General features: G+C 74.5%; 41 protein-coding genes. 25 read left to right on the forward strand and 16 right to left on the reverse strand.

Going from position 1 to position 50,506, the window contains the following annotated elements; all coding sequences use genetic code 11:
• Positions 1–253 precede the first annotated feature (253 nt).
• From ACFXGA_RS18115 to ACFXGA_RS18135, 5 genes are all read left to right on the forward strand, one after another.
• Positions 254–2,725 carry a thioesterase domain-containing protein gene (locus ACFXGA_RS18115; RefSeq protein ID WP_378089227.1) on the forward strand — a complete coding sequence of 824 codons (2,472 nt, stop codon included), beginning with the start codon at positions 254–256 and terminating at the stop codon, positions 2,723–2,725.
• A 38-nt stretch (positions 2,726–2,763) separates the two neighbouring features.
• A complete protein-coding gene (locus tag ACFXGA_RS18120; RefSeq protein WP_378089229.1) occupies positions 2,764–3,195 on the forward strand; it encodes a heavy metal-responsive transcriptional regulator in 432 nt (143 codons plus the stop codon).
• Positions 3,196–3,757: 562 nt separating this feature from the next.
• Positions 3,758–4,495: a class I SAM-dependent methyltransferase gene (locus ACFXGA_RS18125; protein ID WP_378089231.1), complete on the forward strand. Its 738-nt coding sequence runs from the start codon at positions 3,758–3,760 to the stop codon at positions 4,493–4,495.
• A gap of 231 nt (positions 4,496–4,726) precedes the next feature.
• Entirely contained in the window at positions 4,727–5,539 is an 813-nt protein-coding gene (locus ACFXGA_RS18130) for a hypothetical protein (RefSeq protein WP_378089233.1), read from the forward strand.
• Positions 5,529–6,794 (forward strand): MFS transporter, encoded by a 1,266-nt coding sequence (locus ACFXGA_RS18135; RefSeq protein ID WP_378089235.1) that lies wholly within the window; start codon positions 5,529–5,531, stop codon positions 6,792–6,794. Before ACFXGA_RS18130 ends, ACFXGA_RS18135 begins: the two co-directional genes overlap by 11 nt.
• A 3-nt stretch (positions 6,795–6,797) precedes the next feature.
• On the opposite strand, the gene ACFXGA_RS18140 is transcribed toward ACFXGA_RS18135, so the two are convergent.
• From ACFXGA_RS18140 to ACFXGA_RS18165, 6 genes are read right to left on the reverse strand one after another with little or no spacing between them, the layout of a single operon-like run.
• Positions 6,798–8,567: a condensation domain-containing protein gene (locus tag ACFXGA_RS18140; RefSeq protein WP_378089237.1), complete on the reverse strand. Its 1,770-nt coding sequence runs from the start codon at positions 8,565–8,567 to the stop codon at positions 6,798–6,800.
• Between the two features lie 6 nt (positions 8,568–8,573).
• Positions 8,574–9,497, reverse strand: a complete 924-nt coding sequence (locus ACFXGA_RS18145; RefSeq protein ID WP_378089239.1) for a thioesterase domain-containing protein — start codon at positions 9,495–9,497, stop codon at positions 8,574–8,576.
• Positions 9,494–10,954, reverse strand: coding sequence for a class I adenylate-forming enzyme family protein (locus ACFXGA_RS18150; RefSeq protein ID WP_378089241.1), 1,461 nt, complete (start codon positions 10,952–10,954; stop codon positions 9,494–9,496). The genes ACFXGA_RS18145 and ACFXGA_RS18150 overlap by 4 nt, the downstream gene beginning before the upstream one ends.
• On the reverse strand, positions 10,951–11,460 hold the full coding sequence (locus ACFXGA_RS18155) for a phosphopantetheine-binding protein (RefSeq protein ID WP_378089243.1): 510 nt from the start codon (positions 11,458–11,460) through the stop codon (positions 10,951–10,953). The genes ACFXGA_RS18150 and ACFXGA_RS18155 overlap by 4 nt, the downstream gene beginning before the upstream one ends.
• Positions 11,454–12,230, reverse strand: coding sequence for a hypothetical protein (locus tag ACFXGA_RS18160; protein WP_378089244.1), 777 nt, complete (start codon positions 12,228–12,230; stop codon positions 11,454–11,456). The genes ACFXGA_RS18155 and ACFXGA_RS18160 overlap by 7 nt, the downstream gene beginning before the upstream one ends.
• Positions 12,221–13,645, reverse strand: a complete 1,425-nt coding sequence (locus tag ACFXGA_RS18165) for an AMP-binding protein (RefSeq protein WP_378089246.1) — start codon at positions 13,643–13,645, stop codon at positions 12,221–12,223. The genes ACFXGA_RS18160 and ACFXGA_RS18165 overlap by 10 nt, the downstream gene beginning before the upstream one ends.
• Before the next feature lie 151 nt (positions 13,646–13,796).
• On the opposite strand from ACFXGA_RS18165, the gene ACFXGA_RS18170 reads away from it, so the two are divergent.
• Genes ACFXGA_RS18170 through ACFXGA_RS18180 form a run of 3 tightly spaced genes read left to right on the forward strand, consistent with a single transcriptional unit; the run spans position 13,797 to position 16,697 of the window.
• Positions 13,797–14,057: a phosphopantetheine-binding protein gene (locus tag ACFXGA_RS18170; RefSeq protein ID WP_378089248.1), complete on the forward strand. Its 261-nt coding sequence runs from the start codon at positions 13,797–13,799 to the stop codon at positions 14,055–14,057.
• Entirely contained in the window at positions 14,054–15,289 is a 1,236-nt protein-coding gene (locus tag ACFXGA_RS18175) for a beta-ketoacyl-[acyl-carrier-protein] synthase family protein (protein WP_378089250.1), read from the forward strand. The genes ACFXGA_RS18170 and ACFXGA_RS18175 overlap by 4 nt, the downstream gene beginning before the upstream one ends.
• Positions 15,282–16,697, forward strand: coding sequence for a condensation domain-containing protein (locus ACFXGA_RS18180; RefSeq protein ID WP_378089252.1), 1,416 nt, complete (start codon positions 15,282–15,284; stop codon positions 16,695–16,697). The genes ACFXGA_RS18175 and ACFXGA_RS18180 overlap by 8 nt, the downstream gene beginning before the upstream one ends.
• Before the next feature lie 106 nt (positions 16,698–16,803).
• Here the strand turns inward: ACFXGA_RS18180 and ACFXGA_RS18185 are convergent, their stop codons facing one another.
• The 3 genes from ACFXGA_RS18185 to ACFXGA_RS18195 are packed head-to-tail and all read right to left on the reverse strand — an operon-like array spanning position 16,804 to position 18,839.
• Complete coding sequence (locus tag ACFXGA_RS18185; protein ID WP_378089254.1) at positions 16,804–17,586, reverse strand: hypothetical protein; 783 nt, start codon at positions 17,584–17,586, stop codon at positions 16,804–16,806.
• Positions 17,587–17,593: 7 nt separating this feature from the next.
• On the reverse strand, positions 17,594–17,875 hold the full coding sequence (locus ACFXGA_RS18190) for a phosphopantetheine-binding protein (RefSeq protein ID WP_378089256.1): 282 nt from the start codon (positions 17,873–17,875) through the stop codon (positions 17,594–17,596).
• Between the two features lie 34 nt (positions 17,876–17,909).
• Entirely contained in the window at positions 17,910–18,839 is a 930-nt protein-coding gene (locus tag ACFXGA_RS18195; protein WP_378089258.1) for a 3-oxoacyl-[acyl-carrier-protein] synthase III C-terminal domain-containing protein, read from the reverse strand.
• Positions 18,840–18,896: 57 nt separating this feature from the next.
• On the opposite strand from ACFXGA_RS18195, the gene ACFXGA_RS18200 reads away from it, so the two are divergent.
• The 12 genes from ACFXGA_RS18200 (at position 18,897) to ACFXGA_RS18255 (ending at position 32,625) form a co-directional block, all read left to right on the forward strand.
• The gene (locus ACFXGA_RS18200) at positions 18,897–20,042 is read left to right on the forward strand and encodes a glycosyltransferase (RefSeq protein ID WP_378089260.1); all 1,146 of its coding nucleotides are present in this window, start codon (positions 18,897–18,899) and stop codon (positions 20,040–20,042) included.
• A gap of 67 nt (positions 20,043–20,109) precedes the next feature.
• Positions 20,110–20,991, forward strand: coding sequence for an alpha/beta fold hydrolase (locus ACFXGA_RS18205; RefSeq protein WP_378089262.1), 882 nt, complete (start codon positions 20,110–20,112; stop codon positions 20,989–20,991).
• Positions 20,992–21,253: 262 nt separating this feature from the next.
• Positions 21,254–22,900 carry a class I adenylate-forming enzyme family protein gene (locus ACFXGA_RS18210; protein ID WP_378089264.1) on the forward strand — a complete coding sequence of 549 codons (1,647 nt, stop codon included), beginning with the start codon at positions 21,254–21,256 and terminating at the stop codon, positions 22,898–22,900.
• Between the two features lie 3 nt (positions 22,901–22,903).
• Positions 22,904–24,568: a condensation domain-containing protein gene (locus tag ACFXGA_RS18215; RefSeq protein WP_378089266.1), complete on the forward strand. Its 1,665-nt coding sequence runs from the start codon at positions 22,904–22,906 to the stop codon at positions 24,566–24,568.
• Between the two features lie 34 nt (positions 24,569–24,602).
• Complete coding sequence (locus tag ACFXGA_RS18220) at positions 24,603–25,961, forward strand: aminotransferase class I/II-fold pyridoxal phosphate-dependent enzyme (protein WP_378089268.1); 1,359 nt, start codon at positions 24,603–24,605, stop codon at positions 25,959–25,961.
• A 78-nt stretch (positions 25,962–26,039) separates the two neighbouring features.
• Positions 26,040–27,443: a class I adenylate-forming enzyme family protein gene (locus tag ACFXGA_RS18225; RefSeq protein ID WP_378089270.1), complete on the forward strand. Its 1,404-nt coding sequence runs from the start codon at positions 26,040–26,042 to the stop codon at positions 27,441–27,443.
• The gene (locus tag ACFXGA_RS18230; RefSeq protein ID WP_378089272.1) at positions 27,440–27,694 is read left to right on the forward strand and encodes a hypothetical protein; all 255 of its coding nucleotides are present in this window, start codon (positions 27,440–27,442) and stop codon (positions 27,692–27,694) included. The genes ACFXGA_RS18225 and ACFXGA_RS18230 overlap by 4 nt, the downstream gene beginning before the upstream one ends.
• The gene (gene hppD, locus ACFXGA_RS18235; protein WP_378089274.1) at positions 27,675–28,760 is read left to right on the forward strand and encodes a 4-hydroxyphenylpyruvate dioxygenase; all 1,086 of its coding nucleotides are present in this window, start codon (positions 27,675–27,677) and stop codon (positions 28,758–28,760) included. The genes ACFXGA_RS18230 and hppD overlap by 20 nt, the downstream gene beginning before the upstream one ends.
• A gap of 7 nt (positions 28,761–28,767) precedes the next feature.
• Positions 28,768–29,676 (forward strand): phytanoyl-CoA dioxygenase family protein, encoded by a 909-nt coding sequence (locus ACFXGA_RS18240; RefSeq protein ID WP_378089276.1) that lies wholly within the window; start codon positions 28,768–28,770, stop codon positions 29,674–29,676.
• A gap of 17 nt (positions 29,677–29,693) precedes the next feature.
• On the forward strand, positions 29,694–30,671 hold the full coding sequence (locus ACFXGA_RS18245; protein WP_378089278.1) for a thiamine pyrophosphate-dependent dehydrogenase E1 component subunit alpha: 978 nt from the start codon (positions 29,694–29,696) through the stop codon (positions 30,669–30,671).
• Positions 30,671–31,639 carry an alpha-ketoacid dehydrogenase subunit beta gene (locus ACFXGA_RS18250; protein WP_378089280.1) on the forward strand — a complete coding sequence of 323 codons (969 nt, stop codon included), beginning with the start codon at positions 30,671–30,673 and terminating at the stop codon, positions 31,637–31,639. Before ACFXGA_RS18245 ends, ACFXGA_RS18250 begins: the two co-directional genes overlap by 1 nt.
• Positions 31,640–31,671: 32 nt before the next feature.
• The gene (locus ACFXGA_RS18255; protein ID WP_378089283.1) at positions 31,672–32,625 is read left to right on the forward strand and encodes an alpha/beta hydrolase; all 954 of its coding nucleotides are present in this window, start codon (positions 31,672–31,674) and stop codon (positions 32,623–32,625) included.
• A 42-nt stretch (positions 32,626–32,667) separates the two neighbouring features.
• On the opposite strand, the gene ACFXGA_RS18260 is transcribed toward ACFXGA_RS18255, so the two are convergent.
• The 4 genes from ACFXGA_RS18260 to fxsT all read right to left on the reverse strand — a co-directional run bounded on the left by ACFXGA_RS18260 (position 32,668) and on the right by fxsT (position 40,358).
• Positions 32,668–33,756, reverse strand: a complete 1,089-nt coding sequence (locus tag ACFXGA_RS18260; protein WP_378089285.1) for an alpha-hydroxy acid oxidase — start codon at positions 33,754–33,756, stop codon at positions 32,668–32,670.
• On the reverse strand, positions 33,749–35,536 hold the full coding sequence (locus ACFXGA_RS18265; protein WP_378089287.1) for an ABC transporter ATP-binding protein: 1,788 nt from the start codon (positions 35,534–35,536) through the stop codon (positions 33,749–33,751). The genes ACFXGA_RS18260 and ACFXGA_RS18265 overlap by 8 nt, the downstream gene beginning before the upstream one ends.
• Complete coding sequence (locus tag ACFXGA_RS18270; RefSeq protein ID WP_378089289.1) at positions 35,533–37,575, reverse strand: ABC transporter ATP-binding protein; 2,043 nt, start codon at positions 37,573–37,575, stop codon at positions 35,533–35,535. Before ACFXGA_RS18270 ends, ACFXGA_RS18265 begins: the two co-directional genes overlap by 4 nt.
• 323 nt (positions 37,576–37,898) lie before the next feature.
• Positions 37,899–40,358: an FxSxx-COOH system tetratricopeptide repeat protein gene (fxsT, locus tag ACFXGA_RS18275; protein WP_378089291.1), complete on the reverse strand. Its 2,460-nt coding sequence runs from the start codon at positions 40,356–40,358 to the stop codon at positions 37,899–37,901.
• A gap of 747 nt (positions 40,359–41,105) precedes the next feature.
• On the opposite strand from fxsT, the gene ACFXGA_RS18280 reads away from it, so the two are divergent.
• Positions 41,106–41,885, forward strand: coding sequence for a Calx-beta domain-containing protein (locus tag ACFXGA_RS18280; RefSeq protein ID WP_378089293.1), 780 nt, complete (start codon positions 41,106–41,108; stop codon positions 41,883–41,885).
• A gap of 133 nt (positions 41,886–42,018) precedes the next feature.
• Here ACFXGA_RS18280 and ACFXGA_RS18285 read toward each other — a convergent pair whose 3' ends face one another.
• Positions 42,019–45,036 carry a BTAD domain-containing putative transcriptional regulator gene (locus ACFXGA_RS18285; protein ID WP_378089295.1) on the reverse strand — a complete coding sequence of 1,006 codons (3,018 nt, stop codon included), beginning with the start codon at positions 45,034–45,036 and terminating at the stop codon, positions 42,019–42,021.
• A gap of 191 nt (positions 45,037–45,227) precedes the next feature.
• Between ACFXGA_RS18285 and ACFXGA_RS18290 the strand changes: the two genes are divergently transcribed.
• Complete coding sequence (locus ACFXGA_RS18290; protein WP_378089297.1) at positions 45,228–46,169, forward strand: hypothetical protein; 942 nt, start codon at positions 45,228–45,230, stop codon at positions 46,167–46,169.
• Between the two features lie 64 nt (positions 46,170–46,233).
• Here the strand turns inward: ACFXGA_RS18290 and ACFXGA_RS18295 are convergent, their stop codons facing one another.
• Both ACFXGA_RS18295 and ACFXGA_RS18300 read right to left on the reverse strand, forming a co-directional pair.
• Positions 46,234–46,437, reverse strand: coding sequence for a hypothetical protein (locus ACFXGA_RS18295; protein ID WP_378089299.1), 204 nt, complete (start codon positions 46,435–46,437; stop codon positions 46,234–46,236).
• Positions 46,438–46,666: 229 nt separating this feature from the next.
• On the reverse strand, positions 46,667–47,467 hold the full coding sequence (locus tag ACFXGA_RS18300) for a GNAT family N-acetyltransferase (protein WP_378089301.1): 801 nt from the start codon (positions 47,465–47,467) through the stop codon (positions 46,667–46,669).
• A gap of 240 nt (positions 47,468–47,707) precedes the next feature.
• Here ACFXGA_RS18300 and ACFXGA_RS18305 point away from each other — a divergent pair, with 240 nt between their 5' ends.
• From ACFXGA_RS18305 to ACFXGA_RS18315, 3 genes are all read left to right on the forward strand, one after another.
• Entirely contained in the window at positions 47,708–48,370 is a 663-nt protein-coding gene (locus ACFXGA_RS18305; protein ID WP_378089303.1) for a TetR/AcrR family transcriptional regulator, read from the forward strand.
• A 127-nt stretch (positions 48,371–48,497) separates the two neighbouring features.
• Complete coding sequence (locus ACFXGA_RS18310; protein WP_378089305.1) at positions 48,498–49,166, forward strand: LuxR C-terminal-related transcriptional regulator; 669 nt, start codon at positions 48,498–48,500, stop codon at positions 49,164–49,166.
• Positions 49,167–49,467: 301 nt separating this feature from the next.
• Positions 49,468–50,475 (forward strand): carbohydrate-binding protein, encoded by a 1,008-nt coding sequence (locus ACFXGA_RS18315; protein WP_378089307.1) that lies wholly within the window; start codon positions 49,468–49,470, stop codon positions 50,473–50,475.
• Positions 50,476–50,506 lie beyond the last annotated feature (31 nt).

Here is a 50,506-nt window from a genome sequence, read left to right on the forward strand (position 1 = left end):
GAAGCGGTAGCGGCGTGTTTCCAGGTCGGCCTCGTCCGGGGCGTTGACCCGGTTGGTCAGGGGTTGTGTGGTCACTGCAGGTCACCCGCCTGTTCGCCTAGGGAAGACCACCTAGGTCGTGGTTCAGATGTGGCTAGCGGAACCGACGGTAAAGGTTGGACCGCACTCCAAGGTCAAGCCCCGTTCCCGGAGCTTGACTTGAAGCCGAGTTCAACTCCGAAACTGGCCGTCGCCGTGCACCGGAGGGGGACCCATGACCACCATCGACCCGATGCCCTCAGTCCTCGCCGAGCTGGCGCGCACGGAGATCAAGATCCGGCTCGTCGGCCACGACGAACTGGAGATCTCCGCTCCGCGCGGCACGATGTCGCCCGCGTTGCGGGACCGCATCCTCGCGCAGAAGCAGGCCATCGTCCGCTGGTTGTCCGGGGCCGGTCCGCGCGGCTACGTCCTCCCGCGCGTCGTGCCGGACCCGGCGGCGGCCGACGAGCCGTTCCCGTTGTCGGACCTGCAGACGTCGTTGCTCGTGGAGTTGGGGGACCACGTCCGGCCGCGCCAGTACATGGAGTTCGACCTGGTCGACCTGGACGTGGAGCGGTTCTTCGCGGCGGTGAACCGGAACCTGCTGCGCCAGCGGGACAACCTGGTGGTCGTGACGGAGGACATGCGGCTGCGCCGTGTCCCGGAGTTCACGCCGCTGTCGCCCGTGGTCCACGACTTCCGCGGCCTGCCCGCCGAGCAGGTCGAGCGCGAACTGCTGCGCATCCGCGAGAACGCGCGGCGGCGGCAACTCCCGCTGGACCGGTGGCCGTGGCTGGACGTGCGGATCAGCCTGCACGGCGAGCGCGACGCCCGCGTGCACTACACCAACAACAGCTTCTTCAGCGACGGCATGGGGACCAGTCGTTTCCTGGACAACGTGTTCGCGCTCCACCGCGACCCGGAGCACGCGGTTCCGGAGCTGGAGGTCGGTTTCCGCGATTGCGTGCTGACCCTGGCCGCCGTCGAGTCCTCGCCGCTCGGCCGGGAGTCGGAGCAGTACTGGCGTGACCGCATCCCGGACTGGCCGGACGCGCCGGCGGTGCCGCTGACGGCCGACCGGGACCGGTCCGAACTCACCCGGCGGGAGTGGTCGCTGTCCGCCGACGTGTGGTCCGCGCTCAAGCGACGGGCCCGCGCCCACGGGCTGACCGCCGGCAACGTCGTGTACGCCGCGTTCGCCGAAGTGGTGGCCACGTGGAGCGGGTCGAGGCACTTCCTGCTCGACAACGTGGTGACCCACCGGCTGCCGCTGCACCCGCAGATCGGCGAGGTGATGGGCAACTTCGCCTCGCTGTACCCGCTGGAGGTCGACTGGCGGGCGGTCGAGCCGTTCGCGGTGCGCGCGCGGAAGTTGCGGGCGCAGGTGCTCCAGGACATGCAGAACGTGCACTGGAGCGGGGCGAAGGTGCTCCAGGCCCTCAACCGGCACCGCCGCACGCCCGGCCGGGTCGCGTGCCCGTTCGTGATCGGCGGCGGTGTGGTCGCGGGCAAGGTCGCGCGGCCCGCGTACTCGGCCCTGGAGACGCCCCAGGTGCTGCTGGACTGCCGGTTCCGGGAGCAGGGTGACGGTTCGGCTTGGATCACGTGGGACGTCGCCGAGCCGGTGTTCCCCGACGGGGCCGTCGACGCCGTGCACGCGGCGTTCCGGCGGTTGGTCTCCACCCTGGCCGACAGCGACGAAGCCTGGCGGCGCACGGGCTTCGACCTCGCGGTCCCGACCGCCAGCACGTCCCCGACCGGGCACGGTGCCGCCTCGCCGGTGAGCCCGCGTGGGCCGGTGCGGGTGGCGTTGCCGGAGCAGGTGCCGTCCGTCCGCGCCGCGGCCGCGCGGTGCGAGGAGGCGTGGTCGCCGCTCGTGCCGCTGCGCGAGGTCGCCGGCGCGCCCGCGGTGTTCCTGGTCCACCCGGCGGGCGGCGACGTGCTCGCCTACCGCGGGCTGGCGGCGCTGGTGGACCTGACCTGGTACGCCCTCCGGCCGCCGGCGCGGGACGTGCCCACCGAGGTGGCCGACTTCGCGGCCCGGTACGCCGAGGCGATCCGGACCGTCCGGCCCCACGGCCCGTACGTGCTCGGCGGGTGGTCGTCGGGCGCGGTGATCGCCGCCGAGGTGGCGCACCGGCTGGAGCGCGACGGCGAGGACGTGGCCCGGCTGTTCGTCTTCGACTCGCCGTCGCCGCTGCCCGCGCCGGAGGCGGACCCGGTGTCCCTGCTGCTGTGGTTCCTCGAAGACCTCGACCCGGGCTTCCGCGCCGACGACGCCACCGGGGCCGAGCGGGCGGCACTGCTCGCCACCGCCGACGAGGACCTGGTGGCGGCGGGCCTCGCCCTGGTCGAACGGCGCACCGGCCGCGCCGTCGCCGCGGACGAGGCGCACCTGCGGCACACCTACGACGTCTTCACCGCCGTGGTCCGCGCCTGCCGCCGCCACCGCCCGTCGACCATCGCCGCCGACGTGCACGTCATCCGCGCGGCCAACGGCCTGGTGACCGCGTTCGCCGACCACCCGCACGCGTCGCACTGCACCTGGGGGTGGCAGGCGCTCACCACCGGCCGCACCACGGGCACCTGGGTCGCCGGCACCCACCACACCATCCTGACCGACCGGCACGTTGCCGACGTCGCCGCCGCCGTGTGCGAACACACCTGTCCGGACCTGCTCAAAGATTGGGAACTGGGTTCATGAACCGACACGGCACGAGCACCTCCCGTTACCCTGGCACCATGGGGACAGCGCCAACGGATCCCGGTGGCATGACGGTCGCCGGCCTGGCGCGCCGTGCCGGTGTGACCAGCGACAGCATCCGCTACTACGAGCGTGTCGGCCTGCTGCCGAAGCCACCGCGCACCGAGTCCGGGTACCGGCGGTACGGCGAGGACGCCGTGGACCGGCTGCGGTTCATCCAGGGCGCGCAGCGGCTCGGCCTGCGCCTGCGGGAGATCTCCGACCTGCTGGAGATCCGCGACACGGGCCAGTGCCCGTGCGGCGACGCGGCGGTCCTGCTGCGCGACCGGATGGCGGAGCTGAACCAGGAGATGCAGCGCCTGGAAGCGTTGCGCGCGGAGCTGTCGGCGATGGTCGACCAACTCCCCAGCAACGACTGCCCCGACCCCGCGCCCGGCGTGTGGCGGCCGGTCGTCATCACCGGCGGCTGAGCACGAGGCCCGGCCCCCCTCATCACGAAGGTATCCGCCCGTGCGCGGCGGGAGGACGCGCGGCACGGCGGTAATTCGAAGGCGTGCCCAGGGGACGTGTCCCGAGTCGTGGGAGGAATCCGCGACCGATTCCGGCGGCGGCGTGCGGCGGGTGGTCAAGAGTGGTCTGCGCAACGCTTCGGGGTGCGGTTGACCGTATCGGCCGCGCAGGTCGCCGGAAAGCGGGTCGGTGCTGACCGAACTGCGTCCCACGCTGCGCCGAGTACGTGGCACATGCCCTGTTCGCGCAGTTCAGCGGCCGTGCCGAGGGGCGGGGGTTGACTTGAAGCCAGGTTCAACCCGGACACTGGGATCGGCCGTCGAACCGGGCGGCCGGAAATGCCGTGCCGAGGACGTCGTCGCGACCGGCGGACTCGGAGCAGATCGGTCCCGGACATTCACCGGTCCGTTCCGGTCACGGGGGGAAGGTTCGGAGCAGGAATCGTTCGCACTATCGGACGGGGTGCCGCGCGCTCGGCTGCGGCGTGAATTCGGTGCCCGCCGTACGAAGGGGCTTCAGCAAATGGGTGCTACCACCAAGGTTCTGAAGAAGGCGTACGACGCCACGTGGGGGAAGTACGTCTTCGCCGGGATGTACGACAAGTTCCTGGCGAAGGTGGAGGGGTACGGGCTGTCGGAGAAGCGCGCGGAGTTCCTCAAGCCCGCCTACGGCCGGACGATCGAGCTGGGGACGGGGACGGGGTTGAACCTGCCGCACTACCCGGACGCGGTGGACGAGTTGATCCTGACGGAGCCGTACCCGCACATGGTGGCGAAGTTGCAGGAGAAGACGGCGAACTACCCGCGTCGGGTGCAGTTGGTGGTGGCGGGTGCGGAGAGGTTGCCGTACCCGGACGGGTACTTCGACACGGTGGCGGCGGCGATGATCCTGTGCACGGTGCCGGATCCGCAGCCGGCGTTGCGGGAGATCGAGCGGGTGTTGAAGCCGGGTGGGCAGTATTTGTTCCTGGAGCACGTGCGGAACAAGGACCCGCGGGTGGCGCGGAAGCAGGACATCATCCAGAAGGGGTGGTACTGGTTCGGCAACGAGTGCCACTGCAACCGGCCGACGGTGCAGACGTTGCAGAACTCGTCGTTGGAGATCGCGGATCTGCAGGAGACGAAGATGCCGGGCGCGTGGGAGTTCATCGAGGCGATGGTCATCGGCCGCGCCGTGCGCCCGACCACCGCCAAGCCGCTGTCCGTGTCGACCGCGTCGACCAACGGCCACACGCACGCCGACGCCGACTGCGACTGCTGAGGCACCCTCACGTCGGCGGGTCGTCCCCTCGGGGCGGCCCGCCGACCGCGTGGGTTCGCCCCCTCGCCCACCGGCCCGTGCCCGCGCCGGTTCACCGTAGCTGCGGTTGGCGTGCGTCGCGGGAGTTCGCCGGACCGACCGCGCGGTGGGCGCACGCCGGAGCGGGCCGACGACGGTGACCGGTTCCGTGATTTCATTCCACCGCCCACCAGACCCCGTCGGAATCGGACCATGACTGTGAACCACCCCGTACCGGACGCGGAAGGCCGGCGGTCGGCGGCGGCCCTGTTCCTCCCCGAGCCCGAGCGGCACGACGGCGAGGTGGCGCGGTGGCACGTCGAGATCGACCTCGACCGCCACGCCGAGGTGCGCGGGCACCTCGTCAACGGGCAGCCGACCGTGCCGACCGCCACCCTGGTGCAGATCGCGGCCGAGGCCGCGGTGTCCTTCGCGCCCGACCTGGCCCCGCTGCGGTACACCGACCTCCGGCTGCCGCGCCTGCTCCGCGCGCCCGCCGGGCGGTGGCCACGCCGCGTCGAGGTCACCGCCGCCCGGACCGGGGACGAGGTGCGGGTCCGCATCGAGGGCCCCGCCGCCCACGGCGTGCCGGCGGTCGACCACGCGCGGACCACCGTCCACCTCGGCGTGCCCGAGTGGCCCGAGGCCGAGGCGGACCACCCGCCGGTCGACCACCGGTTCACCGGCTACCTCCTGCCCGGCGACGCGCTGGACTCGTTGCTGCGCAAGGCCGCCACGCCCGAATCGCTCGCCGGCGTCGAGGTGATCGACGTGCCGTTGCCGGCCGACGACCGCGAGCTGGCCCGGCTCCTCGGCCCCTACCTGGACCTGCGCCGGTACTCCACAGAGGACGGTGAGCGGTACACGGCCACGGCCGCCGACGGCACGGTGGTCGTCCGGCTGCGGGGCGTGCGCACCGCCAGCCCCGACCTGACCACCCTGCGCCGGCACCGCACCGGGGCCAGGACACCGGGCCGCGCGGGTCGGCGGGCGCGGGCGGTGGGACGTGAGCGCGATGGCGGGTGACCCCGTCCCCGGTCCGGCGCCCGGGGTGGACTCGCGCCGGTGGTCGGTGATCGCCGGGTCCACGGCCACGTTCGCGGTCCTGTTCGACGGCACGGCGGCGATGATGGCGTTACCGGGCCTGGGCGCGGAACTCGGCTTCGGGTTCGGGGGCCGGCAGTGGGTCGTCGTCGCCCACGCCCTGGCGGTCGCCGCGGTGGCGGCGGCCGGTGGCGCGGTGGCGGACCGGCTCGGCACCGGACGGGCGTTCCGCCTGGGCGCGGTGTTGTTCGGCGCGGGCGCGGTGGCGTCCGGCGCGGCGGGATCGCTGCTCGCGCTCATCCTGGCCCGGTGCGTGCAGGGCGTCGGCTCCGGCCTGCTCCTCGCCACGGCGGCCAGGCTCGTGGGCCGCGAGCCGGGCACGCGCACCACCTCGGCGAAGCCTGTCGATCGGGGCCCGGTGGAGCTTGTCGATCAGGAGTTCCGGGGCTCGGCGGATCCCGCCGATCGGGACTCCGCGAGCGGGGCGGGGCCTGTCGATCGGGAGTCCCGGAGCGCGGCGACGCCCGTCGATCCGGAGTTCCGGAGTGCGGCGACGCCCGTCCGCCGGGAGTGGCGGGGCGTGGTGGGCACGCTCGCCGGAGCGCTCGGGCTCGTGGGCGGCGGTGCCCTGGCCGAGGTCGACTGGCGGCTGGTCTTCCTGGCCGTCCTGCCCGTCGGCGTGCTGCTGCTGGCGATCGGTCACGTGCACCTGCGCGTCGGCGAACCGCGCACCCGGACCACGGCCGACCGGTCGCGGTCCGGCGACCGGGCCTTCCTCGGGACGGCCGCGGTGACGTGCACGTCCGCCGCGCTCGGGCTGGGCACCGTGTTCCTGGAGGCGCTGCGGCTCCAGGACGAACCGGGTCGCTCGCCGCTGGACGCCCTGGCACACCTGTCCCCGCTGGTCGCCGCCATGATCACGGCAGCCGTCCTGGCCCGCCGGCTCGGGCCGGGACCCGCGACCTCGACCCTGCTCGTCACGCTCGGCGCGGCCCTCGTGGCCGGCGCGGGCCCGCTGCTCCCGCTCGGCCTGGTCGCCCTGGGGGCCGGCCTGGGGCCGGCGGCGGCGAGGCACGTCAACCAGACCCACCACCACATCGGCGTCGCCGTGGGCGTCCTCACCCTCGGCGCGCTCGTCCACCACCGCGCGCTCGTCTGCGCGGTGGTGGGCACGGCCGTGTCGCTCGTCGCGTTCGCGTGGGTCGGGCGCGACCCGGTGACCGCCACCGACGCGTGACGCTCAGGCGTCGGCGGACCGGCCGGCGCCGGCGGCGAGCGGAGCGGGCCAGGCGGCGGGGTCGGCCGGGTCCGCCGGGGCGGTGGCGCAGACGACGTAGTGGCGCGGGGCCAGGGCGTTGAGCCGGTCCGGCAGCGCGGCCATGCACCGGGCGTGGGCCTGTTCGGGTGTCCGCACGGCGTCGGTCGCGGTCAGGTGGGCGACGAGCGCGCGCCCGTCGACGGCGGGGAAGATGCGGGCCACCGAAGGGGCGAGGGAGTCGTCGAGCAGCCGTTGTACCTCGGCCAGGTCCACCCAGCAGCCGTCGACCAGCACCCAGCCGGGCGGGCGTTCGACCGGGTCCAGGGCGATCAGCCCGCGCACCTGCCCGGCGTCGAGGTCGCCGCCGGCCGCGCCCACCAGCACGGCTTCGACGGCCAACAGCACCGACTCCATCTCCGCCCGCGACACCACGCCGATGTCCGCGCTCCACGCGTCGAGCCGCAGCCGCCCGTCGACCTGGTTCAGGCCGAACCGCACCGGCGTGCCGTTGCGGTGCACCGGGCGCCACGTCAGCCCGGTGTGCCGCAGGGCGGCGGCGATCTGCTCGGGCCGGTGCTTCACGCCCGCGTTGATCCCGGACCACGACTCGGGGACGAGGCTGTTGAACAGCGGGTCGTAGAGGAACTTCAGCCCGCGCTCGTGCTCGATCCGCTCGCTCATCGCGCCGCGGTCCGCGCCGTCGTACCCGGCGTGCCTGCTCGCCTCCAGCACCGCGGTCCAGGTGTGCTTGACCAGCGCGTCGAACCCCCGGTCGCCGACCTCGACGGTGACCAGGGTGCCCTGCGCCAGCGAGCCGACGTAGCCCGCGAGCCGGCGGTCGAAGCGGTTGCTCGACAGCAGCGGGAACACCAGCTCCCGGTAGCCGGTGCGCCGGGACAGCACCGCGCAGAGCGCGGCCAGGACGATGGCGGACCGGCTGGCCCGGGTGCGCGCCGCCACCTCCCGCACGGCCATCGCCGCCGCCGCGGACGACAGCTCGACCGCCACCGGCTCGCCCCCGGCCCGCGTCCCGGGCAGGGCGTACAGGTTGTGCGGCACGCGTTCCGACTGGTCCCGCAGGTAGGCGAGAGCCACCTCGGCGCGCCGCCGTTCGGCGGGGGTCGCCTCCAGCTCGGCCTGGTCCAGCGGCTGGTGGCGCGGCGGCCCCACCTCGCGGCGGGCCGGGTCGGCGAGCATCTCGGCGAACTCGCGCTTGACGACCTCGATCGCGCCCAGGTCGACGGCCATGTGCGAGAACGCGGCGGCGCACGCGACCACCGCGCCGTCCGCGCCGGTCGCCACCACGACCCGCGGCAGGTCGGTCACGGTGCCGCGCCGCTCCCGCAGCCAGGCGACGAGCTGACCGGCCACCGCCGGCCGGTCGCGCGGTCCCCACTCGCCCTCGCCGAGCGAGCACACGTCCAGTTCGAGCACGCCGGAGGCCGCGACGACCTGCCGCCGGTGCTCGCCGCGCGCGTAGTGCGTCCGCAGGCTCTCGTGCCTGGCCAACAGCACCGCGATCGTCGCGGCCACGTCGTCGGTGGTCACGCCGTCGGGCACCGGCAGCTCCACGCACAGCACCGCGTAGGCGTGGTCGGGCATGCCCTCCAGCCACTGCGCGGTGTTGAGCTGGCCCAGGGTGAGCGGCCCCTCGCCCGCCCGCGCGCCGCTGAACGGCACGGGGACGGGGTCGACCGGGGTGAGCAGCACGCGGCGGCGGCGTGGCCGCCCGGTGTCCACGGAGGTCGTCATCGCCGGTCAGCCGATCGACTCGCGCAGCGCGTCGACCACGTCGGCGTGCTCGCGGACCTCGCCGGCCGGCCAGGCCGCGTACGGCGAGGGGTCGCCGAAGACGTCGAGCCGACCGCCGTACGGCCGGGGCCGCCAGGCGCGGACGGCGTCCCGGTTCGCCTGCCACACGCGCCGCGCGCGGACGACGAACTCCTCCGTCTCGTCCGGCGGCACCAGGCCGCGCGCCTTCCAGCGGTCCAGCGTCCCCGCCGGGTCCGGCCCGGTGTCGGGTTCGGCGAAGCCCGGCTCGTCCACCCCGGCCGGCAGGGCGGCGTCGAGCAGCGCCACGAGCCGCACCTCGGCCCCGGCCTCGGCCAGCAGGGCGGCCAGCTCGTGGGCGACCGCCGCGCCGGTCGAAGCTCCGCCGAGGAGGTACGGCCCCTCCGGCCACGCCGACCGGATGGCCGCGAGGTAGGCGCGGGCCAGGTCGGGCACCGTGCGGACGGGCTCCTGGTCGGCGTGCAGCCCGGCGGCCTGGAGGCCGAACACGGTGAACTCCTCGCCCAGGTCCTGCGCCAGGAGCGCGTACGGGCCGACCTGCCCGTTCGTCGGGTGGACCAGGAACAGCGGCGGTCGCGTGCCGTCGCCCTGCTGGACCGGGACCAGCGGGTCGAGCAGCCGCGCGGTGAGGTCGCGCAGCCGGGTGGCCAGGCGTTCCACCGTCGGGTGCTCGGTGAGCACGTTCAGCGGGAGCTGGACGCCGAACTCCTCGTGCACGGCGTTGATGACGCGGGCCGCGTCGAGCGAGTTGCCGCCCACCTCGAAGAAGTTCTCCCGGATGCCGACGGCGAAGCCGATGACCTCCTGCCAGCGCCGGGCCAGCCACAGCTCCACCGGCGTGCGCGGGTGCTGGTGTCCGGTGTCGAGCACGTCGTCCACGGTCGGGTTCATCGTGTGGGTGCACCGCCCTCGTGACCGGCGGCGAGCCGCCAGCGCTGGATCTTCCCGGCCGCGGACCGGGGGAGCCGGTCGACGAACGTGAAGTGCTTCGGGATCTTGTAACCGGCCAGCCGCCGGCCGCAGTGCGCGGCGAGGTCGGCCTTGCGGACCTTCGTCTCGGGTCGCAGCACCACGTGCACGCCGACCACCGACCCGAGCGTCTCGTGCGGCACGGCGAGCGCGACGGCGTCGACCACCGCGGGGTGGGCCAGGAGCGCGGCCTCGACCTCGTCGGGGTCCACCTTCTCCCCGCCGACGTTGATCGTGCCGTGGTCGCGGGGCTCCAGGTACAGGTAGCCGTCGCGGTCGACCCGGCCGCGGTCGCCCACGGTGGCGAACCCGTCCGGGGTCGTGCGGACCACCCGGTCGTCGAGGTAGTCCGAGCGGCCGACGCGCTGCGGCGTGCGCATGAACACGGTGCCGACCTCGCCCGGCGCGACCGGCCGGCCGTCGTCGTCCAGCACGCGGAGCTGGGTGAAGAAGCCGCGCCCGACCGTGCCCGGCCGGGCCAGCCACTCGTCGCCGCGCGCCAGCGTCACGCCGATGCCCTCGGTCGCGCCGTACAGCTCGAAGACCCGCTCCGGGCCGAGCAGGTCGATCCAGCCGCGCTTGGTGTCCAAGTCGCACCGCGCGGCCGTGTGCAGCACGCCGCGCAGGTGGGCGAAGCCCTCCGGGTCGGGCTTGGCGAGCAGCAGGATCTCGCGCATGTGCGTCGGGGTGAGTTGCAGCCACTCGACGCGGTGCTCCCGCACCAGGTCCACCGTCCACTGCGGCGAGAAGAACGGTTGCAGCACGACGGTGTTCGCGTCGAGCAGCGCGTCCACCAGCACGGTGAACGGCGCGGCGTGGTGCAGCGGCCCGACGATGAGCTGGCGCTGTCCGGTCCGCCAGCCCGTCTGCCGGATCACCAGGGACGGCGTCCGGCCCGGGTCGTGGCGCAGCGGTCCGGGTTTCGCGGAGATCTTCGGGATGCCGGTGCTCGCGCCGGTGGCCAGCAGGTAGGCGACCGGGCGGGCGGGCGCGCCGGCGGACGCCGGGCGGTCCCGGTGGTCGCCGCCGGGCACGTGGACGTGGTCGAACCGGCGGCCGAGCAGGTCGAGCAGCAGGCCGCGCTCGGCCGCCGGGGTGGCCGGGTTGACCGGGAACACGGGCACCTCGGCCGCGAGCGCCGACGCGATGCCGATCACCGCGGCGACCGTGTTGGCGGCCTCCACGACGACGCACGACCGCACGTCCGGGTCGAGCGCCGACCGCAGCGCGGCCACCCCGCCCTCGACCGCGTCGCCCAGCTCGCGCCACGACACGGTGTGCTCGGCCAGGTCCGCGTCGAACCCGACGAGCGCCGCCCGGTCGGGCGCCGTGCGGGCGAGGTCGGCGATCCGCTCGCGCACCGGGAGGGTGGCGGTCACCGCAGGATCTCGGCCAACCGCCGGACGCTGGACGCGCTCATGAACTCGTACACGTCCAACGGCCGGTCGAACTCCGCCTCGATGGCGGCGATGATGCCCAGCGCGGACAGCGAGTCGCCGCCCAGCTCCAGGAAGTCGTCGGTCGCGCCGACCGGCCGGACGTCCATCTGCGCCGACCAGATCTCCGCCACCCGGCGCTCCACGTCGTCGCGCGGGTCCTCGAAGAGGGCGCACCGCCCGTCGGCGACGGCCCGCGCCACCTCGTCGGCGTCCACTTCGCCGTCCGCGAGCGGGATCCGGTCCACCACCAGCACGCCGTGCAGCCCGCAGTCGTCGCCGAGCCGCTGCCGCACGTGGTTGCGCAGGACCGGCCCGCTCAGGTACTCGTCCAGCTCCACGGCCGCGACGGCGACCTCGCGCCCGTCGTGGCGCACGACCGCGACCGCGGCCCTGCCGACACCGGGATGTGCCGACAGCACGTCGGCGATCTCGGCCACGCTCACCATGTGCGCTCTCCCATCAACAGTCCGGCGACGAGGTCGTGCACCTCGGCCGCGCGCAGCAGGTCGGAGTGCTCGACGTCCACGTCCCGGCGCTCGACGCCGTCCACCGGCGGTTCGTGCTCCCTGGACGACACGAACACCGGCTCGCCGAAGCGCGTGTGGAACCTGCCCTGCGCGGCCAGCAGCAGATAGTCCAGGTACGCGGTGAACCCGCCGGTGAGCTGCCGGCGGAAGAAGTCGTTGAGCGACAGCCGGGCCGCGACCTCGCCCATCAACGCGTCGTACCGCTCCACCAGGGCGGCCGCGATGCGGGGCGGGTCGTCCGGGTGCGCCTCGACCAGGCCGTCGGCCAGCGCCCGCGCGTCGTCCAGCTCGGCCTCGGTCAGGTGGTCCGCCGACGTCTCGAGCGTCGAGGTGAACTGGTGCGACAGCGAGCCGGCGGTCGTCGCCACGGCGTCGAAGAGCAGGACCGGGGGCGGTGGTCCGGACTCGGCGACCGCGTCCGCGACGCAGGTCGCCAGCGCGGCGCCGGCGCAGAACCCCAGGACCGCGCGGACCGGCCTGCCGGTCGCCGACACCTCCGCGACCCAGCGTTCGGCACGCTCGTCCACCGCGCCCGTGCCGGGGTCGGCGAGGTGCAGGAAGGAGGCGTCCGCCGTCACCCCGGCCGCCAGGTCGGGGAACCCCGCGACGGCCCGCCCGCCCGGGAAGTCCAGGCACAGCACCAGGTCCTGGCCCCGGTCCGACAACTCGCGCCAGTGCGTCAGCCCCACCGTCCGACCTCCTGCCCGTCCACGGCCGCCGCCAGCGCCCGGTAGTCGACCTTGCCGCCGGCGGTGCGGGGCAGGTGGTCGACGGGCCGCAGCACGACGTGCCGGCTCGGCACCCCCAGCGCCTCGGCCACCTGCCGCCGCTGAGCCTCGTGCACGGTCTCGTCGCCCGCGCCGAACAGGTACACCACGTCGTCCTCGCCGGACACCACGGCGGTGGGATGACCCGATCGCTCGACCAGTCGCTCCAGGTCGTCCAGGCTCGTGCGGACGCCGAGCACCTTGACGATGCGCTTGGTGCGGCCGGTCAGGTACAGGTAGCCGTCGCGCAGGTAACCCAGGTCGCCGGTGTCCAAGAGGTCCACCTCCGCGCCGCGGCGCAGGTCGTCGCGGCCGGTCGCGTACCCGAGCATGACGCCGGGGCCGCGGTAGCGGACCGCGCCCTCGCCGGGCACGGCCCGGTCGTGCGTCTCGGCCTCCTCGACGGTGATCGTGCCGCCGGGCACCGCGACCCCCACCGAGCCGAGGCGGTCGGGCAGGTCGGCCGGGTCCAGGCACGCGATGCGCGAGGTGGCCTCGGTCTGGCCGTACATCGGGAAGAACCGGCCGCCGCGCCGCCGCATCACCTCGGCCATGCGCAGCGTCAGCTCGTCGCCGAGACGCGCGCCGGACTGCGTCATGGTGCGGATCTCCGTGCGCTCCAACAGTTTCAGGTGCGAAGGGCCGAACGCGGCATAGGTCGTCGGCACGGCGGCGAACGACGTCGCGCCCGCCCGGGTCAGGTGGTCCCACGTCGCGAGCGACAGCGGCGACCGGTCGTTGAGCACGACGCTCGCCCCGGCCCACAGGTGGCTGTTCAGGACGGACAGCCCGTAGGCGTGCGTGATCGGCAACGTGGTCGGCGCGCGCTCCGCGGCCGTGATGCCCAGCGCGCGCACGATGGCGTCGGCGTTGCCGGCCAAGCCCTCGTAGGACAGTCGCACCGCCTTCGGGCTCCCCGTCGTGCCCGAAGTGGTCAGCAGCAGGGCCGTGCCCGCGAAGATGTCGCCGGCCGGACCGCCCGCCCGGCGGCGGAACAGCGTCGCCCCGCCGGGCAACGGCTCGTCCGGCCCGTAACCGGTCCCCTTCGGAATTCCGCCGTCGCCCGGCGCGGGCACGACGAACTCCGGTCGGTACGCGGCCAGGATTTCCTCCGACGCGGGCAGGAAGGCGACCGTGTGGCCCAGTCGCAGTGCGGCCAGGTAGGCCACCAGCGTGGGCAGGTCGCGGTCGCCCGCGCACAGCACCAACGCCTTGCCGTCGTGGCGCAGCGCGCGTTCGGCCCCCGCGACGAGGTCGGCCAAGTCGCCGTAGGACAGCGTCCGACCGCCGACGAGGTGCACGGCCGGCGAACCCGGCGGCACCCCTTCGCGCGTCACGAGATCGAGCATCGCCGGCGGCATGGGGCACATTCTGCGGTCTCATCCGAACGCGGTCCATAGCCCGTATGCGGTGCCGCCGTTGCGCTTGACGGGCTCCACCCCGGTGGTGCAGATTTCCGTTGACCTCCCGGGGAAGGGAAGCGCCGCGATGAATTCTGAGATCCGCCAGTTCCTTTTCGAATCGCTGACGGTCATGAAGTACAGCACCGCCGACATGGACGACGACACGGTGCTGGGCCCGGCCGGCGCCGACCTGGAGTCGCTCGCGCTGGCCGAGCTGTCCCTGAGGGTCGAGGACCACTTCGGCGTCCGGTTCAACGAGGACGAGGCGGAGATGTTCGCGGCCATGACGGTCGGCGAGTTCTGCGCCGAGGTCGCGCGTCGCGTGCAGACCGCCTCGGCGACATGAGCCCGGACGTCGCCGTGACGGGGATCGGGCTGGTCAGTCCGGTCGGCACGGTGGTGGACGAGGTGTTCGAGGCGGTCTGCTCCGGCAGGTCCGCCGTCGTGCGACCCCCGGAGGGGCACGCGCTGCACGGCGTCGTGGACGCGGCCGCCATCGGCCCGGACATCGACCCGGAGAGCGTCATCCCCCCGAAGGAGGCGCGCGTGGTCGACCGGTCGATCGTGATGGCCGTGCGGGCCGCCGAGGACGCGCTGGCCGACGCCGGGATCGAGGTCGGGCGGGACGTCGACCCGTACCGGGCCGCGGTCGTGCTGTCCGGCGTCGGCGGCCTGGGAACCCTTGCCGCGCAAGCGGTCGAGCGGTCGCACCGGGGCCGGTTGGGCGTCAGCCCGTTCCTGCTGCCCGGCGTGCTGCCGAACATGGCGGCGGCCCGGGTCGCCATCAAGTTCGGCGTGCGCGGCTACACCTCCTCCTCCGGCACGGCGTGCGCGGCCGGCGGGCAGTCCATCGGGGAGGCCGTGCGCATCCTCCGGTCCGGCGAGGCCGACGTGGTGGTGTGCGGGTGCACCGAGGCCCCCCTCTTCCCGACCTTCGCCGACGCCTTCGGCAACGCGCTCGCCCTGGCCCGCGGCTGGCCCGACCCGACCGCCGCGAGCCGGCCGTTCGACCGCCGCCGCAACGGTTTCGTGCTCGGCGAGGGCGCGGGCGTGCTCGTCCTCGAACGGGCCGACTTCGCCCGCGCGCGGGGCGCCGCCGCCCACGCCCGGGTGCTCGGCTGGGGCGCGACCAGCGACGCCCACCACCCGACCACGCCCCGGCCGGACGGCTCCAGCGCGGCCGAGAGCATGCGGATCGCACTTCGGGATGCCGGACTGTCCACAGGCGACATCGACTACCTCAACGCGCACGGCACCGGCACCAAGGCGGGCGACGCGGCCGAGACGGCGGCGATCCGGGCGGTGTACGGCGACGCCATGCCGCCGGTCAGCTCGACCAAGGGCGTCACCGGGCACATGCTCGGTGCCTCGGGCGTGGTCGAGGCCGCGATCGGCATCACCGCCCTGCGCAAGGGACTCCTCCCGCCGACCCACAACCTGGACGACCCGGACCCCGCCTGCGACCTCAACCACGTCCGCGGCGAGCCGTCGCCGGCCGAGGTGCGCGCGGTGATGTCCAACTCCTTCGGGTTCGGCGGCCACAACGTGAGCGTGATCTTCGGGAGCGCCGATGGCTGACGGTTTCGTCCTCGACCGGATCACCGTGCCGTTCGCCGGACCCGGCGCGGGCACCGCGCCGCTGACGTGGGGGCAGAAGGCGCTCCTGCGGGACATGCGGACCAGCGACTGGACCTACAACATCAGCGGGGCGCACCACCTCCCCGAAGGTCTCACCGTCGCCGACGTCGCCGACCTGCTCGCCGCGCTCATGGGCAAGCACCCCGCGCTGCGCACCCGGATCGGCGTCGACGACGACGGCAACCCGTGCCAGGTGGTGTCCGGGTCGGGCGAGATCGACCTGGAGGTGGTGACGTTCGCCGACGAGGCGGACCGCGAGGCCGCCTACCGGTACGGCAACAAGCGGTGGCTCGACTGGATGGCCACCCCGCTGGACCGGCACACGCCGTGGCCCATCCGGATGGGCGTGATGCAGCACCGGGGCGCGGCGGTGTACCTGGTGCTCACCATCGGGCACATGGTCGCCGACGGCGTGGGCGCGCTGCTGCTCATGACCGACCTCGGGCTGGGCGAGCTGGCCGGCACCCCGGTCGACCCGGACGCGGTGAAGCTCGCCGACCTGGCCCGCCGCGAGCAGACGCCGCAGGTGCGGCGGATCAGCGACCGCGCCATGCGGTACTGGGAGGGGCAGCTGCGGCCCCTCGCGCCGATGACCTTCGACGTGCCCGACACCCCGGACTACGAACCCGGCGGCCGGTGCCGCAACGTGCGGTTCCACTCGCCCGCCGCCTACCTGGCCGTGCTCGCCATCGCCCAGCGCACCCGCACGGACACCTCGCGCGTGCTGCTCGTGCTGATCGCGATCGCGCTCGGCCGCACCACCGGCGTCAACCCCCTCACCACGCACCTCGTCGCGAGCAACCGCTACCGGCCGGGCCTGTCCGACGTGATCGGCTCGGTGGTCCAGAACGCCGTGCTCACCCTCGACCTCGACGGGACCGTGGACGACGTGGTGGCCCGTGCCCGCCAGACGACGACGCTCGCGTGGATGCACGCCTACTACGACCCCGACCAGCTGGACGAGCTGGCCGCGCGGCTGGACGCCGAACGCGGCCACCCGGCCCGCATCACGTGCCGCATCAGCGACCGGCGGTTCAGCACCAAGACCGACGCCGAGGAGATGGTGCGCACCGCGACCGTGACGCCCGAGGCGATCCGGGAGAAGCTGCCGGAGACGTTCCTCAGGTGGCACAAGTTCGTGTACCGGTGGACCGACCAGGTGTTCATCAACGTGGAGGACCGGCCGGACACCGTCTACCTCCAGATGGTGTTCGACATCGACGCCTTCCCCAAGGAGCAGGTGGAGGCGCTGCTGCGGGCGGTGGAGGAGGTCGCCGTCGAGGCCGCCTTCGACCCGGCCGCGCCGACCCGCGTCGCCTCGGCCCGTGCGGTGCCGGTCGAGTCCTGACCGCCCTGTCACGCCGTTCCCGCCCGGCGATCGGGATCGTCGCCGGGACAGGGCCTTCGCACCGGTGTCGTGCCGTCCTGTTCGGACAGTCCTGGTGGGACCGTCGTCACCGGGAGACCGCGGCGAGGCAGAGGTAGCGCAGAGCGGGGTCGTAGTCCGCGATCACGACCGGGTCCGCCGAGTCGGCGAACGCGCCGGCCAGGTGCCACCACACGCCCGTGGTCGGCTGCCCGGCCGGCACCCGCTCGTGCCCCGGGTCGTGCCCCGGCCACGCGTCGGCGAGCGCGTCGCCCAGCACGACCCGCGCGCCGTGCCCGGCCGACAGCTCGGCCACCCCGCGCGACGCCAGCTCCGGCACGGCCGCCGGGTGGACGTCGGGGTACTGCCGCACGTCGGTCACCCGCGCGCCCGCGTCGTCGCCGTACAGCAGGGCGACGGCGCGGTGCTCCGCCGGCGGCGTCACCGCCGAGCGGTAGGGGAGTGACGCCTGCTCCGCCACGATCAGCAGCGCGCGCCGCGCACCGTGGTCGCGGATGATCCGCAGCGCGGTGAACGGGGCCGCGCTGCCCTGGTCGCACACGGCGAACGAGCGCGGCGTGCCGGGGCAGAGGTGGCTGAGGTAGGTCGCGGTGGCCCGCCCCGGCCACATGTCGTGGATGGCGTACGCCAGCACGAGCAGGTCCACCGGCTCCCCGTCGGGCACCACGTCCGGCAGCAACGCCCCGGCCATCTCGCCGTAGGAGTGGCCGGCGAGGTCGGGCTCCGACCCGTCCCCGAGGGAACGGGCCAGGTCCGTGAAGTAGGTGGTCACGACCTCGCGGTGACCGTCGTCGGCGAGGAACGCGGCGGTGCCGGCGAAGCTCCTGCGCTCGGCCCGGATCAGGCGCATCCGGCTCTCACCAGGGCCGGCTGTGGCCGACGATGAAGGTCGCCAGCTCGCCGACGGTCAGCAGCTCGTCCGGCCGCATCTTCTCGACGTCGATCTGGATGCCGACCTGCTCCTCCACCTCCAGCAGCAGTTCCAGGCCGAGCGAGGAGCTGACGCCCAGCTCGTCGGCCAGGTGCATGTCCTCGGTGATCGGCCCCTCGTGCTCCACCAGCCGCCGGAGCACGGTCGTCATGGCCTCGACCACGCGGTGCCGTAATTCGACGTCGAGCTGTGCGTCGGGTGCGGTCATGTCGGCCTCCCAGCCGTGCCAAAGGGGGATCGGGTCAGTGCCGGAACACCATCGCGGAGAACGTGGCGCCGGCGCCGGCGCCCACGGTCGCGACGAGGTAGTGGTCGCCCTCGCGCAGCAGTTCGCGCTCCCGGGCCGTCCGGTAGTTCGCGAACGCGTCGGAGCAGAACAGGTGCCCGTGTTCGGGCACGTTGGACAGCAGCACCCGGTCGACCGGGAAGTCGATCAGGTGGCACAGGCGTTGCCAGGTCACCACGTTCACGTTGTGGGGCAGCACCAGGCGGATGTCGTCCAGGGCCAGCCCGGCGTCGGCCACCGCCCGGCGCATCACGTCCGCCAGCGACGCGCGGTACTCGCGCTGGAACCGCTCCGCCAGGTCGCCGAACTCGCCGTCGAACTCCCCGCGCTGCGCGGACGCGTAGGCGAGCAGCCGGTCCCGGTCGCCGTTCGCGCTCACCAGGCACGCGGACGCGCCCTCGCCGAAGATCGACGTGCCCGGCAGCAGCCGCGCGTCCCGGGTGAACGCCTTCTCCCCGGTCAGCACGAGCGCCAACGCGTCACCGGCCGGGTCGCCCGTGAGCAGCCGGCCGGCCAGCTCCACCGCCAGCAGCCCGCTCGCGCAGCTCTGGTGCGTGACGGTGAAGGTCAGGGCGTGCGCCAGGCCCAGCTCGCGGCACAGGTCGTGCAGGGGGTTGTCCGGGTACGGCACGACGACCGGCATCGCCCGGCCGTGAATCACGTACCGGACCCGGTGTTCGTTGCCCCGCAACGCGGTCAGCCCGTCGACCGCGGCGCGCAGCAGCCCGCCCAGCGACCGGTCCGGGTCGAACCGGATCCGGTCGAGCCCGTGGAACCGCCGGAAGAGCCGGACCTGGATGTCGGTCAGGCCGAGCGGCTCGGCCAGGTCTTCGAGGGGAACGCGGAACGCCGGTGTGTGCACCGACACCGCGTCGAGAGCGGTCACACTTCGGGATCCCACCACGTCGTTCCGGTGAACGTCAATGTGTGCCACCATGTTGCGGTGTCGCGGTTCCTGCTCGTAGTGCTGCCGCTGCAAGGCCACCTCTACCCCATGCTCGCGATCGGGCAGCAGCTCGCCCGCGCGGGTCACGAAGTCGTCTGGTGCGGACCGGAGAACGTGCTGCGCCCGATGGTCGGTCCCGATGCGACGGTGCACCCCACGGGGGCGCGCGCCTACCGCCGCTACGACGAGACCGGCATGGCCGGGGTGCGGGCGATGTGGGACGGGTACCTGATCCCGTTCACGCGCTTCACCCTCGGCCCGGTCGACGAGGCGGTGGCCGCCCACCGGCCCGACGTCGTGGTCACCGAGCAGTACGCGCTGGCCGGCGGCCTGGTGGCGCACCGGCGCGGCCTGCCGTGGGCGACGCTGGCGACCGGGACGCTGGAGCTGACGCCGCCCGACGAGCTGGTGGGCTTCGACGCGTACCTGGCCGAGAAGATGGCGCAGGCCGTGGCGATGGCCGGGCTCCCGGAGGACGCGCCGATCGACCCCAGGTTCTCGCCGCACCTCGTGATCGCGCTCATGACCCGGGGCCTGGTGGGCGACGCCGCGCTGCCGGACCGGTGCGTGCTGACCGGCGCGGCGCTCGGACCGCGGCCGAACGCGCCCGACTTCCCCTGGCACCGCTGGGATCCCGACCGGCGGCACGTGCTGGTCACGGTCGGGACGCTGGTCGGGCACATGATCGGCGACTTCTACGAGCGCGCCGCCAAGGTCCTCGCGCCGATGGCGGACGAGGTGCAGGCCGTGTTCGTCACCTCCGGCGTGGCCGCGGACTCGTTCCCCGGCAACGCGATCGCCGCCGAGCTGGTGCCCATGCTGGACCTGATGCCGAAGCTCGACGCGGTGGTGTGCCACGCCGGCGGCGCGGTCAACGAAGCACTCACCTTCGGGGTGCCGATGGTGGTCGCGCCCGTCCGGGCCGAGCAGGTCGCGCTGGCGCGGCAGGTCGCCCGGTCCGGCGCGGGCATCGAGGTGCCCATCCTGGACGTCACCGTGTCCGAGCTGGACACCGCGCTGCGGGCGGTCCTGGACGAACCGGCCTACCGGGACAACGCGAGGCGGATCGGCGCGGAGTTCGCCGCCGCCGGGGGAGCGGCCGCGGCCGCCGCCCACTTGGTGGAACTGGCGGCCGGCTCGTGACCGGCGGGCGGAGGGGGATCGCGGTGTGGACGAAGCTCCCGATGTGGACGGAACCGGCGGTGGGCGCATGACCGGCAACGCGCTGCGGGCGCTGCCCACGGCCGCGGAGTTCGCCTGGGCCCGGCAGCGGCGCGCCGACATCCGCGCCGCGGGCGGTGTGCTGGACCTCGTGCTGCCGCTGCGCGCGGGCGGCGACCTGCCCGCCCTGTTCTGCACGCCGCCGCTGGTCGGCGCGAGCTGGTGCTACCTGGCGCTGCTGCCGCACCTCCCCGCCGGCCACCCCGTGTACGGCCTCCAGTCGCGGGGACTGCGCAGACCCGAACCGCTGCCGGTCGACATGGCCGAGTTGGCGCGGGACTTCGCCGACCAGATCCGGCTCACCCAGCCGCACGGCCCGTACCACCTGTTCGGGTGGTCCCTCGGCGGGAACACGGCGCACGCCGTCGCCGAGGAGCTGGAGCGGCGCGGGCACGAGGTCGGGTTGCTGGTGATCGGCGACGCGATGCCCGACCTGGCGCACGGCGTCAGCGTGGCCGACGACAACCTCTGGCTGCTGTGCGACTTCGTCCTGCGCGAGTTCGGCTACCAGCCGGTGGTCGAACCGGACGACCCGGACCCCGTGACGCGGATGGTCGAGGTGGTCCGGGGCCGACCCGGCCTGGGGCTGCACGAGTGGCCCGACCGGCAGCTCCGCGCCCTGCCGAGGGTGATCCGGAACAACATCGCGATCGCGCAGCGGCACGAGCCGGGCCGGGTGCGCGGGCCGGTGCTGTTCCTCGCCGCCACCGACAGCGAGCGGACCACCGAAGCCAAGCTGGCGTCCTGGGAGGACCACGTGACCGGACCGGTGGACGTCGTCACGGTGGACTGCCTGCACGAGCACATGCTGCTCCCGGAGCCGGTCGCCCGGATCGGCGCGGGCGTCGCCGCCCGCCTCGCGCCGCGCTGACCCCTCCGGCGACTTCGGACACCGCCGAAGGCGTTATTGCCACAGGGGAATCGCGAACCTACGCTCGGGCCACGAGTCCGCCACCGCCGCCCCCGGTCCACCAGACCGGCGGTCGGCGACAGCCGTCGGGGTGCGCGCACCACCGTCCACCGCGCCGCTGCCGGTGCGGACCCGGCCCGGTCGCACCTCGAACTCCGCCGCACCGACGACCTCCGCGCGACGCCGCCGGCGGTCCGTCCACTTCTTCCCACCTGGAGGACCCATGAGCCGGGCGAACCTGCGCACCGCGTTGGCGCGGGACATGCGGGTCGGCGCGGGCAACGTGCTGCCCATGATGCTGGAGCACGGCGCGGACCTGGACGCGCCCCGGATCACCTTCGACGTCGACGTGGACGGCATCCCCGCGTGGACCCCGCTGTCCCTGCGCGACCTGACCGAACGGGTGGCGGCCCGCGCGGACTGGTTCGCCCGCAAGGGGATCGGCCGCCGCGACCCGGTCGCGGTGTTCGTCACCTCGGCCGCCGACGTCTTCCTCAACTTCTTCGCGCTCAACCACCTCGGCGCGATCCCGGCGCTGATGAACGGCAGCATGCCGATCGAGATCGCCGCGGAGTTCGTCCGCCGGCTGCGCGGCGTCGGCGTGGTGCTGGACGCCGACCACGCGGCGCTGCGGGACCACGAACTCGGCGTGCCGGTGCTCGGCGACGCGACGGAGACCGGCACGGGCGACCCGGCCCAGGCTCCGCCGGCCTACCGCCACCACGCCGACGACCCGGTGGCGATCACGCACTCGTCGGGCACCACGCGGATGCCCACGCCGGTCGTCCACTCGCACCACAGCCTGTTCGCCGCCGTCCGCGCGGTGCGGCTCACCGAAGCCCGGCCGTACGGGCAGGTGCGCGAGATGTCGGTGCTGCCCGCCGCGCACGCCGCCGGGATCATCGTGGTCAACCAGGCCCTGTGCAACGGCTACGAGCTGCTGTGCCTGTCCGCCCAGGGCGGTCCCTTCGAGCGCAGCGGCGAGGTCGTGCTGAACGCCATCGAGCGGTGGCGGCCGACCGGGGTGTTCGGCTTCGCGGTCACCTGGGCCGAGCTGGCGCGGTACGACCTGACGCGGCGGGACCTGTCCTCGGTGCGCAACTGGTCCAGCACCGGCGACTGCGCGCACGAGGCGCACATCCGCAAGCTCGTCGCCGTCGGCACCCACCCGGTGTGGACACCGGACGGCGTGGTCGACGTGCCGGGCTCGAAGTTCATCGACACGCTCGGGTCCACCGAGATGGGGCACAGCGCGTTCGCCATCAGCCACCGGCTCGGCAGCGACCGCTACGACCGCTGCGTCGGCAAGCCGTACCCGTTCGCCGAGGTGGCGCTGTTGGACGTGGAGACCGGCGAGGAGGTGCCGGTGGGCCAGGTCGGGCAGTGCGGGCTGAAGTCGCCGACGCTCGCCCCCGGCTACTGGAACGACTCGACCGCGACCTACCGCAACCGCCTCAACGGCTACTACCTGACCGGCGACCTCATGTACCGGGACGAGGAGGGGTACTACTACCACCTCGACCGGGCCAACGACGCGGTCGACCTCGGCGACGGGAACTGGCTCTACACCGCGTTGTCCGAGGAGCGCATCCTGGCCCGGTGCCCCGACGTGCGCGACTGCACGGTCCTCGCGACCCGGAACGCGGACGGCCCGCCGGTGACCGACGTGCTGCTGGTGCTGCACGACGGCGCGGACCCCGCGATCGACCGGGGCGACGCCGTCCGGGCCGCGCTCGGCGAGGCGGTCGCGCGCACCGTGCGGCGGGTCGAGGTGGTGCCCGACGGGCAGCTCACCGTCGGCCCGACCGGGAAGGTGCGGAAGTTCCTGATGCGCCAACGGGTCCTGGCGGACGCGCCCACCGGGAGGTAGCACGTGCGGTATCCGTTGTCGTTCGCGCAGCGGCGCGTCTGGGAGCGCGACCGGCTCGTGGCGGGCGGTCCCTCGTCCGTGCGCTGCCACGCGGCGTGGCTGGACGGCCCCGTCGACCCGGCCGCGCTGCGCCGTGCGGTGGACGCGGTGGTCGCCCGCCACGCGGTGTTGCGGACGGTCGTCGTCACCGTCGAGGGCGTGCCGGAGCAGGTCGTGGCGGAGGCGGGCACCGTGCCGGTCGAGCACGTCGCGCTGCCCGGCGAGCCGGAGGCCGAGGCGTTCGCCGCGGCGCTGGCCGAGCGCCCGTTCGACCTGGCCCGCGGTCCGCTGGCCCGGGTCGCGCTGGTCGAGGTGGGGCCGGACCGGTGGTTGTTCGCGCTGGTGGTCCACGGGATCGCGGCCGACGGCGCCGCGCTGGCGATCCTGCTCGGCGAACTGTCCACCGCGTACCGGGCCGGCGCGGAGGCGCTGCCCGAGCAGTGGATGGACCACGGCGACTTCGTGGTGTGGCAACGGGAATGGCTGCGGGGCGAGGAGCTGGCGCGGCAGCTCGACCACTGGCGCGACGCGCTGGCCGGCGCGGTCGGGCGGTTGGCGCTGCCGATCGCGGCGCGGTCGGCCCGTCCCGGCCGCGTCACGGCGGTGGTCGACCCGGCCGCGACCGGGTCGCTCGGCGACCTGCCCGGGGTGGTGCTCGCCGCGTACGCGGCGGTGTTGTCACGGTACGCCCGGCAGGACGACGTCCTGATCGGTGTCGGGGTGAGCGGTCGCGTGCGCGCGGAACTGGAACCGGTCGTCGGCCCGCTCGCCGACGCCGTGCCGGTCCGGGTGTCGCTGGCCGGCGACCCGTCGTTCGCCGACCTGGTGGTCCGGGTGCGGGACGCGGCGACGCACGCGCTGGCCCACGACGAAGTCCCGTTCGACCTGCTCGCCGACCGGTTCGGGATCGACGTCCGGGGCCACGCGGCGAGGTTCGCCTTCCCGCCGGCCGCGGCGCCGGCGCTGGACCTGCCCGGCGTGGCGGTGCGGGGCCGGCTCGACCTGCTGCCCGCGCCGGCCGGCGACCTCGACCTGGCGGTGGGCGACGACGGGGCCGTGACGTTGGCGCACTTCGCCGACGCGGCGTTCGCCGAAGGGTTCCTGCGGGCGGTCGTGGCGGTGGTGGAACACGTCGGACGCGCGCCGGGCACCCGCCTGTCGGCCCTGCCGGTGACCGCTCCCGACCCGCTGCCCGTGCCGGTGGACGCTGTGCCGGTGGACGAGAGCCACTTGTCGGACCCGGGCGGAGCGTGGCCGACGGAGGAACGCCACGGCCCCGCGCCGACGCCCGAGGGCGTCGAGGAGACCATGGCCCGGATCTGGGCCGAACTCGTCCGCGCGCCGGAACCGGTCGGCGTGCACGACAACCTGTTCGCCCGGGGCGGCGGCTCGCTGACCGCGGTCCGGTTCGCCGCCCGGATCGCCGACACCTACGGCGTCACCCTGCCCCTGGACCGCGTCTTCACCTCGCCCACGATCGCCGCGCTCGCCGACGTCGTCTCGGCCGAGCTGGGGTCGGGGGACGACGACGCCCTGGCGGCCCTGTCCGACGACGAGCTGGAAGACCTCCTGCGCGCGGTCACGGCCACCCGCGACCGCCGCCGGGCCGCGAAGGGGGACGCGCGGTGAACCCGACGTCGAGCGCCGCGCGACGGCCCGCCCGATGACCGCCGAACAGTTCGCCGACCTGGCCGCCGACGCGTTGTTCGGCGCGCTGGAAGACCCGGCGCTCAACTCGATGAATTTCCTGAACGAGGTCGCGTCGCATTACCCGGACGCGATAGCGCTGGCCGCCGGTCGGCCCACCGAGGAGTTCTTCGACCTGGCCGACGTCCACCGATATCTGCGCGGGTTCTGCCGATATCTGGAAACCGAACTCGGGCGCACCCCGGAACAGGTGCGGCGCACCGTATTGCAGTACGGCAGGACGAAGGGCATCATCCACGAACTGGTCGCGGAAAACCTGCGGCTGGACGAGGGGATCGAGGTGGACCCGGAATCGGTGGTGGTCACCGCCGGGTGCCAGGAGGCGATGTTCCTCGTGCTGCGCGCGTTGCGCGCCGACGAACGCGACGTGGTGCTCGCGGTCGCGCCGACCTACGTCGGGCTGACCGGCGCGGCCCGGCTGGTGGACCTGCCGGTGCGGCCGGTGCGCACCGGCGACCGGGGCGTCGACCTGGACGACCTGGCCGCCGTGGTCCGGCGGGAGCGCGCCGCCGGGCGCCGGCCGCGCGCCTGCTACGTGATGCCGGACTTCGCCAACCCGTCGGGGCTGAGCATGGACCTCGCCACCCGGCGGCGGCTGCTGGACCTCGCGGCGGCGGAGGACCTCCTGCTGCTGGAGGACAACCCGTACGGGCTGTTCCACGGCGACTCGGACCGGATACCCACGCTCAAGGCGCTGGACGAGCACCGCCGGGTCGTCTACCTGGGCTCTTTCGCCAAGTCCGGGCTGCCGGGCGCCCGCGTCGGCTACGTCGTGGCCGACCAGCGGGTGGCCGCCGGGGACGGCTCCGTCGGCCTGTTCGCCGACCAGCTCTCCAAGGTCAAGAGCATGGTCACGGTGAACACCTCGCCGATCGCGCAGGCCGTCGTCGGCGGCAAGCTGCTCGCGCACGGCGGCCGCCTCACCGACGCCAACACCCGCGAGCGGGACCTCTACGCCCGCAACCTGCGCCGCGTCGTGGACGGCCTGGCCGCGCGCTTCCCGCACGACCCGGAGGTCACCTGGACCGTGCCCGCCGGCGGGTTCTTCGTCGTCGTCACCGTCCCGTTCCCGGTGGACGACCGGCTCCTGGAAAGCTCCGCCCGCGACTACGGGGTGTTGTGGACCCCGATGGGGCATTTCTACGACGGGGTCGCGGACGTCCGATCGCTGCGCCTTTCCGTGAGCGTCGTTCCCGGCGACCTGATCGACCTCGGGCTGGACCGGCTGACCGCATTGATCAATGACCGGCGCGACCGCTCGCCGGTTCCCGTCGGTCGCGGCCGATTGGCCGATGGTGCGCCGGACGACCGTTGACGTACGATTCTGCTCACTCGATCCGCGAAAACTCTCGCGCCACAGTTCCGAGAAGTGCGCGATCAGGCGGGAGACCTGATGACAAAGGGCCTGGCGTCGACCGAATTCGAACTGGCGACCAGTCCGGAATGGGTTGACGAGATCCTGCTCCGCGGTCCGGACGACGACGTCTGCCTGCACGCGGGCGGCCCCGTCGACCGGGCGGCGCTGCGCCGGTTGGTCGACCGCGGCCGGGACCGCCTGGTCGAGGCGGGGTTGCGCGCGGGCGGGTCGCTCGCGCTGCGCCTGCCGCCGTCCGTGACGTACGTGGCGTACCTGCTCGCCGGGTGGCGCATCGGCGCGCAGGTGAGCCTCCTCGACCACCGCCTCACCGCGTTCGAGGTGGACAACGCGCTGCGCCGGCTCGAACCGCAGGTGCTCGTCGAAGCCGGCCGGATCACGAGCAGCCCGTTGAGCGCGTTCGCCGACGTGGAGGAGACCGTCACGGCCCGCGCCGGCCGTCCCGCCGGGACACCGCACGCCGTGATCCAGTTCAGCTCCGGCTCGACCGGACCGTCCAAGGTGATCGGTCGCACCGCCGCCGACCTGATCGCCGAAGTCGAGCGGTACACCCGCATCGACGGCGTGCCGCTGCCCGGCGAGCGGGTCGTGGTGCTGGCCTCCATGGTGCACGTGCTGGGGCTCGTCGGCGCGCTGCTGTACGGCCTGCACGCGGGCGTGCAGATCAGGCCGCCCGAACGCCTCACCGGCGACAGCGTGCTCGACGCGGTCGGGGCCGAGCCGTCCCCGGCCACCGTGCTGGGCGTGCCGTTCCACATCGGCCTGCTGGCGTCCGTCGTGGACCCTCCCCGGCTGCCGCAGCTCAAGCGGATGACCACCGGCGGCGAGGCCGTGCCCGCCGCGACCGCCACCGCCTTCACCGACAAGTACGGCGTGCCGCTGGGCAACATGTGGGGCATGACCGAGGTCGGGGTGATCGCCACCGACCTGTTCGGCGAGCACCGCCCCGCGCTCGCCCCCGCGCCCGGCCTCGCGGTCGTGGAGCGCGACGGCGAGCTGCTGGTGAGCCGGCCGGAGTCGCCGTACGTCGGCCTGTCCGACCCGAGCCGGTGGGCCGACGGCTGGCTGCACACGCGGGACGCGGGCGTGGTGGACCCCGGCACCGGGCTGGTCACCGTCAAGGGGCGGCTCGACTCCCAGGTGTCGGTCGGCGGCCTGAAGGTGGACCTGACCGAGGTCGAGGCGACGCTGGCCGAGCTGCCGGGCGTGGTCGCGGCCGTCGTGCTGCACGACGACGTGATCACCGCCTTCGCGCAGCTCGACGCGCCCGCCACGGCGGCGTCCGTCCAGGCCGGCCTGGCCGAACGGCTCGCCGCCTACAAGAGACCGCGCCGGCTGCACGTGCTCGACGCGCTGCCGCGCACCACCACGGGGAAGCTCGTCCGCGACCTCGCGGTGCTCCGCCGGGCGGTGGCGCGGTGAGCGGGGCCGGGACCCCGGGCCGGGACGACGTCCTGGCGATGCTCGCGAGCCTCGACGGCCGGTCGGCGCAGGACGTCCCCGAGCTGATCGAATCGATGGAGCTGGCCTGGCTGGTGCACCAGGTCGAGCAGCGCTACGGCGTGCGCATGGAACTCGACAGCGGTCAGTACGGCCGCATGACCACCGTCTCGGGAGCCGCTGACGTGCTCCGGGAAGTGATCGGGATGCCTGATGAACATATCCGGGATTGACCACATCGAGCTGTACGTCGGCGACGCGAAGCAGACCGCGTTCTACCTGTGCAACGCCTTCGGCTTCGAGGTCTGCGGGCAGGGCGGTCCCGAGACCGGCCTGGTCGGCCAGCGCTCGCTGCTGCTGCGGCAGGGCGAGATCCAGGTCGTGCTCACCACCGGCCTGGTCGCCGACCACCCGGCGACCGAGTACGTGCGCAAGCACGGCGACGGCGTGGCCGTCGTCGGCATCGGGGTGGACGACGCCGCGGCCGCGTACCGCCTGCTCACCGAGCGCGGCGCGGAACCGGTGTCCGAACCCCGCGAGCACGTCGGCGGCGCCCCGGACGGCGACCGGCGCGTCGTCGTCGCCGAGGTCTCCGGCTTCTCCGACGTCACGCACCGGCTGGTCGAGCGGCACGGCTCGCCGCGCGAGTTCCTGCCCGGCGCGATCGAGGTGACCGACCCGGAACCGCACACCGACGGCAAGCTGCTGCGCACGATCGACCACCTGGCGATCTGCGTCCCGGTCGGCGGCCTCGCCCCGACCGCCCGGTACTACGTGGACGTGTTCGGGTTCGAGCAGATCTTCGAGGAGTACGTGGAGGTCGGCGGGCAGGGCATGGACTCCAGGGTGGTGCAGAGCCCGTCCGGCCACGTCACGTTCACGCTGATCGAACCGGACCCGGAGCGCCAGCCGGGGCAGATCGACAACTTCCTGACCTGGCACGCCGGCGCGGGCGTCCAGCACGTCGCGTTCGGCACCGACGACATCGTGGCCGCGGTCGGCGCGCTGGGCGACAAGGGCGTGCGGTTCCTCGGCACGCCGGGCACCTACTACGACACCCTGGAGGAGCGGGTCGGGCACCTGGACGCGCCGCTGGACGAGCTGCGCCGACTCGGCGTCCTGGTCGACCGCGACCACTGGGGGCAGCTGCTGCAGATCTTCACCGAGTCGATGCACGTGCGCCGGACCCTCTTCCTGGAGATCATCGAGCGCCGGGGCGCGTTGACGTTCGGCAGCGGCAACATCAAGGCGCTGTACGAGGCGAAGCAGGGCGAGCTGTCCGGCTCGACGGCCGGCTGAAGGGGACGTGACCACAGTGGACGAGTTCACGCTGACCGAGCAGGAACGCGCCCTGCTCCCGTCGGACGACGAGGTCCGGTTCTACGCCGAGCACGGCTGGTACCTGTCGAAGAAGCTGTTCACCGACGACGAGGTCGACGAGCTGACCGAGGCGGTCTCCCGGTACTACGCGGGCGAGCGCAGCCGGCGGCTGCCGACCCGGCCGCCGCGGCTGGCCTACTGGACGCCCGAGCAGGGCGACGTGCAGCGCCACAACGACTACGTGCACTACGAGAGCGACCCGATCGCCAAGGCGCTGCTCAAGCCGCTGATCGGCGCGGTGGCCGCGCGCCTGGCGCAGGCCGACGAGATCCGGGTGTTCCAGTCGACCCTGATCTACAAGCCGCCGATCGCCGAGGAGCCCTCGAACGTCGTGCCGTGGCACTTCGACAAGCACTACTGGTCGTCGTCCTCGTCGGACCGGATGCTCACCGCGTTCATCCCGTTCCACGACTGCGACGAGGAGCTGGGCACCATCACGATGGTGGACGGCAGCCACCGCTGGGAGGAGGTCGGCTCGGACGACAGCGCCACCAAGCACTTCGCCGAGCGGGACGCCGACCACCTGGAGAAGCTGCTCGCGGCCAACGCCGCGCACAACGGCACCACCGTCACCAAGGTGCCCATGATCATCCCCAAGGGGCACATGAGCTTCCACCACTGCCGCACCTACCACGGCAGCGGGCCGAACCGCTCCACCCGGCCACGTCAGGCCATCTCCCTGCACCTGCAGGACGGCGACAACGCCTACCGCGAGTTCCCGCTCTCGGACGGCAGCCTCGCGTTCTACAACCACGACTCGCTCGTGCGCCGCACCCCGGACGGCCTGCCCGACTACGCCGACCCGGAGTTCTGCCCGCCGGTGTGGCGCTCCTGACCGGCGCGGGAGGCGGCGTGAAGGCGTCGGACACCGAGGTCGGCCTGTACCGGGCGGTGCGGCTGATCCGCCGGTTCGAGGAGCGGGCGGTCGAGCTGGTCCGCTCCGGCGACATCGTCGGCGGCATCCACCCGTACACCGGGCAGGAGGCGATCGCGGCCGGGGTGTGCGCGGCGCTGCGCGAGGACGACGTGATCACCAGCACCCACCGCGGGCACGGGCACGTGCTCGCCAAGGGCGCGGACCCGGCCCGGGTGCTGGCCGAGCTGGCGGGCCGCGCCACGGGGCTCAACCGGGGCCGCGGCGGGTCGATGCACGCCGCGGACTTCGGGCTCGGCATCCTGGGCGCGAACGCGATCGTCGGCGCGAACGGCGCGATCACCGCGGGCGCGGCCTGGGCGGCCCGGCAGGCGGGCGCGGACCGGGTGGCGGTGAGCTTCTTCGGCGACGGCGCGGTCAACCAGGGCGTGCTGCTGGAGGCGATGAACCTCGCCGCCCTGTGGCGGCTGCCGGTGCTGTTCGTGTGCGAGAACAACGGGTACGCGACGACCCTGACCGTCGCGGACGCGGTCGCGGGCACGATCACCGGCCGGGGCGAGGCGTTCGGCATCCCGTCGGTGACCGTGGACGGGATGGACCCGCGCGCGGTGCTCGACGCGGCCCGCACGGCGGTGGACAACGCCCGCGCGGGCGGCGGGCCGTCGCTGGTCGAGTGCCTGACCTACCGGTTCGACGCCCACCACACGTGGGAGCACAAGGCGCGGCCCCGGTACCGCGACGACGAGGAAGTCCGCAGTGGGCGCGAGAGGGACCCGGTGGCGATCCAGGGCGCGCGGGTGCCCGCGGCGGAACGGGACGCGGTCGACGCGGAGGTGGAGTCCACACTGGACGACGCCGTGGCGTTCGCGCTCGGCAGCCCGCACCCGGACCCGGTCGGCGCGCTGGACCACCTGTACGCCACGGGCACGTGGGCGCGTCCGGGCGGTGGTGGCTGATGCCGCGGCTGTCGTACCTCAAGGCGCTCAACCGGGCGTTGGCCGACGAGCTGGAGCGCGACCCGGCGGTGTTCGTGCTGGGCGAGGACGTCCGGGTCGCGGTGTCCAACGCGACCGCGGGGCTGCTCAAGCGGTTCGGGCCGGACCGGGTGCTCGACACGCCGCTGTCGGAGCAGGCGTTCACCGGGTTCGCCACCGGCGCCGCGCTGAGCGGCCGGCGGCCGGTGATCGAGTTCCAGATCCCGGCGCTGCTGTACCTGGCGTTCGAGCAGATCGTCAACCAGGCGCACAAGTTCTCGCTGATGACCGGCGGGCAGGCGCGCGTGCCGGTGACCTACCTGGTGCCGGGCTCGGGGTCGAAGACCGGCTGGGCCGGGCAGCACTCCGACCACCCGTACGCCCTGTTCGCCCACGCCGGGGTCAAGACGGTCGTGCCCGCCACGCCCGAGGACGCCTACGGCCTGCTGACCACCGCCATCCGGGACGACGACCCGGTGGTGGTGTTCGCGCCGGCGGCGGCGCTCGGGGTCCGGGTGGACGTCGAGTTCGAGGCGCTGGCCCCGGTGCCGCTCGGCGTGGGACGGGTGCACCGGGAGGGCCAGGACGTCACCGTGGTCGCGATCGGGCACCTCGTGCACGACGCGCTCGCGGTCGCCGAGGAGCTGGCCGACGAGGTCTCGGTCGAGGTGTTCGACCCGCGCACGGTCTACCCGTTCGACTGGGACGGGCTGGCCGCCTCGGTGGCCCGGACCGGTCGGCTGGTGGTGGTGGACGACTCCAACCGGATGTGCGGCATCGCCGCCGAGGTGCTGGCCACCGCGGCCGAACGGCTCGACCTGCGGGCACCGCCGGTGCGGGTGACGCGGCCGGACGGCGCGGTCGTGCCGTTCGCGCTCGCGCTCGACCACGCCGTGCAGCCCGACCGAGGGCAACTGGCGGCGGCGATCCAGCGGGTGCTCAAGCACTGACGCGGTGCCCGCGCGACGAAGGGGAGCACGGCATGTCACTCGACTCCGGGCCGCGCCCGGCGGCCGGCCCAGCCGAGCACGAACGGCGACCCGGTGACCGGCGGGCCGGGGTCCGGCCGCTCTACACGATGTCGATCGAGGAGGCGCGGGCCGCCGACCTGGCCGCGATCCGGGCGGCGGCGGGCACGGGGGAGGCGGTGCGCCACGTCACCGACCGCCACCTGCCCGGACCGGGCGGCGAGGTGCCCATCCGGGTCTACCGCCCGGTGGACGGGGCCGAGCCCCTGCCGACCGTCGTCTACTTCTTCGGCGGCGGTTGGGCGCTGGGCAGCATCGAGACCTCCGACGAGATCTGCCGCGCGTTGGCCAACGCGGTGCCCTGCCAGGTGATCACCGTCGGCTACCGGCTGGCCCCGGAGCACAAGTTCCCGGCCGCGGTGCACGACTGCCGCGCGGCCGTCGCGTGGATCGCCGGGCACGCGGACGAGCTGGGCGTCGACCCGGCGCGGCTCGCCGTGGCCGGGGACAGCGCCGGCGGGAACCTGGCCGCCGCCGTCACCCTGGACCGCGACCGGCCCGCGTTGGCGGCGCAGGTGCTGGTGTACCCGAACACCGACCACCGGGGCGACACCGACTCCATGCGCGAGAACGACGACCCCGCCGCGTTCAACCGGCACTCGGTCGCCTGGTACTGGGGCCACTACCTGGCGGACCCGGAGGACGGCCGCCACCCCTGGGCGTCCCCGCTGCTGGCCGAGGACCTGGGCGGCCTGCCGCCGGCGCTGGTGATCACGGCCGAGCACGACCCGTTGCGGGACGAGGGGGAGCGGTACGCCGAGCGGCTGCGCGAGGCGGGCGTGCCCGTGGTCGCCTCGCGGTACGACGGGGTGGCGCACGGCTTCTTCGCGATGTCGGGCGTGGTGGCCGCGGCCGGGGAGGCGCGGGCGGAGGTGGCCGGGTTCCTGCGCGACCACCTGCTGCGCTGAGCTGCCCCGGTGTCGTGGTGACCCTCGGCCTGCCGCGCGGCCCTATACCGTGGTCGCGGTGAGCCGGCGGGCCGCCGCCACGTCCGGGCACCCCGCCAGGCGCAACGCCGTCTCGAACTCGTCGCGCAGCACGTCCAGCACGGCCGTCACCCCGCCCTCACCGCCCGCCCCCAGCCCCCACAGCACCGGACGGCCCACCAGCACGGCCGTCGCGCCGAGCGCGAGCGCCCGCAGCACGTCCACCCCGTTGCGCACCCCGCTGTCCAGCAGCACCGGGCACCGCCCGTCCACCGCGGCGACGACCTCGGGCAGCGCGACCACGCTCGGCACCGCGCCGTCGAGCTGCCGGCCGCCGTGGTTGGACACCACCACGCCGTCCACGCCCACGTCCGCGGCCCGCTTGGCGTCCCCCGCGTCGAGGATGCCCTTGACCACCAGCGGCAGGCGCGTGCGCGCCCGGATCCACTCCAGGTCCCGCCAGCTCAACGACGGGTCGAACACCGCGCTGGTGTGCCGCGCGATCACCGAGTCGCCCGGCACGCGCTCGCCCACGTCGCCGTCGGTGTTCACCGGCTTGACCCACGACGGCAGGGCGAAGCCGTTGCGCATGTCGCGCAGCCGGCGGCCGAGCACGGGCACGTCCACGGTCAGCACCACCGCCCGGCACCCCGCGTCCTCCGCGCGGCGCAGCAGGTCCGCGACCACCGCCCGGTCCCGCAGCCAGTAGAGCTGGAACCACGTCGTGCCGCCCGCGCCGGCCACGTCCTCGATCGGCTCGGAGCTGAGCGTGCTCACCACGTAGGGCACCCCGGCCGCCGCGGCGGCGGACGCGACGGCGCTCTCCCCGCCTTCGTGGATCAGGCGCTGGTAGGCCATGGGCGCGACGGCCAGCGGCAGCGCGGACCGCGCCCCGAACAGCTCCACGCCGGTGTCGCAGGCGGACACGTCCACCAGCCCGCGCGGCACGACGGCGACGCGGTCGAGCGCGGCGCGGTTCGCGGCCAGCGTGACCTCCTCGCCGCTCCCGCCCGCGATGTAGTCCCACACGTCCGGCGTCACCCGCTCGGCCGCCAGCCGCGCCACGTCGGCCGTGGACCACACCGGCGGCATCGAGGCGTCCCCGTCACGCATACGCCGCCGCCTGCATCGCGTACAGCTCGGCGTACAGCCCGTTGGCGGCCATCAGCTCGTCGTGCGAACCGTGCTCCTCGATCCGCCCGCCCGCGACCACCACGATGAGGTCGGCCATCCGGACGGTCGAGAACCGGTGGGAGACCAGCACGGTGATGGCCCCGGTGCGCCGCCCCACCTCCCGCGCCCCGGCCGCGTACCGCTCGAACAACCGGTGCTCCGCCTGGGCGTCCAACGCCGACGTGGGCTCGTCGAGCACCAGCAGCAACGGCTCCTCGCGCATCATGGCCCGACCCAGCGCGAGCTTCTGCCACTGGCCGCCGGACAGCTCCGCGCCGTCGGCGTAGGACTTGCCGAGCTGGGTCTCCAGCCCGTTGTCCAAGCGCGACAGCACGTCGTCGGCACGGGCCCGGCGCAACGCGTCGTGCACCGCGTCCGACGACTCGACGTGCGCCAGCTCGCCGACCCCGATGCTCTCGCGGGCGAGCAGCTCGAAGCGGACGAAGTCCTGGAACCCGGCGGCGATCCGGCCACGCCACCGGTCGACCGGGAAGCGGGTCAGGTCCGTGCCGTCGAGCGTGATCACGCCGGTGGTGGCCGGATAGAACCGGCACAGCAGCTTGACCAGCGTCGTCTTCCCGGCCCCGTTCTCGCCGACGAACGCCACCGTGGCCCCCGCGGGCACGGTGAGGTCGACGTTGGCGATCACCGGCCGGTCGGTGCCGGGGTAGGTGAACGAGACGCCGCGCAGCTCGATGCCCTCCCGGATCCGCTCCGGCACGTCCCGGTCGGGCGGGGGAGGGGTCTGGTCCGCCAGCAGCGAACGCACCCAGCGCAGGTTCGCCATGACCCGACCGGTGCGCTGCATCTCCTGCAACGCGGTCACGGCCGAGGTCACCTGCTGGTTGACCTGCGACGCCAGGGTGAGCACGAGCAGCACGTCGCCGACGCTGCGGCGGCCCGCCACGGCGTCGCGCAGCACGAGCAGCGTCCCCAGCACGTAGGCCACGGCGAAGAACAGCTGCCCGCAGACCTGCAGCAGCACGGCGTGGCGCTCGCCGCGCCACAGCTCCCCGGACGCGTCGTCCCAGGCGCGGCGCTGACGGGTCCGCATGTGCTCGTCGAGCCCGCCGACCCGCAGCTCCTTGGCCGCGGCCGGGCTCGCGACCAGCCCGAACAGGTGCTTGGCGTGGCGCGACGGCGGCGCGGACCGCTCGCGCGCCGCGTTGAGGATCGCCTCGGCCCGCCGCCCCAGCAGCAACGGCGGCACGGCGGCCAGCGGCAGCAGCAACAGCAGCGGGTTCAGCCGGGCCAGCAGCACCGCGGTGATCGAGATCGCCACCAGCAGGCCCAGGCTGTTCAGCAGGCCCTCCATCGAGCCCCACGCGGCCCGGTGCAGCTCCTGGCGCAGCACCTGGATCTTGTCGGCGTACTCGGGCCGCTCGTGGTGCTCCAACCCGACCGAGCCGTTGGTCATCTCGATCAGCTCGCGCTCCAGCCGCGGCACGGCCCGGTCGCCCAGCTCGAAGTAGAAGATGTGCGCGAAGTGCCCGGCGGTCAGCGCGGCGATCACCGCGACCACCACCAGGACCGCCGCCGTCGTCGCGCCACCGACGTCGCCGGCCAGGGCCGAGTCCGCCAGCATGGCGAGCGCGGGCGCGGCCAGCGGCATCGCCGACGCCTGGGCGATCATCAGCACGACCGACAGCACCAGCCGGTACCGGCTCTCCTGCCACGCGATGACCAACAGCTCCCAGCCGCCGCGCACGACCTCGATCACCGGCCGACCTCCTGTGCCGCGTCCACCACGTCGCCATCCACTACGTCGCCGCCCCGCGCGTCGTGGTCCGGCGGGCCGTCCATCACGTCGTCGTTCAGCGAGCCGGGGTTCGGCGGGTCGTCGTCCTCGGCGTCCAGGCCGTGCGCGAACCGCTCGGCCTGCAACGCGAACAGCCGCGCGTAGTGGCCGCGCGCGGCGATCAGCTCGTCGTGCGACCCGCGCTCCACCACCCGGCCGCCGTCCACCACCACGATGTGGTCGGCGCGCCGCACGCTGGAGAACCGGTGCGAGATCAGCAGCGACGTGACCCCGCGCGTGAGCTCCACGAACCGGTCGAAGAACGCCACCTCCGCGCGCACGTCCAGGGCCGCGGTCGGCTCGTCCAGCACCAGCACGCGCGCCCCGGCCTCCAGCGCGTAGAGCGCGCGGGCGATGGCGATCCGCTGCCACTGGCCGCCGGACAGGTCCGTCCCGCCCGGGTAGGCGCGCGAGAGCGGCGTGTCCAGGCCGTCGGGCAGGGCCAGCAGCGCGTCCGCGATCCCGGCGCGTTCCGCGGCGCGCAGCACCACCGCCCGGTCCACCGGCACGTGCGCCGCGCCCAGCGCGATGTTCTCCGCCGCCGTCAGCTCGTAGCGCACGAAGTCCTGGAAGATCACCCCGACCTGGCGGCGCCACAGCACCGGGTCGAACTCCGCGATGTCCACGCCGTCGGCGCGCACGCGGCCCGACGTCGGCTCGTACAGCCGGGCGAGGAGCTTCACCAGCGTCGTCTTGCCCGCGCCGTTGACCCCGACCACGGCGGTGCACCGCCCGGCGGGCAGCTCCAGCTCGATGCCGTCCAGCACGGTCCGGTCCGAGCCGGGGTAGTGGAAGCCGACGCGGTCGAACGTGAGCGACGCGGTCGGCGTGCCCGCGGGCACCGGCGCGCCGCCGGACGGGCGGGTGTCGCCCGCCAGCTCGTCCAGCCGGTCCCGCAGCCGTTGCAACGCGGCCAACGCCACCATCGCGTACTGCGTGCTGGTGTCCGCCTCCGGGTAGTAGCCGCCCAGCGAGATCGCCAGCACGACCGCCTGCACGCCCAGCGCCAACGCGGTCAGGCCGACCTGACCGGTCGCGGCGAGCCGGGCGGCGTGCACCATCGCGGCCCCCGCCAGCAGCAGGCCCAACGCCGTCAACACCAGGTACGGCCCCAGGTAGACGCGCCGCCGCGCCTGCTCGTAGCGGTCCCGGACGGCCGACCACGCGGCCACGTAGCGGTCCGCGAGCCACCCGGTCAGGCCGTAGACCCGGATCTCCTTGGCGGCCAGGTCGGTCATGGTGACCTCGTGCAGGTAGGTCATCTCCCGCTGCTTGCCCACCACGTGCTTCCACACCCGGGAGTACTTGCGCAGCCCGCCGCGCTGGCCGTAGCGGAACGCCAGCACCGCCGCGCCCACCGCGAGCCCGGCCGGCCAGGCGACGGCCAGCCCGATGACGACCACGAGCGCCAGCAGGCGGGTGTAGCGGGCGATCAGACCCAGGATGCCGACGCACGCCTGCCCCGGCGTGCCGAAGTCGCGGTCGAAGGCGCGCACGCTCTCGTTCAGCAGGTCGAGGGTGCGCTGGTCCTCCAGCGGCCCGATGCCGACCGGGCGCAGCATCAACGCCATCGCCTCGTCCCGCAGCGCGCCGTCCACCCGCCGGCGCAGGAGTTGGCCGATCGCACCGCTCACGGGGGTGAGGAGCTGGGTGAGCAGGAACGCGGCGGCGGCCAGCAGGAAGACGCCCGTGAGCCGGTCCCAGGCCGCGCTGCCGACCCCGCCGCCGACCGCGGCCGGCACCTCGCCGACCAGGACGCTCGTGGCGAGGACGAACGCCACCGGCAGCACGCCGAGGACGACGTTGAGCACGGCCAGGGAGCCGACGAGGGCCGCACCCCCGGACGGCAGCAACCGGACGATCGCCCACCTCGGCCGCACCGCCTCGTCCACCCAGTTCGACCACGTGGCGCGCAGCCGCGACCGCGTCGGGTCGGCCGCGGGGGAGAGTGGGGTCGTCATGGCGCTCCCGCGATGTCGTCCGGTGCGTGGTGAGGACGAACTGGCCGATCGATGACCCCTCAACAGGCGATCGACGGCATCAAAGCACACCGCCGTCGGGCAAGTCGTTACGTAGGTCCGCACCGGTCTCGCGCAAGTCTTTCGCCGGTCCGCAGTGGTCCACACCGGAGTGGACGGTCTTTGTCCGTCCTTTGTGGATGGACTTGCGGAGGTCGGGCGGGGCTGTCGGGACCACCGCGCCGTGCCGGCTGCCGCCACGGTTCCGCGTGCCGCGTGCGCGGGTTCGTCGGCCACCCCGTCCTCGTGCCCGGCCGGGCGGCCCGTCAGGGGCCGCCGGTCAGCGCGTGCCGCAGGTTCCGCCGGGCGGTGACCGTCGTGGGGTGGTCCGCGCCGAGCGCCCGCTCGCAGTCCGCGATCACCGCGTCGAACTCCGCCACGGCGCGCTCGTGCCGCCCGGCGTCCCACAGCGCCGAAGCGAGGTTGCTTCGGCACGTCAGCGTCTCCGGGTGGTCGGGACCGAAGTCGCGTTCCAGGGCGGTCCGACCGGCGGTCAGCACCGCGACGGCCCCGGTGTGGTCGCCGGCGCCGCCGAGGGCCAGGGCGTGGTTGTTCCGCGCGACGAGGGTCAGCGGGTGGTCGTCGCCGAACCGGTGCCGTGCCCGCGCCGCGGTCTCCGCGCCGAGCGCCGCCGCCCGTGCCGCCTCGCCCGCCGCGAGCAAGGTGGTGGCCAGGTCGTTGCGCGCCGTGATCGCGAGCGGGTGGTGCGGTCCCAGCACCCGCTCGACGTGGGCGACCACGTCGCGGTGGCGCACCGCGGCGAGCGCCACCAGCCCGGCCTCCCGGTACGCGCCGGCCAGGTTGACCCGGGAGGTCAGCGTGTCGGGGTGGTCGTCGCCGAGCACCCGTTCCTCGTCCCGCGCCAACGCCTCGAAGAGCCGGACCGCCTGCCGGACCCGGCCCGCGCCCAGCAGCGCCGTGGCGAGGTTGTTGCGAGCCGTGAGCGTGCACGTGTGGTCCTCGCCCAGCACCCGCACGCTTTCGGCCACGGCCTTGCGGCCGGTGCGCACGGCTCCGGCGACGTCGCCCGAGTGCCGCAGCCCGAGCGCCAGGTTGACCCGGGCTTCCACGGTCGACCGGTGGTCGTCGCCGAGCGCGCGCCGGCATTCGGCGAGGGCGGTCCGGTACAGCGCGAGCGCGCGCTTGAGGTCCCGCGCGTGGAGGTAGGTGTTGGCGAGGTTCGTGCGGGCGACGAGCGTGTGCGGGTGGTCGGGGCCCAACACGGCCAGGGCGTCGGCGAGCGCGGTTTCGTGGCCGGCGATCGCCGCTTCGTGGTCGCCCGCCGCCAGCCGTGCCCGTGCCAGGTTGTTCCGCAGGGTGACGGCGTCGGCGTCGCTCATCACGGCGGTGCCGCCGAGCGCGCGGGTGAAGTAGGCGGTGGCGGTGGCGAGGTCGCCCTGGTCCTGCAGGAACAGGCCGAGCGAGTTGAGCACGGCGGCGGTCCGCTCGGTGTCGTCCGAGGGATCACCCCGCTCCAGCAGCGCGCGGGCGTGCGGGCGGACGGCGTCGTACACCCGCCGGTCGCGCGGCGACTCGTGGTCCAGCCCGCTCAGCACCCGGTCCAGCGTCGTGGTGACGGCCTGGCGGGCCGCGGCGATGTCCTCGGCCCGCCGGTGCGGGTCGGCCGGGTCGGGTGTGCGGGTCACGGCCTGGACCAGCCGGTGCACGGCGACCGTGCGCGGGCCGAGCCGGATCATGCTGTAGGCGGCGAGCCTGCCCAGCGCGTCCGCCACGTCCAGGTCGTCGCCGAGGAACGCGCGGTGGATGCCCTCCGGCGCGTACCAGGCGAGTTCGCGCAGCACCCGGCCCGCGGCGGGGGTGTCGGCCAACCGGTCCAGGGTGACCCGCCAGATGCGCGCCATCGTCCGCCGGGCGTCGCCGCCCTCGCCGGTCGCGGCGAACATCCGGGCCGGGTACCGCCCCAGCAGCTCCAGGTAGGCGGTCGGGGTGATCCGGTTCTGGGCCAGGTAGGCGCCCGCCTGCCGCACCGCCGGCGGCAACCGGCCGAGTTCGGCGCACAGCCGGTCCGTGCCGTCGAGGTCCGCGTCGGGCCAGTCCTCGCGCGCGGTCGCGGCCAGCAGCTCCTCCGCCTCGGCGGGCCGCGGCACGTCCAGCGCCACGGTCGGGACGCCCCGCCACCCGCCGCCGCGCCTGCTGGTGATCACCACCGTGCCGGTGCGCACCCGGGACAGCAGCGGGTCCGCGTCGGCGGGCGAGGCGAGGTTGTCCAGGACCAGCAACCAGTCCGGGTGCGCCGCCAACCACCGCACCGCCGCCTCGGCCCGCTGCTCCAGCGGCGCGCCGGCCGTGTCGGGCTCGACGCCGACGGCCAGCTCGGCGAGCCCGTGGTCGAGCGCGGTCCGCGAGTCCGCGGTGATCCACCACACCAGCGGGTGCCGGTCGCGGCGCAGGTCCGCGAACCGGGCGGCCAGGGTGCTCTTGCCGACGCCGCCCAGGCCGTGCACCACGACCACCGCCGTCCGGTCGGACCGCGTTACCGCCGACCCCAGCTCCGCCAGTTCGTCCTCCCGGCCGACGAAGGTCCCCGTCGGGGCCGGGATCCGGCTCGCCGGGGGCGACGCCGGCGACCCGTCGCGGCCGACCACCAGATCGCCGTCGACGTGGACGAGGTCCCGCCCGGCCTGCCACACCCCCGCCCGCCCCGACGCGACCCCGGACTGGCGCACCCCGCCCGCACCACCACCCACCGACACCACCCCGTCCACCCCGTCCACCCCGGGAGCAGGCCCCGACCCCGGCCGGCTGATCAAGCACACCAGAACCCACCGCCGGCACGACGACAACGCACTAGTGCGGATGGCGGGAGGCGGGTCGCGTCCGTCGTGCTCCGGCGCTCGGCGTCCACGACGGTCGGCCGCTGTAGGCCGCGAACACCGCCGTCACGACCGGCCGGGTGGGGGCAGGCACGGGCTCGGGCGCGCAGCGACACCTCGCCGACGACCTTCACCGCGGTCGGGGCCGTCGGCATCGGCGCGATGGCGGACCAGGCCGGCTCACCGGTGGTGGAGCCGGTCGGGCAGCGGTCGGTGTGCTCGGCCCTGAACGCCACCGCCGACGCCGCGGCCGGGTCCGCGCGCGCGACGCCGGCGAGGGCCAAACCGGCCGCGAGCGTCACGGCGACGGCTCGGCCGAACCGGGGTGACAGGGCTGATGCCGTCGGAGCGGACTCCTTCGTCTTGGCTCCGGGGGAGTGGGAGGGCCACACTGCGCCCACGGCACGGTGACCGCCGGTGCCGGACCGGGGGCAACCCCGCCCGGCGCGCGGGTGCGGCCCGACCGCGACCGCGGTCCGGACCACACGCGCGGCGGCTCGCGAGCGGGAACCCGAAGGCGCACAACAGGATCACAACGCGCCCGCGGTAGGCAGCCCCCGGGAGTGGGCGCACCGGCGCCCTACGGAAGGCATGGGGTGACACATGTTTCGGTGGCGCAGGAGGAAGACGACCGCGCGGTTGATCGCCGTCGCGGTCCTGGCGGGGCTCGCCGTCCCCGGTGGCGCCGCGCCGGCCGCGGCGGCGTGCGCGCCGGCGGCCGTGCGGGTCGGCGACGTGGCGCAGGCCGAGGGCACCGGGGGCACGACCGCGTTCCGGTTCCCCGTCACCGTCACGGTCGCCGCGGGGTGCCGCGCGGAGGGCTCGGTGCGGTTCCGCACGGGCGACGGGTCGCCCGCCGACCGCGACCCCGGCCGCGCCGGGTCGGACTACGCCGCGACGTCCGGCGTGCTGACGTGGCAGGGCGACACGGCGACCAGGTACGTCACCGTCGCCGTGGCGGCCGACGCCCTGCCGGAGCTGAACGAGGTGTTCTGGGTCTCGCTCGACTCGCCCGTGGGCGTGGTGATCGCCGAGCGCTCCGGCGCGGGCTGGATCACCGACGACGACGCACCGCGGTGCGACCCCGACAGCGGCGACTGCGGTTCCGACGTCTCCACCGAGGGCACCGGCGTGTGCTGGCGGGCGGTCTGCACCGCGAGCGGCCACTTCCTCTGGGACTCCGGGGTGCCCCGGTACGTGCACGTGCGCACGCTGGACAACGGCGGCACGGGCCTGGGCTACGTGCCGATCAAGGACCTGCGGCTGACCGTGGCCCCCGGCGCGCGGCGGGCCGTCGTCCCGATCACCGTCACGGCCCAACCGGGGCAGCAGGTCCGCATCCCGGTCGAGTTCCACTCGCCCTCCTCGGGCACGCCGGGCAACCTGCGCACCGTGCTCACGCTCGTGGCCCAGGGCTGACCGCCGGGTCGTCGGGCGACCTGCCGGCGCTGCGGGTCGGGAGCCGATCACCTCGTCGGGCGGCCCGCGCACGGTGTCGGCACCGGAGGTCAGGAGGTGGTCACCGGGTCGTCGGGCGGCCTGCGGGCCGCGCTCACGCCCGCGGCCCGGAGCTGGTCACGGGGTCGCCCACGGCGTCCGCCTCGGCCGTCGCGTTCTCCTGCCGGAACAGCTCGATCGCGCGGGCCCGGTGGGAGGCCGCGGCGGCCTCGTCGCCCCGCCGCCGGGCCAGCTCGGCGAGGTCGCGGTGCACGGTGGCGTGCTCGTAGCCGTCCGGGACGGTGCGGCGCACCGCCAGCGCCAGCTCCAGGTGCTCCCGCGCCGCCGCCAGGTCGCCCCGGCCGAGGAACGCCTGGCCCAACCGGTCCAGCGCCACCGCCTCCACATGCGGGTGGCGGTGCTCCCGGCTGATCGCCAGGGCCCGCGCGAACGCGCCCGCGGCGGCGTCGAAGTCCCGGCGCAGCAGGTGCGCCGCGCCGGTGTGCAGCAGCACCTCCGCCTCCATCCAGGCGTACCCGGTGCTGCGGGTCAGCGCGAGGGCTTCGGCGAAGGTGCCCAACGCCCGCCCGTGGTCGCCGAGCGCCAGGCGCGCCTCCCCGAGGGTGTCCAGGGTCGCCGCCTCCAGCCGCGGCGCGTCCAGCTCGCGGAACCGGGCCAGGGCGTCCAGCAGCGGCCCCAACGCCTCCTCCGCCCGGCCGGTGCGGACCAGCGTGTTGCCGAGGTTGCGCTGGGACAGCGCGAGCCCCAGGTGGTTGCCCGCCGACCGGCACCGGTCCACCGCCATCCGGTGCGCCGCCACGGCCTCGTCGAAGCGGCGCAGCTCGGCGTAGGTGTTGGCGAGGTTGTTGTAGACGTGGCCCTCGCCGTTGAGGTCGCCCGCCGCCCGGGTCGCCTTCAGCGCCAGGGCGTGCGTGTCGAGCGCTTCGCGCAGCCGCCGCGTCATGTAGTACGCCACGCCCAGCGCCCGCAGCATCTCCGCCTCGGCGAGCGGGTCGGCCAGCTCGCCCGCCGCGGCCGCGCCCTGCCGGCACAGCGCCACCCGCTCCTGCCAGTGGCCCGTGGCGTCGTAGAAGCTGGTCAGCAGGTAGGTGAACTGCCACGCGGCGGTCAGCCGCCCGGTCTCCCGGGCGAAGCGCGCCACCGGCACCAGGTTCGCCCGCTCCGCCTCCAGCAACGCCAGCGCGTCCTGCCGGTCGGCCGGGGTCGGCAGGTCGCCGGGGGAGTGGCGCGGCGTCGGCGTCACCAGGTCGCGCCGGGGGTCCAGCACCCGGTTGGCCCGGTCCGCGACCAGCAGGTACCAGTCCACCAGCCGGTGACCCGCCTCGGTGATCGCCTCCGCGGTCTCGTCCTCGCGCGCCCGCTGCCGGGCGAACTCGCGGATCAGGTCGTGGAACCGGTAGCGGTCCCGGCCCGCCGGCGTGATCAGGTGCGCGGCCCGCAGCTCCCGTGCCGCCGCCCGCGCCTCGGCCACCGGGACGGCGCACAGGGCCGCGCCGAGCGACGCGCTGAACGTGCTGCCCGGCGCGAGGCCGAACAGCCGGAACAGCCGCGTCTGGGTCAGCTCCAACGGCAGGTAGGCGCTCGTGAGCACGGTCCGCACGGTGCGCGTGTCGCCGTCGACGGCCAGCGCGTCCAGCCGGTTCGCGCCCGCGAGTTCGGCCGCCAGGCCCGCGATCGGCGCGTCCGGCTCGCCCGCCAGCCGCGCGGCCGCGATCCGCAGCGCCAGCGGCATCCCGCCGCACAACCGGGCCAGCCGGGCGGCCGGCCCGCGTTCCCGCTCGACCCGCCGCGAGCCCAGCACGCTGCCCAGCAACGCCATCGACGACCGGTGCGCCAGCACGTCCAGCAACAGCGGCCGCACCGCGCACCGCGCCGCGAGCGCGGCGGGCGACCTCCGGGTGGTGACCAGCAGCAGGCTGCGCCCCGCGCCCGGCACCAGCGGCAGCACCTGCTCGACGGGGCCGGCGTCGTCCACCACGACCAGGCACCGCTTGTCGCGCAGCAGGGACCGGTACAGCGCGGCGCGCTCGGCGGTCGCGCTCGGCAGCCGGTCGTCGGACAGGCCCAGGCTGCGCAGCAGGTGCGCCAACGCGTCGCCCGCGGACACCGCGCGCCGCGGGTCGTGGCCGCGCAGGTCGAGGAACACCTGGCCGTCGCCGAACCGGTGCGCCACCCGGTGCGCCCACTCCACCGCCAGCGCCGACTTGCCCATGCCCGCCGCGCCCGACACGACCACCACGGGCCGGTCGTCGCCCGGCTCGTCCAGCACCCGGTCCAGCTCGGCCAGCTCCTCGTCGCGGCCGGTGAAGTAGCCGGCGCGGGCGGGCAGCTGCGCCGGACCGGCGACCGCGGGCGGACCGCTCAACGCGGGGTCGCGGCGCAGCACCGCGCTGTGCAGGGCCAGCAGTCGCGGTCCGGGCTCCGCGCCCAGCTCCTCGGCGATCCGCTCGCGCGCCCGCAGCACCGCCGCCAACGCCTCGGTGTGCCGACCGCAGCGGTACAGCGCCAGCACGTGCAGCGCGACCAGGCCCTCCCGCGTCGGGTGCTCCGCCACCAGCCGCGGCAGGTGCTCGGCGGCCTCGGCATGGCGCCCCAGCCGCAGCTCCGCGTCCCACCGGCCCTCCAGCGCGGACAGGCGCAGCTCGCGCAGCCGCTCCACCTCGTGCAGCCCCCACCCCGACAGCGGCGCGTCGGCGAACGGCTCGCCCCGCCACAACCGCGCCGCGTCCCGGAACACCGCCAGCGCCTCGGCCACCGCGCCGCGCTCGGCGGCGCGCGTCGCGTCCCGGACCCGCTGCTCGAACCGCAGCGCGTCCACCTCCTCGGGCGGCACGTCGAGGGCGTAGCCGGGATTGCTGGTGCGCAGGACCGGACCGAGGCCACAGGTCTCCAGCGCCTGCCGGAGGCGGGCCACGTGGCTGTGCAGCGTCCGCACGGCGGTCCGCGGCGGGTCCTCGCCCCACACGGCGTCGACCAGCCGGGCCACCGGCAGCACCTGTCCGGCGTGCAGGGCCAGCACGCCGAGCACGGCCCGCTGCCGCCCGCCCCGCAGTTCGGCCGGACCACGCGGGCCGACGGCGTGCACGCGGCCGAGCACGCCCAGCTCGCCCACGTCGGCCCCTTCCTCCCCCGGGAGACAACCGAGCGTAATCAGTCATGTCGGCTCCGCGATACGGCTGACCAGACCAAGGTCGCGGCGGCGCACAACCGGTTCACAACAGGCGTGCCGCACCTTCGCCGGGCCATTGCCCAACCGGAGGTGAGGACACCATGCACACCACGTCGTCCCGACGAAGAGGCGGCTTGTTCGCACTCGTCGTCCTGGCCCTGATGGCCACCTTCCTGACCGCCGTGCCGGGCGCGCAGGGAGCCGCCGCGCCGCACGGCGGGATCTCCATGCGCGACAACTTCGGCGACACCGGGGCGGAACCGGGGTCGGGGAGCATCTGGTCGAGCCCCGACATCGTCGTCTGCCCCACCGTCCCGGGGACGCAGTGCGGCGTGGACGTGCCGGTCACGCCGACGCAGACCTACAACGTCTGGGTCACGCTCACCAACACCGACCAGGTCGCCCACACCGGCAACCTGCGCCTGTACTACACGAAGGCGGGCGGCAACCAGACCTGGCCGAGCGGTTGGCAGGAGTTCAGCGTCCTCAGCGTCACCATCCCGCCCGGCACCCACTCGGTGGTGGCCCCCTGGACCGTGCCGAACGAGTGGCGGCACTACTGCCTGTTGGCGCGATGGGACAACGACCCCGCCGACCCGATGACCTTCGCCGAGGGCATCAGCACGGAGGCCAACACCCGGAACAACAACAACATCGTCTGGCACAATGTCGTGACGGCCACGAACCCGGCCGACACCGACGTCAGGTACGAGTGGATGATCGGCAACCCGTTCCCGCGCGACGCGCGCGCCGGGCTGGCCGTCGCGCCCGTCCGCGAGGCGTTCGTCGGTCCCGGTCGGATCATCGTCGACCTCGGCCCGACGCTGTTCGAGCGGTGGCGCGCCGGCGGCGGTCAGCTCGCCGGGCTGCGGCAGGTCGGGCAGACCCAGTTCCAGGTGGTCGACCCGAAGCTGGCCCGGTTCACCGGCATCCTGCTCAAGCCCGGTGAGCGGCTGCCCGTGGTGCTCGTCTTCAACGGCAGCCGGGAGGCCGGCGGCAAGCCGGTCAACGTGTTCCAGCTCGACGAGCAGGGTGTGGACCGGGGCGGCGTGGAGTACCGCCTGACGTTCCGGTAGCGGCTCGTCCCACTGGGGGTGTGCCCCCGTGGCGCCGGCAGGGGGCGTCGCGGGGGCACCGCCGTCACCGCCGGAGGTAGTAGGCCCACACGCCCTCGCCGTCCTTGACCCGCTTCGGCGGGTCGTGGACCTCGCGGACGACCGGGGCGGGTCCCGTGCCCGCCACCGCGGCCGCGGTCGGCCCCGCGCTGCCCGCGGTGGCGCACAGGACCGCCACCACGGCGGTCGGGATGGTGAGCAGGCGTCTGAAGGCGTGCGACAGTCCCATGACGAAGTTCCCCCGGATGTTCGCCGTCCGCGGCGCGCGGTGTCGACCCGGCCCCCCAGCCCGGTCCCGCGCGCTGCTCCATTCGACGTAGCCCACTATGCCCGAAAGCGCAACCGTCGGTGTGGTGTTTTCCGGATCGCGCCCGGCCCGGACCGGGGACTCCTCCCGGGGTGACGGCGGGGATTCCTCGCCCGCGTTCGTGGATCGTCGCCGTCGGTACGGGGCCGGCTCAGGCGTCGAGGCCGTAGAACCGCACCGGCGAGTACGCCCGGAAGCCGATCCGCCGGTACACGGGCTCCCCGGCGACGGTCGCGTGCAGCGTGGCCCGGGTCAGGCCGGTGGCGCGGCCGCCCTCGTACAGGGCCTTCCGCGTCACCGCCTCGCCGTAACCCCGCCGCTGCCACCGCGGGTCGGTCGCCACGAGCGCGACGAAGAGCCGGCCCTCCGCCTCCAGCGTCGCGGCGCACGCCACCGGGACGCCGTCGCGCAGCGCCAGGTAGGCGTGCACCCCGTCCTTCCACAGCGCGGAGCCCGCGATCCCGTCGCGGCCGTCCTCCGGCGCGAACCCGTAGGCGCGCGAGTTGAGGTCCGCGTAGGCCAGCAGTTGCTCGTCGGTGGTCACGCGCTCGAACGTCAGGTCCGGGTGGCTCGGCTCGGGGAGGGGCAGCAGGTCACCGGCCATGCCCCGGCCCGGGAACGCGTGCCGGAGCCCGACCCGCTCGGCCGCCGCGTCCACCCCGGCCCGCGCCTCGTCGGCGAGGAGGTCCTCGAAGAGCCACAGGAAGCCGGGGTGGCGCTTCTCGCGCATGATCGCGGCCACCTCGGCCAGCCGCCGCCCGACCAGGTCGGCGTCCGCGCCCACCTCGGTCAGCGTGACGCAGTTCCAGAACGCGAACCGGCAGTCGGCCCACCGGACCGCGATGCCGGGCAGGTCGCGCACGTCGGCGTCCGGATCCCGGTCCAGGACCAGGCCGCGCCAGGCCGCGGCGAGCTGCTCCACCGACTCGATCGAACCCGCCAGATCCGTCATCGGCCCTCTCCTCGTGGACGCCGGGGACGGCCGAGCGTACCGATCCCGATCACGGCGGGACGCGCGCGTTGTGGTGGACAGCCGAGCGTGCCGGTTCCCGATCACGGCGGAACGGCCGCCCTCCGGGTCGTGGCGGGCGGCCGGGCGTGCCGGTCATCAGGGCGGGTGGGCGTCCGGTGGGATGTGGCGGGCGGCGAGCGCGTCGATCCCGATCACGGCGGGATGGCTACGCTGCGGGTCGTGGCGGACGGCAGGGCGTCGAGGTGGGCCGGTCAGCGGGAGAAGCGGCGCGCGGAGGTGGTCGCGGCCGCCCTGGCGGCCATCGCGGAGCACGGCCCTTGGGTGTCCACCGAGCAGGTCGCCGAGCGCGCGGGCATCTCGCGGCCGCAGCTGTACCGGCACTTCGCCGATGCCGACGACCTGCACGACGCGGTCGCGCACCGGGTCGCGGAGATGTTCGCCGCGGCGATGCTGCCCTTCCTGACCGCGCCGAGCGGCAGCCCGCGCGAGATCATCACGCGGGTCGTGGACGCGTTCGTGGCGTGGCTGGTCGCCCACTCGCCGCTGTACGACTACCTGGTCGTCCGCGCCGTGGGCGTCGTCCCCGGCCGTCGCGGGCCCGCGGCCGACGTGCGCCTGGGCATCGCGGGAGCGCTGCGCGAGCTGTTCGTCGCGCACGCGCCGGCCGGGGTGGACCTGCGCTACGCCGATTCCCTCGCCTTCGCGGTCGCGGGCATGGTCGAGTCGGCGACGGCCCGGTGGCTGGCCGCGCCCCACGGGCTCGACCGGGCGGAGCTGGTGGCGCGGCTGTCGTCCTGGGTGTGGGCGCTGATCGAGGACTTCGTGCGGCACGGCGGGGCGGAACTCGACCCGGACCTCCCGTTGTCGAACCCGCCCGCCTAGCGCTGCGTCACCCGATGGTGTGCGTCTTGTCGAACCGTCCGGGGGTCACGCTCAGTTAGTGATACGTTCCTGTACCTGTTACATCACTGTCCCCGTCGACCTGTCCGCCGTGCCGGAGGGGGTGCCCGTGAGCGTGGACCTGCCGGTGCGGCGCCTCCCCCCGACCGTCGCGGCGGTCGCGGCCACGCCGCTGGTGCGCGAAGGGCTGGGGTCGGTGATCCGGCAGGCCGGCCTGCGCTGGCTCGGCGCCGCCGCCACACCGCGCCAGGCCCTCGCGGGGCTGCGGCGCGTGTGCCCGGACGTGGTGCTGGTGGACAGCGCCGTGGACCCGCGCGGCGTCCTGATCGGCGAGTTGGCCCGGCCCGGCCGGGTGCGGACGGTGCTGGGCCTGGTGAGCGACGACCGCCCCGCGACCGACTTCCGTCGCGTCGGCCGGACCGCGGGCGCACGCGCGCTCGTGCCGCTGGACGCCGACCCGGCCGAGCTGGTGAGCCTGATCCTGCGGGTGCACCGCGGGGGCCACGTGCCCGTGCGCGCCGTTCCGGCCGCCGAGGACGAGCCGGCGACCGCCGACGTGGACCACGGCGAGCCGCTGTCCCCGCGGCAGACCGAGGTGCTGGAGCTGATCGCGGCCGGCCTGGCCTCCGCCGACATCGCCGAATCGCTGGAGCTGTCCGTGGAGACGGTCCGGACCCACGTGAAGGCGATCCTGCGCCGGCTCGGGGCCCGTGACCGCGCCCACGCCGTCTCGATCGCCTTCCGGAGCGGACTGCTCGCGCGCCACCCGGTCCCTTGATCATCCATTGTGGACTGACCGGCTGCGCGCGTCGTCGAACGGCCGCCGGAACCACCCGTCACCGGGGCAGCGGGTCGCCGCCGGGCGTGCGGTGATCCCCACGCGGTGCTTCGGGCGTCCGCAAGTGCCGTGAAAACAATCCGGCGCTGGACCCAGCCGGGGCCGCCGGTCGCCCTATAGCCGTGATCACGAGCGCGCGGCAGGCTGGAATCACCGCGACGTCCTGGGGGGACAAGGCATGTGTCGTTCGCGTCCTTCTTCGTCCGCGGTGCGCCATTCCCATCGCCGAGAGGAAACGGCTGTGCCGTTCACGTCTTCACCACGCCGATCGCCGCTGCGCCGGGCGGCCGTCGCGCTGCTGGCCACCGGCGCGCTGCTCGCGCCCGCCCTGCCGGCCGCGGCCGCCCCGGCATTACCCTCCACAGTGGACACGGCCGCCGCGGTCACCGGGCCGACGCCCGACTCGCCGGTCAGCGGCAAGGCCGTGCCCGCGCTGCGCGGCGACGCGGCCAGGGCCGCAGCCGGCGGCAAGGTCAGCGAGCAGGTCCGCGCGCGGGGCGAGGCGTTCCAGGCCGCCCACGAGCAGCGGCGACGTGCCGACGCGTCGCTGGTCCTCCCGCCGTGGAGCGGAGCGCTGCACTCGGTCTGGGGCGCGTTCCCGACCGTCGTCTCCGACGGCGCGCAGGCCACCCACACCATCAACCCCGGCATCAGCATCCCGGCGGGCAACCCCGACGTGGTGTACGCGCCGACCCTCGTCCCGAGCGGGAAGACCTGCATCGAGGTCACCACGTTCTACTGGCAGGGCGGCAACGGCGTGGGCGCGTGGGACTGGTGCGCGGCCTCGCCCGGCTTCGCCGCCGTGGCGTGGATCGACGCCTCCTTCGTGAGCACCTACACCACGTCGTTCCAGGGCCTGCCCGCCTACACCGTGCTGGACGTGCAGACCAACGCGGTGACCAACTCGTGGACCGCCTACCTCTACAACTACACGACGTCGAGCTGGGACGCGCTGTTCACCAGCGCCGACACCAGCAAGCTGGTTGACCCGCACGGCGGCTGGAGCATGTTCGAGGTCTACACCGAGTACAACCCGGCCACCGGCGAGGGCTACTACTGCACGGAGACCTACGGCACCCAGTACCACGCGGCCAACCTCCAGATCAAGGTCGGCGGCAGCTGGACGTCGTTGACCACGGCCAACTCCTCGGTGACCCCGCCGGGCAGCGTGTCGAGCACCGACTTCGGCTGCTACGGCCTGTCGTTCACGCTCCAGACGGCGAACAGCCACTGGCAGGTGTCGCACTGACCCACCGCGCGGTGCGGGCCCCGGCCCGCAC

This window comes from Actinosynnema sp. NPDC059335 (genome assembly GCF_042752395.1).
GTDB lineage: Bacteria > Actinomycetota > Actinomycetes > Mycobacteriales > Pseudonocardiaceae > Actinosynnema.

Excerpts from the sequence above, each read along its gene's own strand:
- ACFXGA_RS18115 (WP_378089227.1), top strand. The coding sequence starts at position 254 with ATGACCACCATCGACCCGATGCCCTCAGTCCTCGCCGAGCTGGCGCGC.
- ACFXGA_RS18270 (WP_378089289.1), bottom strand. The coding sequence starts at position 37,575 with ATGACGACCCCACTCTCCCCCGCGGCCGACCCGACGCGGTCGCGGCTG.
- ACFXGA_RS18120 (WP_378089229.1), top strand. The coding sequence starts at position 2,764 with ATGGGGACAGCGCCAACGGATCCCGGTGGCATGACGGTCGCCGGCCTG.
- ACFXGA_RS18140 (WP_378089237.1), bottom strand. The coding sequence starts at position 8,567 with ATGACGACCTCCGTGGACACCGGGCGGCCACGCCGCCGCCGCGTGCTG.
- ACFXGA_RS18170 (WP_378089248.1), top strand. The coding sequence starts at position 13,797 with ATGAATTCTGAGATCCGCCAGTTCCTTTTCGAATCGCTGACGGTCATG.
- ACFXGA_RS18255 (WP_378089283.1), top strand. The coding sequence starts at position 31,672 with ATGTCACTCGACTCCGGGCCGCGCCCGGCGGCCGGCCCAGCCGAGCAC.
- ACFXGA_RS18260 (WP_378089285.1), bottom strand. The coding sequence starts at position 33,756 with ATGCGTGACGGGGACGCCTCGATGCCGCCGGTGTGGTCCACGGCCGAC.
- ACFXGA_RS18185 (WP_378089254.1), bottom strand. The coding sequence starts at position 17,586 with ATGCGCCTGATCCGGGCCGAGCGCAGGAGCTTCGCCGGCACCGCCGCG.
- ACFXGA_RS18130 (WP_378089233.1), top strand. The coding sequence starts at position 4,727 with ATGACTGTGAACCACCCCGTACCGGACGCGGAAGGCCGGCGGTCGGCG.
- ACFXGA_RS18125 (WP_378089231.1), top strand. The coding sequence starts at position 3,758 with ATGGGTGCTACCACCAAGGTTCTGAAGAAGGCGTACGACGCCACGTGG.
- ACFXGA_RS18180 (WP_378089252.1), top strand. The coding sequence starts at position 15,282 with ATGGCTGACGGTTTCGTCCTCGACCGGATCACCGTGCCGTTCGCCGGA.
- ACFXGA_RS18135 (WP_378089235.1), top strand. The coding sequence starts at position 5,529 with ATGGCGGGTGACCCCGTCCCCGGTCCGGCGCCCGGGGTGGACTCGCGC.
- ACFXGA_RS18145 (WP_378089239.1), bottom strand. The coding sequence starts at position 9,497 with ATGAACCCGACCGTGGACGACGTGCTCGACACCGGACACCAGCACCCG.
- ACFXGA_RS18210 (WP_378089264.1), top strand. The coding sequence starts at position 21,254 with ATGAGCCGGGCGAACCTGCGCACCGCGTTGGCGCGGGACATGCGGGTC.
- ACFXGA_RS18250 (WP_378089280.1), top strand. The coding sequence starts at position 30,671 with ATGCCGCGGCTGTCGTACCTCAAGGCGCTCAACCGGGCGTTGGCCGAC.
- hppD (WP_378089274.1), top strand. The coding sequence starts at position 27,675 with ATGAACATATCCGGGATTGACCACATCGAGCTGTACGTCGGCGACGCG.
- ACFXGA_RS18300 (WP_378089301.1), bottom strand. The coding sequence starts at position 47,467 with ATGACGGATCTGGCGGGTTCGATCGAGTCGGTGGAGCAGCTCGCCGCG.
- ACFXGA_RS18220 (WP_378089268.1), top strand. The coding sequence starts at position 24,603 with ATGACCGCCGAACAGTTCGCCGACCTGGCCGCCGACGCGTTGTTCGGC.
- ACFXGA_RS18205 (WP_378089262.1), top strand. The coding sequence starts at position 20,110 with ATGACCGGCAACGCGCTGCGGGCGCTGCCCACGGCCGCGGAGTTCGCC.
- ACFXGA_RS18295 (WP_378089299.1), bottom strand. The coding sequence starts at position 46,437 with ATGGGACTGTCGCACGCCTTCAGACGCCTGCTCACCATCCCGACCGCC.
- ACFXGA_RS18175 (WP_378089250.1), top strand. The coding sequence starts at position 14,054 with ATGAGCCCGGACGTCGCCGTGACGGGGATCGGGCTGGTCAGTCCGGTC.
- ACFXGA_RS18155 (WP_378089243.1), bottom strand. The coding sequence starts at position 11,460 with ATGGTGAGCGTGGCCGAGATCGCCGACGTGCTGTCGGCACATCCCGGT.
- ACFXGA_RS18225 (WP_378089270.1), top strand. The coding sequence starts at position 26,040 with ATGACAAAGGGCCTGGCGTCGACCGAATTCGAACTGGCGACCAGTCCG.
- ACFXGA_RS18190 (WP_378089256.1), bottom strand. The coding sequence starts at position 17,875 with ATGACCGCACCCGACGCACAGCTCGACGTCGAATTACGGCACCGCGTG.